A 54708-nucleotide genomic window follows, 5' to 3' on the forward strand; every position below is an offset into this window, starting at 1 on the left:
AAGACACGGTAAGTTTCCGCATCAATATAGCAAAATCCTTTGCGTTATTTTTGTTGCGCAAAGAGGTAATAAAAGCGTTATAATGTTCTTATTTCACAAATTGGCTCTTTGTAATTCCTAGCAGAAAATTGGCGTGAAAAGCGTGATAACGCTTGATATTCAAGACTTTAAATAATGATGATATGAAAGATTTCTTATTGAAATAGATGAAATATAGATGACCTTATTATTTCAAAAACAAGCGTTGTTTATTTCTGATTATAGCATCTATCTTCTAAATAGAATTCTAGCTGTGTATTCAGATTTCGAGTAGGGTTTTTGATCGCATATTCAGAAATAGAGGAGGAAATATTTGTTGTTATAATGGTTTATAACAACAATACTTTTGGCCAAAGCTGTATTTTATATATCAACTGTTTAACTATGAGCAAAGGACATTATCAAATTGGCAAATCTCCGCCAAATTGAAAAGCCGTCATTGAATTGGAGCAAAGAGAAAATCATACACTGCAAAAAAACGGAAAATCACTGGACACTTCAACAATCACACCCTCTACAAACAATTATTTAGAGCGATCTTTTGCAATTTTTCCAACAATCTTTATTTCTTGACAACGTATAATGCTTAAGGACTTCCTAAAAGGAATTTTCAATAATAAGCAAATATCTCTTAGACAATTTAGAGTCTCAACAAGGCAACTTTAACCGCTATTCAAATTCTCACTCTTTGAATAAGTTACGTATTCAAAAGAAAACCTATTCTATGGTCTACATTTCTTTACGATACGCTATTTTACGATATCTATCTGCATGCCCAATAGGGGAATTTTGCCACAAAAAGACCTTATCGTATAAAAGCCACTTACCGCACAGAAACAGACCGGCTAGCACTGATAAGACCTTCTCTCTGTGCGCGCTTACGAGCAAGTTTACGTGTACGACGAATAGCTTCAGCCTTTTCACGAGCCCGTTTTTCTGATGGTTTTTCATAATATCCACGCATTTTCATTTCACGGAAAATGCCTTCACGCTGCATCTTTTTTTTCAACGCGCGCAGCGCTTGATCAACATTGTTATCACGAACGAGTACTTGCACGATTTATCCTGCTTTGTTTCAATGTCATACATAAAATAAATAGGTAAAAAACCCGATTCCTTCTAAACTAAAATTAAAAGGATATATATTATGATCGCACATACCACAGAAACAAAGTGTTTGTCTATATTGCTTTTTAAAAACTCTATTCTTTTTACATGAATAGTGTTTTATGATTGATGATTAAGCCTCTACAGGTATGTTTATGAAAGGCCTTTAATTTCATGGTTTGGATCAAGATAAATTTTTTCAGCGATAGGGTGGTGTGGTAATCCAGGCATCGTCATGATGTCTCCGCAAATGACAACGATAAAGCCTGCTCCCGCTGAAAGACGAACTTCTCGTACAGGAATCTCAAAATCAACAGGCGCACCGTATAGTGCTGGATCGGAAGAAAAAGAATAGGGTGTTTTTGCCATACAAATGGGATATGTGCCATAACCTTCTTGTTCCCAGGCCTCAAGCTGTTTTGTAATATGAAATGGGATGATGGCTTCCCGTCCACCATAGATATTTGTTACAATGCATTGGATTTTTTGAATAAGTGGAAGATCTTTTGGGTACAGGACTTTGAAATTAGCTTTTTTTTCTTCAAGTAAGGCAACCAGTTTTTGTGCGAGTTCTACAGCGCCTTTTCCACCTTGTTGCCAATGTTTGCAAAGAATAGCTTTGTATCCGGTTGTTTCAACGATTTTCTGTAATGTGCTTATTTCAGCATCGCTATCACTGTCAAAATGATTAATAGCAACGACGCAGGGAATACCATAGTGTTTCATATTGTTGATATGTCGCAACAGATTCGCTGCGCCTTTTTGTAAAGCTGGGATATTTTCCGTTGTTAAATTATTTTTGGCAACGCCACCATTCATTTTCAAAGCGCGAATTGTTGCGACAATGACTGTGGCATCTGGTGTAATGCCGGCTTGTTGACATTTAATATTGAAAAATTTTTCAGCCCCAAGATCAGCTCCAAATCCTGCTTCAGTAACAACATAGTCTGCGAGTTTTAAAGCTGTTTTGGTTGCGATAACTGAATTACAGCCATGAGCGATATTAGCAAAAGGTCCTCCATGAACTAAAACAGGATTGTTTTCTATTGTTTGTACGAGATTGGGCTGTATTGCATCTTTGAGAAGGGCTGTCATTGCACCTTCTGCTTTGAGATCAGCTACAGTAACAGGTGTTTTATCGTAACGATAGGCGATAATAATCTTTTTGAGTCTTTGTGTTAGATTGTCTAAGTTTTCGGCGAGACAGAAAATGGCCATAATTTCTGATGCAACGGTAATATCAAAGCCTGTTTGACGGGGAAAACCATTGGTTATTCCACCCAATGAAATAACGATATCACGCAATGCACGATCATTCATGTCAAGGACACGTTTCCAAACAATGCGGCGTGGATCAATATTTAGAGTGTTTCCCCAGTAGATGTGATTATCGATCATTGCTGCAAGGAGATTATGCGCGGCTGTAATTGCATGAAAATCACCCGTGAAATGTAAGTTAAGGTCATCCATCGGCACAACTTGCGCATAACCACCACCAGCAGCACCTCCTTTTATGCCAAAACAGGGGCCTAAAGATGGTTCTCTCAAGGTTGCTATTGCTTTTTTACCGATAAGATTAAGTGCGTCATTGAGTCCAACGGTTGTTGTTGTTTTTCCTTCTCCTGCTGGTGTTGGATTGATTGCAGTGACAAGGATGAGTTTACCTTTTGGATTTTTATTGAGCGATTTTATGCATGCAGAGGAAATTTTTGCTTTGTCATGTCCATAAGGAATAAGATCTTCATGGGGAATACCAATTTTTTGCGCAATTTCGGTGATGGGGCGTTTATGAGCAGAGCGTGCAATTTCAATATCTGTTTTAAGCATAGGGAAATTCTTTAAGTTTTGTGATGGTTTGCATTTGTGCTGTTGTATCCTATGGGGATATAAGCGATAAAAAACGATAGAGTATATCACTAAAGACTGATTCAATACACCGCAAGGGGGAGTTTACAGGCAGAATAATAAAGAATTGGTTATCATAGATATTTGTATGGGAACAGACAGATGATGCACAAAAGGCTCAAGACTGTATGTTAAAAAATCGTAGAGCTCAAAAGAGTCTAAAATTCTGCGCAAGCATTCAAAACGTTGAAATTCCATTTAAGAATATGCGCTCAAACTTAAAAAAAAAGAATATATGGCGCACCCGAAGAGATTCGAACTCCTGACCCCCAGATTCGTAGTCTGGTGCTCTATCCAGCTGAGCTACGGGTGCGCATTATTTCAGTCTTTATATATTATACAAGACAATGGGGTTCCTAATCGTTTCGCTTATGAATTGCAAGTAAAAGTTAGTAGGAAATAAAAAAATTGTTTGTTGATGGTGTCACTCTTGTTACGAAAAAACGATCGTATAGTTTGTGTTTCCTTTAATTATGTTAACGGTGAGGATGCAAACGGTGAGGATGCAATATGAATAATAATTAACTTGACGATTTGAACTACGAGATATAGCGAGACGCATGAGATATGTTTTTGCCGCGGGGGTTGAAGATTCACTATCTGCATTTTGGAACTCGGCAATTTCTATTGCAAGCTATTTAAGACAAGTTTGCACTTGATGTGCAATGAGGGTAGATGTATGGGGCTGTTGAAAAAAAAAATTCCATTAGTATTTTTGGTTGTTATTGGTGTAGTTGCTTATTTTAGTTTAAAATACAGCTCAGAAAAAACTGTTTCTGCCGTCAATGAGCCGAATGCATCGCATGAAACTTCAAAGGCGCCGACGGGAAGGCCGCCGGTAAATGTTGTTATTGATCGTGTTAAAATTCAAGATTTTTATGAACAGTTTAACGCTATTGGTAGCGGACGAGCTATTGCAGCAGTGGAGTTAACCCCTTGGTCAGCAGGTATTATTGATAAACTGTTTGTGTCAGCGGGAGAAAAAGTACAAGTCGGTGATGTTATTGCACAGCTTGATTCTAAACAAGAAGAAATCGCCGCTGCAAGAGCAAAGGTACAACGCCACAATAGTGATTTAACGCTTTCGCGTATTCTTAAATTACGCGCGACCAATACGGCAACAAAGGTTCAGGAAATTTCTGCACGTTTAGAATTGGATAATGCGGATTTGATTGTGCGTGATGCTGATTTAGCGCTTGCACGGCGAACGATTCGTGCTCCAATTAGTGGAGTTGTTGGTATTTTACCTATTGATGAAGGAAATTCTGTTAATCTCAATACTGTGATAGGACGTATTGAGAATAGAGAACGCATTTTGATTGATCTATGGGTGCCAGAACGATATGTATCACGCATCCATAAAGGAGATGAAGTTACGGTAACTGTAATAGCACAGCCCGATAAGACTTTTGTGGGTCATGTTTATGCGCTTGATAATACAGTTGATGCAGCAAGTCGGACACTTCACGTTCAAGTTGAAATACCGAATGAAGATTATACACTCATGTCAGGTATGTCTTTTTCAGTTGCTTTTCAATTTCATGGTGGTTCTTTCCCTGTCGTTGATCCTCTTGCCGTGCAATGGAGTAGCAGGGGATCACTTGTATGGCGTGTGAGAGAAGGCAAAGTTGAGTATGTTCCAGTCTCGATTCTTCAACGCAAATCAGATCATGTATTTGTGAGAGCTCCTTTAGAAAATGGTGATCAAATCGTCATTCAAGGAGTGCAAATGCTCTATCCAGGCAGTAGCGTTGTTATTGTTGATGACATCAATCAGCAGCAATTATCAGCTGTTAAGGAGCAAGGTGTATAATGAGTCAAGAGCTTGAGAAAAAGCAATTTATGGCCAAGTCGGAGCAGGGCGGTGCCATAGCATTATTTATTCGTCGACCGGTTTTTACCTTTGTTCTGAATGCCTTGATCGTGATTGCAGGAATTGCAGCATGGATGGGCATTGATACGCGCGAATTGCCAGATGTTGATGTTCCTGTCGTGACTATTTCGACGACTTTCTCCGGTGCATCGGCGGAAATAATTGATCGTGAGATTACCAAAGTTATAGAAGATGCTGTTTCTCATGTTGCGGGAGTTAAAACAGTTTCTTCTACATCTTCTTTTGGTCGTTCCCGTGTGTCGGTTAATTTTCATGTTGGTGTTGATTTAAATGTTGCTGCATCTGATATTCGCGATGCTGTTTCTCGTGTTGCTTATTCTCTTCCAAGAGATGCAGAAACACCTCTTGTTGTTAAAGCAGATGCGAATGCGGCTGCGATGATGTATTTGGTTGTCACTTCACCAACAATGGGCCTTGATGATTTGACAACGGTTGTCAATGATCACATTGTTGATGCGCTTTCTGCTGTTGATGGTGTTGGCGATGTGCAGGTTGATAGTGCTCATACGCAAATTTTTCAGATCGATGTCGATCAAACAAAGCTTGCTAGCTATGGATTAACTGTGGCAGACGTTTCGCGTGTTTTATCTGATATGAGTGCGGATGCACCTGTAGGATCATTACGCAATTCTGAACAGGTCTTAGTTGTACGTGCTACTGCTCGTTTGACAACACCGGAAGCATTTGAACAGGTCGTTTTAAAACCCCATGTTCGTCTTGGAGATGTTGCGCATGTTGCTTTATCGCCTGATATAGAAACAGTTATTCTTCGTGTTAATGGGAAGATGGGGATAGGGTTGGGGATTGTGCGTAAGGCGCAATCCAATACTCTCGATATTTCTAAAGGCGTTCGGGTAACTCTTGATCGTATCAAAAATATTCTTCCTCCTTCTGTGCAGGTAAGTGTTATTAATGATGATGCTATTTTTATTAAGAGCGCTCTTCATGAGGTTGAGATTGCATTAGTCATAGCTATTCTCAGCGTGATTTTGGTTATTTTTCTTTTTCTCAGAGATATTCGTGTGACGCTTATTCCTGCGTTGTCCATTCCTGTCACTTTGATAGGAACAATTGCTGCGATTTATCTTGCAGGTTTTTCATTGAATATTCTCACATTTTTAGGGCTTGTTTTAGCAACCGGGCTTGTTGTCGATGACGCTATTGTTGTTCTTGAAAATATTGTTCGATGGCGCAATATGGGCTTTGGTCCTCATGCGGCAGCAGTATTAGGAACACGGGAAGTATTCTTTGCTGTTGTAGCAACAACATTGACTTTGATCGCTGTCTTTGTGCCTATTTCGTTTCTTCCTGGGCAAGTTGGGGTGCTTTTTAGAGAATTTGGTTTCGTTTTAGCCATTTCTATTTTGCTTTCTTCCGTTGTTGCATTAACTCTTTGTCCTATGCTTGCTTCTCGTTCCCTTCAAGAACAAGATGAAGAAAGAAAGGGAAATACGCATCGTTTTGTTTTTTTGGATAAATTAGGAGATTTTTGTAGCCGGCATTATACGCGTACTTTGCATAAATGTTTGGAACGTCCTTGGACTATTGTATTCGTTTCGCTTGTTTTTTTCTGCTTTTGTATTGGTGGTTATGCGAAACTCCAACAAGAATTAACGCCAGAAGAAGATAGGGCAGCTGTTGCGTTGGTTGTTACAGGGCCGCAGGGTATTTCAACACAATATCTGAATGAACAGGTGGAAAAAATTGAAGCAAGTTTACAACCACTGCGTGATTCTGGTGAGATTGTTAATACTTATTCTATTGCGGGGATAGGTGGTTCTTCTAATACTGCTTTTCTTATCGTGTTGTTGTCATCTTGGGATAAACGCGCACGCAGTCAACAAGAAATTGTAAAAGATATTAATACGCAGCTTAGGCAGTTTCCGGCAGTATTAGCATTTGTTGTACAAGGTAATTCTTTAGGAGTACGGGGAACAGGCCAGGGATTGCAATTTGCAATTCTTGGAGCTGATTACGCACAATTACAATCTACAGCTGATAAGCTTGTTCATGCTTTGCGTGCGGATGCTCATTTTATTCGTCCACGACTTACTGTTGACGCAACACAACCGCAATTTTTTATTGAAATTAATCGAGAAAGAGCGTCTGATTTAGGGATTGATATCACTAATTTGGGCAATACATTGCAAACAATGTTAGATGGGAAAAAAATCGGCTCTGTTTATATGGGTGATCATTCCTATGATGTTAAATTGACATCGCGTAATACCCCTATAGAAAGTCCTGCTGATTTGGAAAATATTTTTCTAAAAAGTAGAAATGAGAAATATATCCCTTTATCGGCGATTGCTGAGTTGCATGAACAAGCTATTGCACCTCAGTTAAAACGAGAAGAACGTATGAAGGCTGTTGTTTTAAGTGCAAATCTTGCTCCAGGTGTTGCTTTAGGAAGTGCTTATCAGACGGTGCAAAAAATTGCTTCTCCTTTATTATCGGAGGGAAATTATCTTATTCCTTTGGGAGAAGCGGCGACACTTGATGAAACATTTTCTCAATTTATGATCGTGTTTGGGATGGCCTTCTTGATTATTTTATTGGTTTTGGCAGCGCAATTTGAAAGTTTTGTTTCGGGCTTCATTATCATTGCTACTGTACCATTGGGGCTTGGTTGCGCGGTGGTTGCTATGCTTTTGAGTGGTGTTAGTCTGAATATTTATAGTCAAATTGGTTTAATTTTATTAATCGGTGTTATGGCTAAAAATGGTATTTTGATTGTTGAATTTGCAGATCAATTACGGGATCAAGGTAAAAGCGTCCGTGAAGCTATAGAAGAAGCTGCGAATATTCGTCTTCGTCCGGTGTGCATGACAATGGTCTGTGCTATTTTAGGAGGAATTCCTTTGGTTTTAGCAACGGGTGCTGGAGCAGAAGCACGTATAGCTTTAGGCTGGGTTATTGTTGGTGGTTTGGGATTGGCGACCATGTGTACCCTTTATGTAACACCGGTTGTTTATCTCTTCTTGGGACGTTTTGTTACATCAAAATCAGAAAAAACCACAAGACTTGCAAGAGAATTGAGCCAAGCTCAATGATTGTTCTGGAATAGGGAGAGCGAGCATTTTTTTGAATGTCTATTGGAAAAATGCTGTGCTCATATAGAAGATATCCTTTTTAATATTTCGTCTCCCTATTCTAACACTGTTTTGTGCTCTTTATGTGCCGTAAAATTGGTTGCAATAAAAGAAGCGCTTTCTGTTTGTGTTGTCCTTGCTGTCTAGATTTCTATAGTCAAGGACTATGGGGGATCGTTTATGGTTCGCAATGAAAAAGCTTTTGAGGCAACTTTGCAAGCCTTAAAAAGGCATGTAGCAAAAGATAGTGTTTGTGATATTCGTCGACATTTTGCGGAAGATGAACAGCGTTTTTCCCGTTTTTCTCTGAGGCTTGATGATTTCCTTTTTGATTTTTCGAAATGTGGCGTGACGTTGAATACGCTACAACTCTTAGATGATCTCGCTATTGCAGCAGATGTGTTGGGTCGGTGTGAAGCGATGTTTTCTGGTCAGATCATTAATACGACTGAAAATCGCTCGGTTCTTCATAGTGCGTTACGGTTATCTGCTGATGAAGTTTTCATGTTGGATGGGCGTGATATTGTTCAAGATATTCATGCTGTTCTTTCTCATATGGAAGAATTCTCTGATATGGTTCGCAATGGTTGCTATAGAGGAAAAAGTGGTGAGAAGATAAGCGATATTGTGAATATTGGGATTGGTGGTTCTGATCTTGGTCCTGCAATGGTTACAAGCGCTTTAAAGCCTTATCATGATGGCCCGCATTGCCACTTTGTTTCTAATGTGGACAGTGCGCATATTACCGATATTCTTGCTGATTTGAATCCGGCAACAACGTTGTTTATCATTGTTTCTAAAACTTTTACTACCGCTGAAACAATAGCGAATGCTCACGTTGCACACCGGTGGATTAGCATGCATTTAGGAGAAGAGGCTGTTCGTACGCATTTTATCGCGGTTTCACAAGCTGTCGATCAAGTGATTGAATTTGGGATAGAACCTTCGAGAATTTTTAGACTTTGGGATTGGATAGGCGGTCGTTATTCAATTTGGTCAGCAGTTGGTCTTGTGGTTATGCTGGCAATAGGTGGTCAAAATTTCCGCCAGTTTCTCAAGGGGTCTCAACAGATGGATCACCATTTTAGGAATGCCCCGTTGCATCAAAATATTCCTATTCGGTTTGCTCTTTTAGGGTTCTGGCATCGTGTTGTTTGTGGTTACTCTTCGCGTGCTGTTGTTCCTTATGCACAACGTCTTGTGCGTTTTCCAGCTTATTTGCAGCAGCTTGATATGGAATCAAATGGCAAGCAGGTTTCTTTGGATGGCAAGCCAATGACATTTTCAAGTTGTCCGGTTGTTTGGGGCGATTCTGGAACAAATGGACAGCACGCGTTTTTTCAGTTTTTGCATCAAGGGACAGATGTTATTCCTGTAGAGTTTATTTTATTTGTAAAAGGACATGAGCCAAATTTACATCATATGCATGATATGCTGGTGGCGAATTGTTTGGCACAGTCAAAGGCTTTGATGAATGGACGCAGTGTTGAAGATGTTCGGCGTACCATGGTAAAAAATGGCATTGATGATCGCGAAACAGATCATTTGGCGATACATAAAAGTTTTAAAGGCAACCGACCAAGCATTATGCTGATTCAGGATTTATTAACCCCTTTCGCGCTGGGGCGTCTTATTGCTCTTTATGAGCATCGTATTTTTGTTGAAGGTGTTTTGATGAATATTAATTCATTTGATCAATGGGGCGTTGAACTGGGTAAAGAATTAGCGAATGAATTGTTATCAGTTATTCGTGGAGAAGATAAAGACGATAACTCTGATAGCTCAACTTTAGGATTATTAGCGCATATTCAAAAGAGGCGTTTGCAATAAAAATATTTGGATAAGCTTATCTTCTTGATAGATTGGCGGAGAGAGAGGGATTTGAACCCCCGATAGAGTTGCCTCTATGCCGCATTTCGAGTGCGGTGCTTTCAACCACTCAGCCATCTCTCCATTATTAAAAAATAATTTTTTGAGTATATTGCGGCTTGATAACCTTCTATTGCTTTTAGTACAACCCCTTTTTGCTTTTTTGTTGACCTTTGTTGACAGAGAACAGAAATTTCGTCATATATGCTTAGGAAGAGTGCGGAGAAATCTGCATATTTTTGTTTGTGTTTGGATAACATTATACTTTTAAAACCCGTTACGACTGATAAAAAGCAGCCTATTTTCCTGTGTTGGTGAAGCATGGATTAAATTAAGAGCTGGATCGAATGGAAGGATAAAAAATGTTCGCAGTCATTAAAACAGGTGGTAAGCAATATCGCGTTGTTGCGAACCAACTGGTAAAAGTTGAGAAGATTATTGGCAGTGCCGGCGATATTGTTGAATTCAATGACATCTTGATGGTTGGTGAAGAAGAAAATACGACCGTGGGTTCTCCTGTTATCACTGATGCTTTGGTTACAGCTGAAATTGTAGAGCAAGGGCGTGCGCGTAAGGTTATCGCATTTAAGAAGCGCCGTCGTCAAAATTCAAAACGCACACGTGGTCATCGTCAAGAAGTTACAACGCTTCGTATTTTAGAAATTTTAACTGGTGGTGCAAAGCCAAAAAAAGCGGCTGCATCAACGAAAGTGAAGGATGTTAAGCCTTCTTCTAAAAAAGCCGCTACAAAAACTGCTGAAGAAAAGGCCACGTCATAGAAGATAGAGGCTGTGAATTAAAGAATAAAAATGATTAAAGGAGAGCATCTATGGCACATAAAAAAGCTGGTGGTTCCTCGCGTAATGGCCGCGATTCAGAATCGAAACGTCTTGGTGTTAAGAAATTTGGTGGTGAAGCTGTTATTGCTGGAAATATTATTGTTCGTCAGCGTGGCACATGTTGGCATCCGGGTGACAATGTTGGCATTGGAAAAGATCATACTCTGTTTGCGCTATCAAATGGCACTGTTTCTTTTCGTAAGAAAGCGCGTAATCGCTCTTATGTTTCAGTTATTCCTATGGCAGAAACAGCGAAATAAGTTGCGTCTTGTTTAGATAATCTGAGGTCTTTTTGATCTTGGTTTTAAAGTTTTCTAATCTTTGAAAAGGAAGAATGGGATACCGTCTTCCTTTTTTTCATCAAATGGCTTTTTATGCTTCATTTTTGAGCATTTTTCTGACTCCTCTTTGATCCTGTATTAATTCATCTCAAACAGAAGTCACTTTCGGTACATTTTCTGCGTTCATATTTACGCTTGGCTATGATGGTTTATAATATACATGGTGTTCTCCTGCATTTTGTTTTCTTCAACAAGTCTTGCCATGGCGCTGACGGGGATAAAATGAACGTATTTTGCATTATAATTCTTTATAGCGTTTTTTACAAACTGCTTTAATTCTTCTCTTATTGTTCCATTCTTATCTTCGTTTATATCTACACCACCATGCTCCAATGCGTGCACTTTTGGCGTTGCTTCATCGATATGAACTGGATATATGCCGTATTCAAATATATCGTTGAATTTAGCTGTGCCTTCTTTTGTGAGTTTTAATTTAGTAAATATTCTTTTTGTATATTCTTGGTTTTTATTCATTATTTTCCCCTCTAAATAAAAGCGTTGAAATATACTGATTTTTATTACTGGAATAACTATATTTTTTTATCAAGTTAATTCATATTGAGCTATTATTCAAATAAATTGATCCAAATTTTTGCATTTTATATGGCTTAAGCATAAATTTATAGTGTTTTTGCTTGCGATTTATTGAATTAATGCGCTGTATTAATTATACAGTAAAACACATTCGTACGGCAGAATATGTTTATTAGAACATATTGTTGAGAATGCTTAATGAAAAAAATATCGACATTGTTAAAGTGTTATCGTTGTATTTTTCTGATTTTTCCCATTAACGGACTTCCTGAGCATTCTATTGAGCTAAAACATGATGGGTTTTAGACATAAAAATATAAATTAATTGGGGATAATTGTATTTTTTCATTTTGTAGCCTTATTTATCTTGTTTGCTACAATTGGGAATCGGTTTTTCTCGGGGAACCTTTGCGTAATTTCAACTGTTAAGAGTTGTGTTTTGGTTTACATATTTTGTTGGGAATGTAAGCCGAGAGTGTTGTTTATTCGGGGGAGTTGGGTGCAGTTTTGAGGTTGCATTTAAGTTTTTTGGCACATTGGGGTGATGATTAGAAGTCTTAAGAAAGCGGGGTAGGTGTGGCAGTTGTTATTATACAATCAGAAAGGAGCAAAAATAGATTGCTCATTATGGGGACATAGGCAGAAATATCACTGAAGTTACGGTTGAATGAGGTGTTATGGTGTCATGTATTGGGAGTGATTACGGTTTATAGCAAATAATTTTTGGTGAAGATGGTATTTTTGTGAGATGTCATCGCGTTTTGTTTTAATCCGCCATATGATGAATTGAGCGCTTTTGGGGAGGATGTTTTTGTGATTATTAAATTTAATCCATAAGGTGGCGTTGTCTACGGATTTTGTCTCAACATTGAGAGAGGCAGAAAGTGGTGCAGTGATAGTTGCAAGAAGTCTATCTGTGCGTAAAGTGAGAATATTATACCACTTACGGGGATGATGTATTTCTGAAAGATTAGCACGCGCGGTTAAGTGGTGTGAATGGGAAATCAGATCTCTTATTTGTGTTATTTAGAGGTTTGCGAAAAGGCTTATTTTTCGCTTAAAGGCGCGTTGAATCATATAAAGTTATAGTTGAGATGATTTCAAAAGGGGGAGGTAGGTTTTTAGAAGGCGGGTAATCGTAGTTCTCATACGTTTGATGATAGGTGGTGACGGCTTTGCGGGTGATTAGATGCGCAAGGATAAGGGCATTTGTTTAAATAAGATAAAGGATAGAAGGGATGCTTTATCGATGATTGTTGTGCTCAATTGATACTGTAGCGGATTCCAATTACTTTAGAGACGCGTTGGGATATATTAAGTGTTCTGATTGATCGTATTTTGTGAAACAAAAGCGCACTGCCTGATTATTTTTTCTAACATTTTATCAATGGGGTTTTGAAAAATTTATGAAAAGCATCTTATCCTTGTTAGATGCGAAGAGGAAAAAGCAATGAATGCGGATTTTTGCGAGAGAGAAATCGTGTCTATGAATTCTGTACAGCTTTCGGCTGCTTTTAATCATAAAAATGATGCGATTTATGCTGCGGCTGAGTTACTTGTGCAGGTGGGGGCAGTTGATAAATATTATTTAGCAAGCATGTTTAAGAGCGGAGTGGTAACCAATACTTGGTTTGGGAATGGTATTGCAATCCTTCATAGGATAGTTGACAGTCATAATTTAGTGATAAAAGATGCTATTGCTGTTGTGCAGATTCCTGCTGGCGTTGAATGGCAGGCTGGAAGCAAAGCCCGTTTGGTTATTGCGATTGTTGTTCGTTCAGGTCATCATATAGATATTTTCAAAAAACTTACGCATCTTTTGTTGGATAAAGAGCGGCTTGAAGTTCTGCTAACAACGACGGATAAACAGAAGATTATCAAAGCTTTATTAGGCCGGTGTGTAAAGAGAGAAAGAACGTTCACGGGTGATCTTTCTGTATGTCGAGAATGGATTTTAGATTATCCAAGTGGTCTCCATGCACGTCCTGCTTCGATTTGGGTTGATTTTGCAAAAAGAGTCCGGAGACCTATTAGAGTGCGTCGTGGACAGTGTACTGCTGATATGAATAATTTTTTTGGTTTATTGCAATTGGCTGCAATGAAGGGTGATGTTTTAGTTTTTTCGACTGATGCTGTCGAAGGAACACAATTGCTTAATGATGCAATTGCTGTTGTTAAAGGAGTCAGCATAAGTGAAAAACATGTGGTGTAAGACATGAAATTGCAAACCAAAGCTCTCCGTGGTTGGTATCGGTATTCAGGGAAAAGAGGCATTTTTGGTGTTCGAGCAAGTCCGGGATTAGCGATAGGCAGAATTTTTGTTTTAAAACGGGATAATCTTTCCATAATAGATCAGCCTGTCAGTTTTTCGACAGGTGCTGCATGTCTTGCAAATGCTCTAACAAAAACAAAGCATACAATGGTATCAATCATTGATGATATAACGATTCGTATGGGAGCTGATTCTGCGGCGATTTTTTCTGCGCAAATGGTTTTTCTTGAGGATGAAACTTTGATTGATCAAGTTTATCGTTTTATGGCGGAAGGTCATGGCGTTGCTTGGTCTTGGAATAGAGCTGTCCAACAGTTTGCCGAGATGTTTTCTCAGATGGATAATCCTCTATTCGCAGCGCGTTCTGCTGATTTAATTGATATAGGACGTCGTGTTTTAGGTGAAATTAATCCATCTTATAGAGCGTTTGTTTTTGATGACCTTCCTCATGATATTGTTCTTTTCACAGACGATTTATCACCCTCTGATATAACGCAGCTTGACAGTACAAAAGTTCTGGGATTGGTTACAGCATTGGGAACGCCGATGTCTCATGCAGCTATTTTAGCGCGTACACTTGGTATTCCTATGGTTGTTGCAGCTGGCGTCGATATTTTAGAACTTGAGAGCGACATTCAGGCTATTATTGATGGTTATAATGGTTCTATTTATCTTAATCCTCCTTCTTTAGATATTGAAAATGCTAAAAAACAGATCAGAATTTTTGCACGAAAGCGTGACGGTGAGGTTCGTTTACGTGGATTGCCATTACAAACAATCGACGGTCAAACGATTCATATTATGGCTAATGTCAATTATGCAAATCAGGTTTCTCTTGCGGTTGATTTAGGTGCTGAAGGTGTTGGACTCATGCGTACGGAATTTGTGTTTTTGGATAGTCCACAAATTCCAAGTGAAAATATACAATTTGATATATACCGTGCGATGATTTCAGCTGTAGGCGATAAGCCATTGATTATTCGTTTATTTGATTTTGGTAGCGATAAGAAAATTGCACATCTTCATTTATCTAAAGAGGATAATTCTTTTTTAGGTGTTCGAGGAACACGACTTTTATTGCGTCGGCGCGACCTTTTGATTCCCCAGTTGCGTGCTCTGTATCGGGCAGCAAAAGAAGGTGGAAATCCATGGATTATGTTTCCGATGGTTCGATCTGTTTCAGAAATTTTTGCTATGAAAAAGATTGCAGAAGAAGTTCGCAATGACGTTGGTGCGCCAAAATTGCAACTTGGTATTATGATTGAAGTTCCGGCGGCAGCTGTTATGGCAGATACTTTAAGCGCTCATGTTGATTTTTTTTCTATTGGAACCAATGACTTAGTTCAGTATACAATGGCTGTTGATCGGCAAGATCTTCATCTTGTTTCTGACGCTGATAGCCTTGATCCGGCAGTTTTGCGTATGATCCATAAGACTATTAGGGGAGCAGCAAAACATAAACGCTGGGTTGGTGTGTGTGGTGGCATTGCTGGTGATCCGTTTGCTGCGATGATTTTGACGGGATTAGGGGTTCGTGATCTTTCTATGACAGCATGTGATATTCCGTCGGTAAAAGCATGTTTGCGTGCTCATCGTTTTGCAGATATGAAAATGTTAGCAGAAAAAGCATTGCAGTGTGAGACAGCACGAGCGGTACATGCCCTTAGAGGTGATGTAAGATAACGCATTTCAAAAGAGGAATTATGATAGTTCATTTATAAATAATAATTCCTAAAAATTATGTTGTGGTTTAGGTTATTATGTACGTGCATTATTGTACATGATGATACAGGTGCACAATTATATGTGCGCACCGCATTTTCGTGTATGCTCAATGCCTTAATATTGAAAGTAAGATTGGTGGATATGCTACCTTTTCTGATTTCAGTCGTGATATATGATTATTCTGCTACTTTTGAATAGATTTTTGTGGCCTATTAATTTCTTTTACGGAGCATGATCTACAAGGGGAAAAAGCTGCGTTGGTTAAAATGTAGTGATTTCTAGCGTTGAATGAGGGGAAATAGAGCACTGTAGGGGATAAATATTTTCTGTTGTGAGAGAACATTTATTGCTTTTATTGCTAGTATGACAAGAGAAACTATTTTTGTTGTTTGTTCAGCTTTTATTATGGAAACCTTAGCCCTTATTATGGGAACAATTTTGCTCGCAATTATTCTGAATTTTATATGACTTGTTTATTTTTAATGCTGTTCATGACAAAAGGTTGTTTTTTGTGTTTTTAGTGTAGAGTTTATGCTTGCGCGCTTTTTTTTTCTGCGTATAGTGCAAAGCTCTGGAGAGGTGGCCGAGTGGTTGAAGGCGCACGCCTGGAACGCGTGTATGCGGGAAACCGTATCGAGGGTTCGAATCCCTCTCTCTCCGCCATTGACTTAAAACAAACTTTCATATGTGCCAGACGGCATAATGTTCAAAGCCCAGCATTTGCGGGCTTTTTTGATATTTGCAATTGACTTGCTCTCTATAAAAACACCCCGTTTTTCTCTAATTTTTCGCCTATATATGACCCTTTCCTGAACAACACCGTACTTGGAAAAGCGACGTACGGAGATTTTAGTCATGTAAAATTAATGAGTTAGCAATTGACCAAGTTTGTACCAGTCTATGGGTAGTATTGTTTACTGATTAATATCACAGATCCAATCATTAAGATCACAATTTGTATCTTGGCGGATCGTTAAAATTGGCTGATATTCATGCGCTTTGTTCTTGTAAGGAATTGGTTCTTCTTCAAGACCGAAGCGACTTACTCAAAAAAGCATCTTATTATAGCTCTCTAATCTCTCTATTATTACATCATAATTTTCTAAAAAATAATCTTGCAGCTTTGTAAAAATCATATTTTCAAAATATATGTAGAGTTTATTGATTATCTTAACAATAATATTATCGAATATCTTATTAATAATGTATAAGAGAAAAGGGCTCAAAATGCTATAGAGGCGTTTTTTTTTGGTTTTAGAAGACTTTGACGTAACCGTTTTAAGCCAATCAGCAATGATGGTTTTGGCACTATCTTTCGCTGATACCTTACTAGACGCGTCAACGCTGAGCACATCGTCAAGTTCAATGAGCTTGGATTTATGTCTGCTATGCTGATTTTTATGAAATGTTTGGAATGACTGTAATGCTTTCGTTGTGTCTATAAGGCTTTCAGTAACTTGTAAATCCTGTAAACCAATCAATGCGTGGCCTTTTGTTTTGAGTGCATTGATTTTAGCCTGACCTACATTGTCTATTGAAGGCAGCAGCAAAATTGCAGGATTATCAAGGCAAAGCAAGTGATTGATTATAGTGTCAAGGTCTCCGTCATAAGTATCAATTCCGAAAAAGATTGGATAACGAATAGTGCCTCGAGGAATATAATGTCCGACTCTTATGCAGCTTGCGCACTCATCAATGGTCTGAACATCTTTGAAAACAGATGCTTCTTTCATGAGGTCGGCAATGAAACCAGCAATCTTTTTCAGATTTAAAGTATATAAGCATCTGTCGTTATTCGAAATTGGCAGATCTGGACAAGTAGAGGATTTATCATTGCATATGGCTAAAAGTTGGCCATTAGGCATTTTACGGACGCGTCTTCCGCCAGCATAACCACAATCGCAATGCAGATTCTCATCAATATGTATTGTTTTTTGAAACCACGATTTGATTATTTCGGTATCGCCAAAATGCTTTTTCAGAAATGCATAGTTATGCTCATGCCGAGGTAGTTTTGCGAGCTTGTTCCACATATATTACTATATCTTCTGTGTTGGGATTCTTGGAGCGACCAATTGCTGTTCGTTGATCCAGTCCTCAATAATAAGGCTATCTTCGTCTCTGCCAAATGTGGCTTGGTTCCCTGAATGAATACCAATTTTGCGAGGTTGATTACTCCCCTCAAATAGGATACTGAATTTTGCGTAACTTATCTTTGCCTTGGGTGTGCTTTTGGAACCATTCTTCCTAATTAAGGTGCTTAGCAAATTTCCAGACTTTCTAATTTCAGTCTCACCATCCCAGTCATATTGCACTTCAACGAGTGTCACGGTTTCAATGCCGTTTACAGAAACAAAATTATGAGCAGGAGATTGGATTTCGCGCAGCTTATCAAGTGAGAAAATCTTCATTTCATTAAAATAAGCTTCATTGCCGAATATATGTTTTCCAATACAATACAGATATTTAGGTAATTGACCTTTTTTGCCATCAGTTCGAACACTAATATCATCGCTATTACAGTTGTAAATTAGCAAATCATGGCATTGAGGATTATAGAAGATACTTTCCGTTTCACCATCTTTCATCTTCAGTTCTCGCTTGAGTGGTTTACCGTATTTGATGACGATGCTGACACGATGCCCCCGCGGAAACATGTAAACTCGACAATTTCTCAAACGATTGTTCTCTGCAAACCAGTCATCTAGTTCAGACTGTAGCGCTGTAATAGTATCGTCTGTAACTTCTGGAAATGTTCTTTTCTGACCGTGAGCGCCCCAGTAAAAGTTAAACCCTCTATAATTCTTAACCAATGATCGCGCATATTGAATATGAAAAAGATCTTCGTGGTTTAGGAAGCAATAAAGAGCAATATCCGCTGGCGAGCTATTGGGCTGGTCCTTAAGCTTAATGCCTTGTTTATTAGCTGCCAACAAAAGAGAGTCCATTGCATTTTGACTGGACATTTCCGTTATGAGCTGCAGCGCTTCCATTAGTTCATTTGTTTCATCAAGATCCTGAATTTTTTCATTGGGCTGCATAAATGCTTTTGTGATTTCTTCAAAATTAAGCCCTCCGTTTTCAAGATTGATATCATGTGCCTTAAAAAAGCTTGGAAACCCCTTGAAGAGCTGAATAAGCAGTTTTGTGTCCAGTTTTCCTAAGCTATCTACATCTGTGAATACTTTTGGATTATATCGCGACATCGCCAATCTCCTGTTTCGTCGTTACAGGGTTGGCCTCGGTGTTAGCACCCGAGCAGATGCGTAAGACCTCCCCAATGATTTTAAGTTCATCCTGTTGTCTTATAATGATGGATTTTCGTTTCTGATTTTCAGAATGTAGCTTAATATGCTTATACTTCCCTGCAATACTCAGTCGCTTGAACTTCTCGAACATATTAGACGCTTTTCCGCCCAATTCCACAGAAAATCCCTGCATCGTAGGTGATATGCTCTCACGGTCCGTTTCGAGCGTTCAATGGTCTGTAAAAGCATATTCTATGTGCTTGTCAGTTGCTCCATAGCGTCCTTTTTAATTTTCGTTAACGAGCTTTATTAAATGAGATTTATGAAGTGCACAAGCCCAATTTGATACAATGCACAGCATTGATTGAATCGACAATTTTTCAATTATTTCAGTAAGTAACTCCTTGAGTGACGCAATAATTCTTAAGGAGGTTTGCTATGTCTTTACTTTCCACAAATCTTATAAATGAGCGAGATCGCCGCATTGAAGTACCCGTTTGCTGGCTCTTGGCATTTTGCGTCGCAAAATTCGGCTGATCAGTCAGAAAAAAGCAACAGATCCCTCGCATTCATTGGACTTCAGAGTTTTTCCAAGCGTTCATGTCTATGATGAAGAATCAAAAAACCAACGAGTTTCAAATGAGTCATGAAAATCAAAACGCCTCTGATCATAAGCAGACGCAATTCAAGATAGGTCAATTACCTGCTGACTTTGTGTCGGATAAACATAGGCAGAAGGAGGTCATCCATATCATAGCTTGGGTTGGCAAAGGCCACACTTCAAACTGAAGAAAAAGCAGATACACAGGAGGGAACGAATGGATAAAACACCGTATTCAAGAATATGCTTTCCAAGAAAATCAAGACTTTATTATTTTTACTAAAAATTTAGTAAAACCTAAAGGTGGTCGTCCAACTCTAGAATATCATATTACTTTAGACATGGCAAAAGAGCTTTCCATGAGCATAATGAGAAGGGAAGACAAGCGCGCCGATATTTCATTGAGTGCGAGAAGAGGTTAAAAAATCAATTAACTCATTGTGATTGCGACACACGATTTGATTTACCAAGTGATTGGAATGATATGAAATCTGCTGAAAAGGCTATGTATTGTTTAGGTCCTCTCTATGTATGCCTTGTTGAAGCCTTTAAGTTAGAAGCAGAAAACAAAAATTATAAAGCACTTATCGAAAAAGCCAAACGCATTTTAACAAACTCTGTTGTAAAACTGCTTAGCTTCTTTGCAAAATTTACCTTCCCCGCCTTTCGTGGGGAACCAACGCATAACCAACGCCCATATGAGAAACGCAACCCAAATAAATGGCGCAAAATAAACGCGTTATTATGGTTTTTCGCGGTTATTATAGTCTTTCAATGCAATCGCACTCTTTTAACATTGATTTTCATAAAACTATTAAAACGCTGCTTAACGCTTACTTTAGAGTATCCGCATTGTGTGCAATTTCAGTTTTTGGATATTTTATAAAGCACAAATGTTTTCTATAAAGTTATTTTAAGATTGTTTATTTACGGATAAATATTTTACCATTATAAAAAGTTTGCGGTGAATACTTACAATCGCTTGAGGATACAGAAGAGCAATGCAGAAAAAAAAATGCGAAACAGATGATAATCGTAACAATTATTTGAAATATCTTTTAGAAAAAAGTCCTTCCGGTTATATTAAGCTTCTTAGAGAAGTTTTGCCTCTTCAAGTGAATAGTAAGGAGTATAATATTTATTTAAAAGAAGATATACGCTTTTTAGTAGAGGAGGTTATGCAAACTTCTGAGGATACATTAGAACATCTAGCGGAAAAATGTCCCTCGGATTATATTTACATGCTTAGTCAGATTTTGTTTTTGCAAAAGACTGGCAGGGGGTATAACTTTTTTTTAGTAGAGCGTATTATTCAGGCTTCTACAGTTAAGTTAAAATATCTAGCGGAAAAATGTCCCTCAGATTATATTTATCTATTTAGAAAAGCTTTATCCTATTACGTGAGTGATGAGCAGTATAATAAGACTTTTACAAAGGATATCCTTAATGCTGTCTGTTTAGAAACTTTATTGGAAAAAAGTCCGTCTAGTTTTGCTGATTTTGTTGGGGAGTTTTTGTCTCTTCAAGTTACTGAAAATCAGAATGATATTGATTTCATACAAGACGTTATAAAAAAAATTTTAATGATGCGTCCGTAAGAGATTTTTCAAAAAAATACATTATTTAGAAACTGTTTGTCATGATCTTTTTTAAATTTAGCACTCATTTTAGTTTTGTTGGAAAACTTAATAAACCGTCTAAAGGAGTAAAAAGTTAATCAGATATGCTGGGGTACACATGATCTCGGTGGGAGATAATTATAATTCACAAAAAAGTGAACTGTGTAAGATAGAAGTTCATCTGGATGAGATAGAAGATAGTCTAGATAAAATAGAGAAACGTTTGGATAAGCTAAAAGGTAAGCTGTATAAGTCAATAAAAGATCAATGTCGTGCTATAGTAGATGAATTATGTAACATAGGAAGTAAACTGGAAGGTATAGAAGGTAAACTGTGTAATATAGGAGATCAAGCGGATGAGCTAAAAAGTAAATTTCTTGATTTAAAAGATAAGCTCTCTGGGCTAAACGTGCAAAAGAATTCTCTAGAAACTAAAGTGCATAATATAGAAAAGAGACGATATGATGTGGTAGAAGATAAGTTGCTGGAGTTGGAAGATCTATTTCAGAAGTTAGAAAATAGAAAGTTTTTTCGTATATTAGATACAGCGGAGAAATATTATCAATGGCTGAAGAGATTTGTGTTATCGCTTCTAGCATTTTTAAGTTTTGTTGCGGGAGTATACAGCTGTTGGGAAGCAATTTTAAGTATTTGGGAAGCAATTAAACTCAAATTCCTGAGTAATTAGATCAATCTTTTTTATCTAACCATGAAAGAGACGAAAATTCAGCACACAAGCCAACATATTCTTCATCTTCTTGCGATCATAAAACACGATAGATATAATGATTATTGTTCATGCCTTGTTTCCTCTCTGGCGCTTAAGTATCATTAATGACAGTAGCAATTCTTTTTATTAATCTATCAGCAATTTTCAGACTACCAATAAATAGTATGGCTAGAGCGCTGGTTTCATTATAATGATTCATTTGTAATTATCGGAGGAAAGAAACAAGCAACCAATATCAGCACAAGCATGCATATATGTATATAATTTTTTAAAAGCTTGTTATGTGGTCCAATTGTGCCATATAATGAAAAATAACTGTGAGGCCGAGTTATGAATGTAGAAGCAGATTCAAAAGATGTTGTGCGTGCACGAATAGATAAGAATTTAAAGAAAGAAGCCAATGCGATATTAGCAACTATGGGACTGACGGTATCTGATTTTGTGCGGATTACTTTAACTAAAGTGGTAAGTGAGCAGGGATTACCATTTGATATGCATGTTCCTAACCGGTTAACGGCTGAAACTCTGAACAAGAGTGAAAAAGGTGAAGATGTGTACGTTGCAAAAAATATGAAGGATTTATTTCGTGATTTGGGGATCTAATGTTTGAAATAATTCGTTCTAATCAATTTAAACGAGACATTAAAATTATTAAAAGACGTGGCAAGGATTTAGAGTAAATCAAAAAAGTAATGCAGTTACTTATAGAGAGGAAGCCTTTGCCTTTACATTATATAAAGATCACCCTCTGAAAGGGAATTGGAGCAATTTTCGAGATGTACATATTGAGCCAGATTGGCTGTTAATTTACAAAATTAGTGATAATCAAATACGGTTTGAGCGTACGGGCAAGCATTCTGATTTATTTCAATGAATTGAACCTCATCATTTTTCTGCTGTTTTGGGTTACTCAAAGATTATAGATGGGTAAAGAGTGGGTAGAGGATTGTTACAAAAAAGCCTGCGATTGATCAATGACTAGTGAATCCTTCAAAAGAGGATGTTAAGACGAGTCTACATGAATGGCATAGGGGGGAAAAGATATGCCCAAAAAGAAAAAAACGTGCAAAACGTGGACGACCACGGATTAATGGATGTGTGAGAGAGCCAAATGGCCGTATCTTGCGTGCGAAAAAGCCCTATGCTCCTGCTGATCAATTGGTCATTCAAATGCGTATGAAGCATTTCGGGCTTCGGTATGAAGATGCTAAGAGCCCGCTTGCTGGTTCTTATATTGGGCGGTTATGTTTATCAGGAGGAAAAGAGGGCATCAGCCAAGAGCAGTATGATGCAGCGCAACAGTATCTTCAAGTAAGAAACGACTATTTATGTGCTAAAGGTCTTCCTAGTGGCCATTATGATAATATAGTGACAAGTCAAGATCAAGACGGCCTTGAAAAATGGGTTACAATAGCGACTAATCGCTATGAAGACATGAAAGAGGCGATCAAAGAAGTACAGTGTTTACATCCCTCTCATAACTTTTATGCTGCACTACAATATCTTGTTATAGAAAATCAATCATTGCCATATCTTGTTAATTCGCTGCGTATTGTTCTTAATGCGCTTCATAAGCATTTTTGCGGGAAATAGTGAAAGACGTGATGTGAAACGTCCAATGTGTTTTGTTTGTAGGATAGTGAATAAAGAGCAGGGAAGCCCATTATGATGATATCTATTCAGTTGCCACACGATATTGAAACACGTTTGAACAATCTATTGGCTAAGACGGGGCGTGAGAAATCTTCTTTTTTGCGCAAAATTATTGAATATGGGATAGAGGAGGCAGAAGATTGTTATTTAGCCTCTGAGGAAAAGCGGCGTATTCAAAAGGGAGATGCCACTTTTTATAGCTCTTCAGAGGTGAGGAAAGAGCTTGGTTTGGACGATTAGATAACCTTATAAAAAGCTACGCAATTCCTGTGTGTTATAAAAAATGAACAAATGTTGCATTACAAGTGTAATTACAATATAATGCATGACAAACGTAATGATACTGTGATGGTAAATAGTGATGAGCACAATACAAATTAGAGTTGATGAAAATTTGAAAAAGGATGCCTATCAAGCATTTGAAAAGTTGAATCTACCACCATCTGATGCACTACGCTTGTTTTTACGTTATGTAGCAGAAAATGGGAAGTTACCTTTTTCAGAGATTTCTGTCATGATAAGTGATAACGATGAAGACAGTGATATTCTAGAAGTTGTTCGCGAACGTCTCAAAAATCCAGCAAAACGTATCAGAGTTAACCTCAATGATCTTTAATATTGAGTTTGACGAGCGAGCACTAAACGAATGGAAAAAGATAGATAAAGCTATTCGAGAACAGTTTAAAAAGAAGTTACAGAAATTACAAAGTAATCCATATATTGAGTCAGCACGCTTATATGGCGATTTAGCTGGTTGTTATAAAATAAAACTGCGATCCTCAGGTTTTCGTTTGGTTTATCAAGTAATTGATAAAGAAATCGTGATCTTGGTTGTTGCTGTTGGTAAACGTGAAGATAAAAAAGTTTATGAATTAGCTAGTGCACGAATACAAAAATAAGGAGCTTTATTAATTAAACCAAACCTTGTTCTTATTTGATGAAAACTGTGTCAAATTGCCATTTACAGCGCTAAAAGTATTTTTATGACAAAAAACACCAAAACATATGCAAAATCTTCTCAGTGGTCTTTTCTGTGGATATTACAGCATATATAAAAAATATCCCAATTAAATAGAATAAAACTCTTGAATTTTCTTTAATAAGCATTTAATCTGAAGAATATATTTTAATTTTTAAAGAAAGGAGATAAAATGGGGTAAAATTTAAATTAAAAAAAAATATTGCCCTTCTTGGTTTGGAAGGTATCTTTGGCGGATTCGGACAAACCATTTACGGGCAAATTGACACAACAGATGAAATTCTGTTTAAGATTTTGATTATATGCTTTATTATAGAAAGCATTATAAAATTATCCCGAAAGAGATAACAAAAATGGTGGCGGAATGAAAGCTAAAGGCTATTCCTTGCAGATTCTTTCGCCACTTCACTGCTTAACCATTCTTTTCAATTCCCTTATAAAATGTACAATCTTACTAATTTTATACAAACTCATTAACAAATTAACGCGTAAATCATTTCGCAGATTACACAAAGATAAACAAAATGTCAAATAAGTAAATTCTGTTTTCTCAATTGAACTCTTGCGTTTAAAAAATAAAGAACGCGAGATGTAGATTTCTGTTAACAATATGGCGGAAATATGTTTTTTTTCAAACTGGGTGCCTAAGAAACACCGTTATAGTAAGCGGGTAGATTGCCGATACAATCATTTTCTGCATAACATTAAATGCTTTGACTCATTGTATGTTTGTAGCATACAATGAGCTTGTCGGGTGTAGTTATGCCATACAACACCCTTACGGGAAAAGCATAATGACGGACTTACTACCGTGTTTCTTAGCGTCCGATACCTTTTCTAAGGTGTCATTAAGAAACATCTAAATAGTAAGGAGTTCGTAATGAACACTCTCATTCCAATTAAGGAAAATATCATTGGGCAGGAAACTGTCCAAACAGTAAATGCGCGTGAGCTGTATGCGTTTTTAGAAAGCAAAGTGCGTTTCAATGATTGGATTGCACGCCGAATTAAAGAGTATGATTTTCACCAATTTTGGCAAGAAATCAAAAAGATGTCGTCCGAGCACAGAATATTACCTCACCTTAGAAATGGCGAAAGAGTTTGCCATGGTTGAGCGTAACGAAAAGGGTAAGCAAGCGCGTTAATATTTCATTGAATGCGAACGGCGAGCAAAGCAAGCAACCACTACGCGCATTGACTATTCAAGCCTGAAGCAATGCTAGGCTTTGTAACGCACCTCAAAGACGAAATAGAGCGTAAAAATACCATCATTGCTGAACTAGAAGCAAAAGCAAAGGCACTGGAGAGTTTCAAACGCAGTGATGGATTGTTTGGACTAACCGAGGCAGCAAAGATACTGGAAATGCTGCCAAAAGAGCTAACACATTATTTACGATGCAATTATTGGATTTATCGACGTTCTCCCGGAGAACCTTTATTGCCTTATCAGGACAAGATCAGAAAAGGTCTGATGGATTGCGTCACCTTCACTGTACAACGACAGGATGGAACAGAAAAAGTAGTTTCGACAACTAAACTCACCACTCAGGGGCTTGCCTGCTTGAGAGAGCAGTTCCATGGGGGTGTACAATGAACAGAATAGACCCTAAGAATATGGATACTGAATTTCTGTGTGATTTATGGATGAAGCTGTCTCAGTTTTCTAATCATGAAAGTATTGGAGATGAAGAATGCACCATTTTGACAGATATTATGGAAAAAGTAGAGCAGGCTTTAATTGTCAGGCTTCAAAATGAATTACCAAGTTTTATAAAGGTCATGACCGTTTTTACCAACTTTGGAGATTCAGAACTTTCCAAAAACTTGGATCCTTGGTTAAAAATTTATAACACAAGCCCCATCCATTAAGGATGGGGATATTTTGCTTATTTTGCAATATTAAGGACATTCATGTTTTCGCTTAAGGTATTCATTTTCTTCTTCAAGAATGTTATTCCTTACCCGAAGGTTATCAATTACTCGCTTGAGATCTTTGATTTCTGCTTCTGCTTCTGACTCACAACTCACAAGATAAAAAGCTGTTATTAAGCAGATAACTACTGAAAATATTGCGCTTTTCATTTGCAAAAATACCTCCTAAATTACGGATATTATGAATAGCACAGCGTTTAATAGATTCGTTCAAATTTGATCAATTTGTATTTATTTAATGCACAAATACCAAGATATGTGCCTTTTTATTAAAGAAAGGATGAGCAGAATGAAAAGGTTTTTTGCCATTGCCAAAAAGTATGAAGATTCTGCTTTCGGTGTTCAATTTCCTGATTTTGAAGGCCTTTTTTCTGCGGCCGATGAGGAAGAACAGTTGATGGCTAATGCAACGGAAGCATTGCAACTTTATTGTGAAGAAATGGACACAGTGCCTGAACCATTAAAACTTCAAGAAGTGATGCAACAAGAAACTGTTAAAGCAGCTTTGTTGGAAGGTGGTTTTTTAATACAGGTTCCATTTATTGAAAATGATGCAGAAGTTGTGCGCACGAATATCTCGATTGAGAGAGGACTTTTGCGTGCGATTGATGAATGTGCACACGAAAGAAGGCTAACGAGATCAGCCTTTTTGTCAACAGCAGCACGTCATGAACTTAATATTTAGGACTAGAAGATTGTTTAGCTGAGAGTCCAAATTTAGATAAATAATTTTATAATTTATAAAAACGCAAGGCTGGAGTTAAATTCCGGCCTTTTTTCATAAAAATTATTTCAGTTTTCTAATCATGAAAATATTGGAGAGGAAGAATGCACCATTTTGACAGATATTATGGAAAAAGTAGAACAGGCTTTACTTATTAATATCCAAAATGAATTCCCAAGTTTTATAAAGGTCATGACTGTTTTTACCGACTTTGGAAATTCAGAACTTTCCAAAAATTTGGATTCTTTGTTAAAAACTTATAATACAAATCTTATCCATTAGGGTGGGGGGAGTTATTATCCACATTAATTCTTTCTTTTAGATTTGTATCATGATATGATATATAAAACAGCGAATGAAAGTCATTGAGTGATAAAATCTTTTGCTGATAAGTGGTGTAAATCTCTTTTGGAAGATAACCCACCCAAAGGCTTTCCTATGAATTTGGTACGCACAGCACAAAGAAAATTATTTATATTGGATAAAGCTGTTGATTTCAAAGATTTGCGCAGTCTTCTCGGTAATCGTTTAGAAGCATTGAAAGGTGACCGACAAGGACAATATTCTATCCATATTAATGACCAATTTCGTATTTGTTTTGAGTGGCGTTCCAATAACGCCTATAAGGTTGAAAAAGAATATGCACTTTCGGCTTATGCGCTTGCCAAAGCGTTAAATATTCCACGCACGCGCATAGAACGTATTATTGCTGAAAATAGTCCTATAACCCCTGATACAGCTTTAAGGTTAGCTTATTTTTTTGATACGACAGCTGAATTTTGGCTTAACATGCAGGCTGCCTATGACGTGCATGTATTACAAGCGGAAAAAGCAGAAGAATTCGCTAAAATAGACAAAGTCAAGCATATGGCCTAAAAGCGGTTAGAACAGAAATGTTAACCTATTCTCAATGACAATGAATAGGAGGAATACTTTGTTGCGTGCACGAATATTTCGATTGAGAGAGGACTATTACGTGCGATTGATAAATGTGCACACAAAAAAAGAATAACGAGATCAGTCTTCTTGTCGACGGCAGCACGTCATGAGTTGAGTGGTTAGAGATGGTAATTTTAGGAACTCCAGAATTATCCAAGAGTTTGAATTCGTACTCCCCATCTGTTAGTGTGGGGAGCATGTAGTGTTATCTTTAGGCATATCGATACAAACTACATTCTAATAATAAAATATTAAGCAATTAGTTGAGAAATATTAGAAATTAATGTTTGCAAAAGATCAAACTGTTTGGTCATGTATTGTGATACCATCTCTACTATCTTAGATAGTGTTTCTTCTTTAGCTATTAACTTAGATAAAAGTTCTATTTTCTCAGTCATTGTTTTATCCTTTTATTTATCAATTGATAAAACACTAGGAGACTAGCTTCAAAATACTGGAAAGAAGCTCATGTAAAAGATTAGATTGCTCAGTTACGTATTTTGATACGAGACTCATTATTTTTGTTATGGTTTCTTCTTTTTCTGTTAGCTTAGATAAAAGTTCTATTTTCTCAGTCATTGTTTTATCCTTTCATTTATCAATTGATAAAACACTAGGAAACTAGCTTCAAAATACTGGAAAGAAGCTCATGTAAAAGATTAGATTGCTCAGTTACGTATTTTGATACGAGACTCATTATTTTTGTTATGGTTTCTTCTTTTTCTGTTAGCTTAGATAAAAGTTCTACTTTCTCAGTCATTGTTTTATCCTTTCATTTATCAATTAATTTATATTAGCATTTAACATATTTGTTTTAATTATGTCAATACGTATTTTTGACATAATTCATTTTTAATCAATTTGTGTGTTTTGTGCATAGGGATTAAGGCTTATGCTTAGTCAGAAGGTGTTTTTTGATGTAGGATCCATTGATGGAATAATAAAGAACAAGGTTGGAATAGAACTCCGGCATTTTTTCATATAGAAGTTAGAAAAAAAACTTTATCTCGTTTTGAGAGACGCAGAGAATATCATTCTTGGTTATCGACGCTGCAACAGTATACAAGCAGATTTTAAAGGAACTTATAGCCATTCAGGCAACAGGTTTAAGCTTTGTGAAACAGGCTCAGTGCTTTTTCTTGCAGCAAGGATTAATTTTCAGGACAGTGATTACCAGCGTCTGGAAGGAATACAGTTGCAGGCTGTATGGCTGAAAGTAAGGCACTTTATGCTCATGCTAGCCAACTCAGCGGTGTGAAATGGTTGGAGGTTTTGCGGGTGTTGGTGTGTCCAGTGATTACTCATGCATTTTTCCTCTTATTTGCTACCGTCAAAACTGCTGCTCTGTTCAAATTGCTGGAGCAGGGTATCGGCTAACCACCGGCTTAATGACTGTGTGGGACGCTGAAACACAGGCATTGTTTGCTGCTGTTATGTCCTTCTGGTTTGGTCAACGTGCTTTGGATAAGTCCCATTCAACTTCTTGCAAAACACCTTGAAACCGCTCTAGGTCAAACAAATGGTCAATACACTGTCTTGTAGGGCTTGCTATGAGTTGAAAGATTACGCAACAGCTAAGCAATAAGGCATCTGACCGCTTTACGCTCACACTGGAGTGCAAGGATGTGTTCTAGACAAGAAAATGGCATGGCGTATTTGATAGGGCAGAGAACAGCTAAGACTTATAGGGACATTTGAAAATGAGACATATCACACAAAATGGCGTGGACTTAAAACGATTTGAGGGCTTCTCTCGGATCGTTTATTTTTGTCCAGCAGGCTATCCCACGATCGGATATGGTCATGTGGTTAAAGGCACTGACGACTTTTCGCCTTGGTATTTTGGTATTGATGAAGAACATGCAGAAAAGCTATTACGTCAAGATATCCAGATTGCTGAGTGTGCTGTTTTACGCTTGATCAATGTACCGCTTACGGACAATCAGTTTGATGCATTGGTATCTTTCACCTATAATTTCGGTGGTGGGGCACTCCAGCGTTCAACTTTGCGCCGTAAAATCAACCGCGAAGAACATGCAAAAGCGCCCGAGCAATTCATGCGCTGGGTTTGGGCTGGTGATCACAAGCTTAAGGGGCTTATCCAACGCAGAAAAGCAGAAAGCATACTTTGATTTGATTTGATTTGATTTGATTTGTGAGATAACTTTCTGCAAACTAATGAGAAGTATCATGAAAATATCATGAAAATATCATGAAAATATCATGAATATGGTGGAGGTACTGTGACCCAACAAAAAAAATCATTATTTGGGCGTCAAAAATTGCTTTTAGCTTTGCTTCAAGCATTTGGTGGGCGTTTACTAAATACAGATCTCCAGAAATATTTATTTCTGTTCACTGAAATGTGTGAGCAAGATAAAAGTTATGAATTTGTTCCTTATAAATATGGGTGTTTTTCTTTCCAATCATATGCTGACCGACGCCGCCTCGAGGAAGTTGGAGCAATTGTAAAGACGGAAGATTGGCAAATTGCGGAAGATGCTGATGATTACATTTCAGCTCTTAGTTCTTCAATCCAAAAGAAGGTTATTCGATTTTCCGAGAAATTTAAGAATATGAAGGGTAACGATTTAGTTCGGTATATCTACAAGAATTATCCATACTATGCAATAAACAGCGAAATAGCTCCTAAGATTATGAGTGCAGAAGAATTGATTAAAATTAAACAAGCTAAACCTGATGATAAAAGCTATAAGTTTTTCACAATCGGTTATGAAGGCCAATCCTTTGAAAACTATCTCAATCGATTGATTAAAAATAATATCAAAGTTTTATGCGATGTCAGAAAAAATCCATTAAGCCGTAAATACGGTTTTTCAAAGTCAACACTTTCTGAAACATTGAATAAACTTGGTATTGAATATATTCATTTTGCTGAACTTGGTATTGTTTCTGAAAAACGCCAAGCTCTTCATACACAAAGAGACTATGACAAACTTTTTGATGAATATGAACATACAACTTTGGCGCAAAATAAAAAAGCTGTGTATAAGCTTTTAGAGATATTCTCGGATAAAAAGCGTGTTGCTATTACTTGCTTTGAAGCGAAGTCATGTATGTGCCATCGAAGTCGTGTTGCAAGAGCATTATCGAAGCATCCTTCTTGGAAATATGACATCGTCCATATTTAAGGAGGCTCGGAATGAAAAAAGAACGAATTCTAATTGCTGTAAAGACTTATCCTACACTTTCTAAAAAATATACAGAACTTGTATGTACGGCAGGTTTCAGAGAGGATGGATCGTGGATTAGGCTATATCCATCGCCTTTTCGTTTTTTGGAAGAAAGCCAGCGCTACAAAAAATATCAATGGATAGAGCTGGAAATTGGGGAAAACCCTACAGATCACAGACCGGAAAGTTATCGTCCATTAAATATCGATGATATTACACTTGGTGACTGTATCCCGACAGATCGCAATTGGGAGGAACGACGCAAGTTTATCTTTGCAAATAATACAGTACATACCAACCTTGAAACTATTATTGAAGGTGCAAAAAGTAATCAATATTCTCTGGTTATTTTTAAACCAAAGCAGATTAAAGATTTTGTTGTAGAGGCGGTCAACAGAGAATGGGAATTAAGTAGAAAAGAAGCTATTGAAGCTGCATTAAAACAAGGCTCTTTGTTTGAGGAGCATGATAAGCAAGACTTTAAATTAATGCCCAAATTACCTTACAAATTTTCTTATCGTTTCACAGATGATGAAGATAAAGAAAGCACCCTTATGATCGAAGATTGGGAAATAGGTCAACTCTATTGGAATTGCCTGAACACAAGCAATAGTGAAAAAGAGGCAATTGATAAAGTTAAACAAAAGTACTTCGATGATTTTGCTTTAACCAAAGATATTTATCTTTTTCTTGGAACTACCTATGAATGGCACAAAAGAGCAAAAAATCCATATGTAATTATTGGTGTTTTTTATCCGAAAAAAATTATACAAGAATCACTATTTTAGTTTTGGTATTTCACCTATCAAACTAATTCAACCTTAACAGTGAACTCACTCATCAGACCAGAGGATTTCTGTAAGGAGGAGGATTTAGTGCAATTAATTTAGCAAAATTACGTTTTTGATATTCATAGTTTTCGTGATGTCGACACTAAAATGTGGGCTTGATGAACACTTTAAATATTGATCGAAAAAGCCTAGGGTGTTCATTCTATTGCTCTATTATTTCAGTATTATTTTGTTGTTGGGTGCTATTTGAAGCAACGCCAAGAAATCCTACAAATAAGGTAAGTGCACCAATGATTAAGAGTGCAGGTTGCACTTGCTTTAAACTGATAAAGCTGGCAGAGACAAAACCGATTCATACTGCCGTTTGTATAATGAAGATATAAGCAGGCATTTGCTGTTTGCGCTCCTTTTTGCTGATATGCGTCATCATAAAATGCACTGTCACGGTGTTTTGCACCTCGTTAAAAAATTTTAGCGTTCAACATATCGGCATTAAAAGGAAAAGGATAGAGGTTCATGCAGAAGTGCTTGAACAATTTATGCGTAGGAGACTTGATCGATGGCCGGGAGCTAAGGAGATTAATAAAGCATACTTTAAACGTATAGTATATCGATGCCTATACATCTAGGTATTTTTCAAAGAACAATTTTAATTTTTCAAAAACTACGGTCTTTTTCTTGGCGCGTGTATTGGATGGATCAAACATTGATCCAGGAGGTAAAATATCTGCAAATCCAACACCTGCAGATTTTATCTCTCTATCTCTAAAGGCGTTGGCAATGAATTTCTTTGTTTTTTCTGACTCAAGGTTTTCTTCGTTAATAATTTTTTCAAGCTCCTCAGCTTTATTTTTATTTGTAAATTCTCGCCAGTCATGATCAATATCACTGTGGACGTTAAGGGTCTTGATGAAGCGTTCAATTAATTCTTTTTTGCTACGCAGTTCAATGTTAGAATCCATTGTTTTATCAATGGTTGTAAGAATATCTTTATCCTTCATTTTAGATTTATAATATTTTTCAACCAATTGCAGAATATAATCAATATTTATCGTAACCTGTTTAATTAGTTCTATTTCAAATTCAATATCATCATTGATGCTTTCTTTATCGGATTCTTTATGTTTGCGTAGTTTGTCATATAAGTCGAGATAAACACTCTGATAATCCTGAAAGTTTCGTTCAGAAAGAATTTCATTGCCAGCGAATTCATCAAATGATGTTAAAATGTTGCGAAGACGTAATATGGCTCCCCACAGCCTTATGTAATCTTTTTCAGCTTGTTCACCTTCAATAAACACTGGCAAAGGAAACAGTTTTTGAAGCTCAGTAATTAAAGTGACGTACCCTTTCTGCGTTTTTCCATCTTTTTCCCAGCCATAGTAATATTCTTTGAAAGATTTCAGCAGGACAATACCACAAGCTTCCTTATTTCCGAAAATGGAAAGTGCATCATTCGTGGCTTGTTCCAAGTCGCGGAAACAGACGATATTCCCAAATGTTTTAACGGAATTTAAAATTCGGTTAGTGCGTGAAAAAGCTTGCAGAAGACCATGGTAACGTAGATTCTTATCAACCCATAAAGTGTTGAGTGTTGTGGCATCAAATCCTGTTAGAAACATATTTACGACAATGAGCAAATCAATTTCACGGTTTTTCATTCTCTTAGAAAGATTTTTGTAATAATTCTCAAATTTATCAGCACTTGTGTTGTAACTTTCACCAAAATATTGATTGTAATCAACAATGGCCATGTCAAGGAAGTCACGAGAGGTTTTATCTAATCCGCTTGTATTGAAATCTTCATCCGGTAGGATACCATCCTCATTTTCAGCTTCATTTGCACCAAAGCTGAAAATGGTGGCAATTCTCAATCCGGAGTTTCGAGACTTAAATTCATTGTAGTACTTCTTGGCTACATCAATGGAGCTAACCGCAAAGATTGAGTTAAATCCTTTCAGTTGGATTTGATTTCTGGTTTCTTTAATTTTGTTTGTTATGTTTTTTTCTTTATCCGCAACAACTTCGGCAATGTTGTTCCGTTTTCGGAATGAATAAACACCACCATCACGCTTTGTTTTTTGTTCAAAATGCTCAAGAATATAGTCTGTGATACCTGTTATGCGTTTTGGATCATTTGCTGCTTTTTCAATATCAATGGCATGAACTTTCTTATCTTTAACTTCATCCTTCATTTTAATTGTGTTGATATAATCAATTTTAAATGGCAATACATTTTCATCATTAATGGCATCAACAATGGTATAAGCATGAAGTTTCTCACCAAAAGCCTGTTCCGTTGTTTTCAAATGCGGATTACCACTTGATGAGGAATTCGCAGCAAAAATCGGTGTGCCGGTAAAGCCAAATATATGATATTTTTTGAACGCTTTTGTGATAGCAGTATGCATTTCACCAAATTGAGATCGATGACACTCATCAAATATTAAAACGATATGTTCATTAAAAACAGTATGCGGCTTATTGGCAGAGATAAACTTTGCCAGCTTTTGAATGGTCGTGATGATGATTTTAGTATTCGAGTCAGCAAGTTGTTGTATCAAAATAGCGGTGTTGGTATTGGAGTTAGCTGCACCTTCTTGGAAGTTGTCATATTCTTTCATGGTTTGGTAATCGAGATCTTTACGATCAACAATGAATAAAACTTTATCAACTCCATCCATGCGGGTAGCAAGCTGGGCAGCTTTAAAGCTGGTAAGCGTTTTACCGCTACCTGTTGTGTGCCAGATATAACCACCAGCATCAATCGTGCCGAGCTGTTTGTGATTGGTGGATATGGCAATGCGATTTATAATTCGCTCTACTGCTGTAATTTGATATGGACGCATAACGAGCAGTAGTTTATCGGATGTAAAAACGCAGTATTTTGTCAAAATCGAAAGCATTGAATGCTTTGAAAAAAAGGTCTTTGTGAAATCCACAAGATCGGCAATACGTTTGTTCTTCGCATCTGTCCACCAACAAGTAAATTCAAAGCTGTTAGACGTTTTCTTCTGGTATTTATGTCCCTGTTGTTCTTTAAGGTGTGTTCTACGGGTGGTGTTGGAATAATATTTCGTATGTGTGCCGTTTGAAATCACGAAAATCTGCACATACTCAAACAAGCCACTATCTGCCCAAAAACTATCGCGTTGGTAACGATTAATCTGATTAAATGCCTCACGTACGGCAACGCCGCGCCGTTTTAGCTCTATATGAACCATTGGCAAACCATTTACGAGGATGGTCACATCATAACGATTTTGACGTGTTCCTTTGGCTTCATACTGATTGATGATTTGCACGCTGTTATTGTGGATATTATCTTTGTCCAGAATACGTACATTTTTGGTCGAACCATCATCGCGCGTAAGATTAAAGATATGGTCTTTCTGAACCTTTATTGTTTTTTCTTCGATGCCTTCATTTTTATTCGTCAGATAATTGTGTAGCATTTGCTGCCATTCAGTTTCAGAGAATTCCATTTCATTGAGCCTTGAAAGCTGAACACGCAGATTATACAGTAAGTCATCATTTTGCGTAATATTTAGATATTCATAGCCGTTCGTTTTAAGAAGACGAATAAATTCAAGCTCTAGCTCATTCTCCGATTGGTAATGCGTGGCCTCTTTTTTTTCTGGTACATATTCCGCAACAACCGTACTGTTCGGATTTTCTGCAATAGTGTTATACCTGAACATTACATCGCCTCTTGAAATGTTAATAGCTGATTGCGGTAATATTCATATTGCTGGCGACGGGCAGTGATCTCAGCAGGTAACCCGATAGAGATGTCATTTACTAGCGCATCAAATTTATCGAGGATATTAACGATTTCCTGTTGTACTGGAAGGGGTGGAACGGGAATATTTATTTTACTCATATTGTCGCCACTAACACGACGTACTTTTGTACCTGTGATTAAGGTCTTTTTTTGCTTTTGGAATTCATCTGTCTGGAAAAAATAAGAAACATATTTGGGATTAAGAGAATGCTCATAAATATAAGCATCGCCACTGACAGCAATTTCTTCATCGCCCAGCCATGCAACAGCTTTGCAAACATCTTCATCGTTTTCACTTGTTGTTGCTATGACTAAGTTTCCTTTTTTTGCTTTTCTGAGTTTTTTGGCCAGAGACTCTGAGATGAAGGTTTTTGTCTGGTCTGCGTAAACACCGTAATGAGTATATATCTGGCCATAGTGAATACAGCCAATACCGCTCTCAGTAAAATCTTTTTTCTGTAAACCATGCCCACGTACAAATATGCCTACTTCTCCGAGTGTTCGCCATCTGACGAAACAGCTCTCTTTCTTTATGTTACTGCCGATTTTGTTAAATGAAAGTAGGGTGTTTCGATAATAAGTGTATTGCTTTTTACGAGCCTCCAGCTCTGCCTCCAGCTCTGCCTCCAGCTTGGTAAAATTATCCAGTATGTCAACAATTTCTTGTTGTACTGGAAGAGGTGGAATAGGAAATTTGAAGCGCTTGAAAGCAGTTATATTAACTGAAGAGAAATGTGATGTTTTTGTATTTACAAGACACCAATTGTCAAGAACAAAGCAGTAATAATAAACAAAACGTATATCCATTTTCTTTGAAAATGCAGATTTTAGTGAAAGAGATATAAATCGTTCATTTGCTAAATGTGGCACTGTGATTAGTGCGTGCTCACCAATGGTTGCCCTAATTGCGATGATAATAGAGTTAGCTGGGAACAGCCGATCACCTTTTATAGCTTCTTCTGTAACTTTCTGTAAAGATTCACTCAATATTGTGCCATTTTTACGAATATCATCCATCCGAAACCAAGGTATAGCTCCATTGACCCAAAATTTCTTATTTGATTTAGATGGTGTGTAGCCATACTTCATTTCAAAAAGCTCTTGAAGTTCTTTATACTCAACTCCATTCGGGCAGTATTGTTTTATCAAATCATCAATTCGGCTCATGCAGCACCACCCTCTAGATCAGCGACGATGTTGTCAATCTGGGTGCGCAGTTCACTTTGGCGGGCAACAATTTCATTGATGCGTGTGTTTAGTTCTGTAATATCGACAATCTCACGGTCATCTTTCGGTGCGACATATGTGTTGACGCTGATATTATAATCTTTTTCCTCGATTTCTTTATGGTCGACCAGTCGAGAATAGTGTTCGTGTGTTTCACGGACTGCATAACAATCCAGAATGCGTTTCATGTGAGTATCATTCAGCTTGTTTTTTGCTGATCCGCGTACGAATTCATTGGTTGCATCAATGAACAGGACTTTACTGTCAGATTTGTTTTTTTTGAGCACTAAAATACAGGTAGCAATCGTTGTTCCGAAAAATAAATCGGGAGGAAGCTGTATCACTGCATCAACGTAGTTATTATCAATTAGATATTTTCTGATTTTCTGTTCTGCACCACCGCGATACATAATGCCCGGGAAGGATACAATAGCTGCTGTTCCGTTGGTAGCCAACCATGACAAACAGTGCATGACAAAGGCTAGGTCAGCTTTTGATTTTGGCGCAAGTACGCCCGCAGGGGTAAAGCGATCATCGTTAATCAATAATGGGTTGGCATCACCAGCCCATTTGATAGAATATGGTGGATTAGAAACGATGGCTTCAAAAGGTTCATCATCCCAGTGACAAGGGTCGGTGAGTGTATCACCACAGGCAATGTTAAATTGTTCGTAGTTGACATCATGTAGAAACAGATTGATGCGGCAAAGGTTATAGGTTGTTATATTGATTTCCTGACCAAAGAACCCATTGCGAACATTTTCTTTACCAAGCACTTTGGCGTATTTCAAAAGAAGAGAGCCGGAACCACAGGCAGGGTCATAAACTTTGTTGACTTCTTTTTTTCCAACAACAGTGATACGTGTTAGAAGTTCAGATACTTCTTGTGGGGTAAAAAATTCACCTCCGGACTTTCCTGCATTTGCGGCATACATGGTCATTAGGTATTCATAAGCATCACCAAAGAGATCGATGGAATTATCGTTATAATTGCCTATGGGAAGATCACCGATAGCATTTAGAAGTTTCACTAGCTTTTCGTTACGCTGTATAACAGTTGAGCCGAGCTTGGCGCTATTGACATCAAGATCATCAAACAGACCCTTCATATTTTTTTCGCTCTTAGTGCCGCGTGCTGATGCTTCAATATTTTTGAAGATTTTTTGCAGTGTTTCGTTCAGATTAGCATCATTTGAGGCATGTTTGCAGACATTTTCAAATAATTCGCTAGGGTAAATGAAAAAGCCTTTTTCTTCGATGATGAGGTCACGAGCTTTTCTTGCATCATTATCATTAAAAGCGGCGTAGTTGAAGTTATGTTCACCAGCTTTTTTTTCTCTTTCGTTTATGTAAGAGCTTAGATTTTCTGAAATAAAGCGATAGAAAAGAGTTCCAAGTACATATTGTTTGAAGTCCCAGCCATCAACGCTACCGCGCAGATCATCAGCGATACGCCATATTGTTGAATGTAATTTTGAGCGCTCTTCTTCTTTTTTTGTGTTAACCATTATCTATCTTCTCTGTTTTATTCTTGTTCACTCGTTCAACGATCTATTTTGCTTTTCCGAAAATGCCATGCCCTACCCAGTCTAAAGTCTAGAACTTTGACTTCAGATCAAATCGATAGGCGATCTTCTATGCAATTTTGAAATAAGCGGCAAGCTTCTTCACAATCATAATGTCATCATTAGGCATAGCTTTTAATGTTTTTCTCAGGAGATATGGATTGGTAATATTGGAACATGAATGGATAATCAAATAAGTTATTAAGGACAATCAAATTATTAAGACGAGGGCAGAGCTGTGCAGCAATACAGTATTGTCAGATTCTATACTTGCTACCGGACTTGCTCACTTTCTTAGGGTACCACCATGCGAGTTTTCTTGATATGAAGATGTTGAATAAAGATGTGGATGAAGCTGAAATTTTTACAATTTGTTAACCTGTTTCTTAAGAAAGGCTTAGAACATGGAATCACCTATCTTTAGCAGTTAAAGGATGAAGGTAAAACCTCTGTCGAAATCCCTAAAGACCATAATTTGCAGGACTGAGCTAAGCTGACACTGAAAGCTATGAAATCCGGTTCTGTAGTCATTTATCAGGCGGTATTTTTGCATTACCATGGTGGAGCGATGCGGATTTCTGATTCAATGCAGCACTCTCCCAGCTTGTGGGAGTTCAGTTTTAGGTACACTGGATACCAAATTAGCGCGTAAGGCTGAGTCCAAACGAATTATGCAGTTATGTGCAGCGCAATATCGAGTTTCTTTATAGCAAGAACCTTTTGAATGTTGCAATTTTACGCGCCCAATGTTTGGCCGTTGTTGTTGAAAATCCCAAGCTGCTGGAAATTCCGTGTGGTACGGTTGAACAGATGAAATTGGTCAATACATTCTGCTGGCTGAATGGAATATGCGAGAACAACCATTTAACCATATTGTCGGTGCCAGCAAAAAGGTTGTGAAAATAAACATGCGGTGAATAGCCTGTTTAATTACTGCAGATTTTGCGGTGATTATGTGTTTTCAATGAAGAGCAACGGGGCTTCGAACTTGCAGTATGGTACCGTATTACATCTCAATAGCGATGCAATGCTTCCCACTATAGAAGGTGCGAACAACAAGTAGCGTAGCAATAAAATCTTGTTTTACGATAGTTAGGGTAATTATTTGATGCAACTCAATGGGTGACGTAAGGGATTCGAACTCAAAGGGGTTTAATACACCGCCATTGACTTAAAACGAACTTTCATATGCCTTAGATGGCATAATGTTCAAAGCCCAGCATTTGCGGGCTTCTTTGGTATTTGCAATTGACTTGCTCTCTATAAAAACACCCCGTTTTTCTCTAATTTTTCTCCTATATATGACCCTTTCCTGAAAAACATCGTACTTAGAAAAGCGAAGTCCGAAACTTTTAGTCATGGAAAATTAAAGAGGATGGTAATTGATCGATTCGCATCAGTCTATGGGTGTATCGTCAAACATATTGCCAATTTCTACTTTTTTTGAACGTAGTCGATAGTACATTGATCTTGCAAAGAGCGTCTTCCAATCGTTGTTAGCGATGAACATTATTACGATCATTGAAGTAATGGGCTTGCCAGAATTCTAGTTTTTATCGCTAAATGCTCAGAACTTCCGCCGTTCCTGAATCTATCCGCAGGTAATTAACCGCATCTCTTTTGGTAAACTCAACCAACAAACTGTTCCCATTTGCGCCAACCAGTATTGGAAATCGGTATTCTATTCCGAATTTAGAAGAACCATTTCCAAACCAGTTGGCAATGATGGTTTGAGCACACTATCTTTGGCTATTACTTTGCCTGCGACATCAACGCCGTTTTTTTAAGGCAATAAGTCCTTCTTTGGATAACTTTTCGATAGTTGTTTCAGCAACACTAGCTGCTAAATCAGAAAATGATGCGAAGTCCCCACCACCGCTGGAACCTTCAGCCATCCATATAGTTTCTTTATTTTTTACGCTGTCAAGACGTACTTTAACTTTCATTCCCGGTCTACTGATGGTATAGCCGCCAGTTGTGTGAGCGGGTGTTTCATATGTGTCAACAACAGTGGAGTTTTCAAATACAGAAACATACTTCGTGGATTTTCCAGGGTGATATGTCGGGGCAATGTACTCTTCTGATATATCACGATCATAACTACTGATAATTAAAATAGTATCCGCACCTTGGTTTTCTGCAATTTTGTAAATTTCTTTGCTTTGTACAATTTTATTAATATCCTCCTCTGAGTAACCTCTGGTTGGAGGGAAAATATCCAATCCACTCAAGATTTTGATATCATATTTAACAAGAGATTGTGCCAAAGTATGTTCTAAAGTTTGTCGCTCAGGAACTGGCATACCAAAGCTCAGAACAACCATCTTTTTGGTCTGGAAATTACCTCTGTAACTTGGATCACTAATCCCATTCAACTGCGTAGTTGCGTTACGCGTAGTTGTATTATTACAAGCAGTGAGCATTAACAAACAAAGTAAAAGAATAAATTTTTTCATTATAAGCACCTAATTAACGTATAGAAACGAATAGTATATTATAGTCTAAATAGTATATTTATAATCTGAAGTAAATAAATCTATTGAAATACAGCAAGATTGAAACTTTATTTTTTGCAAAGAATGAGCAATACTTTGTATAATACTTTTTCATTGTCATTTAAACGGTCGAGATCGAAATGGATATGCTTGGTATATAAAGGTAAACGTGGATTCAAATTTGTGGTACTTATGCTATCAATTCTTTATACTGATTTGATGCAATCCACAGTAGGATTTCATAATTAGCAATGCTGTTGCAACGTAAATTTTACTTCTCTTTGTTTTTAGGAGACTTATCTGTAAAAAATCAATGGTAAGTGTAGAAGATTCGAACGCAAAGGTGTTCATTATACTGCTAGATTTTTTTGAAGAGAGTTTTTTTTACATCTTTTTAGATTATCATGAGTATACTTCAAAACTCCATTGTTTGTGATTTTTTTAGCATTTTTGTACTGCAGCACATATGTATTTAACTTGCTCAAATTTCACCATTTTACCCTCAAATCTTCATTTTTATGCTTTCTATCTCCAATACATGTGAATACTCCTTCGAAAATATACATATCTCACAAGTCTTAATTGAGCTTGATTTTAAGAGATAAGTGTTTTTTGCATCTGCAGTTTTTAGAAAACACAAAGCAAAGTAATGACTGAAACTCGAAATGGAAAAATAGAGTACTTTTAAATCGAAGTCGACTGCAACTGCTCGAGACCTAAGCGTTTAAATAAAAATTGATCATTTTCTGGAATTGGATTTTTGCTAGTCAAAAGTTTTTCGCCATAAAAAATAGAATTCGCCCCAGCAAAAAAACACAAAGCTTGCATCTCATCAGACATTTGCTCTCGTCCCGCAGACAATCTAATATAAGATTTAGGCATAAGAATACGTGCGAGCGCAATAGTCCTTATAAAATCAAATGGGTCAACATCTTCTTGTCCTTCTAAAGGTGTTCCTGGAATTCGGATAAGTTTATTGATTGGAACTGATTCAGGTGGTTCATCTAAATTTGCTAAAGTTACAAGCATTTTGATGCGATCATCGTTGTCTTCACCCATACCGATAATACCGCCACAACAAATTTTCAAACCTGCACTGCGTACTTTATCAAGTGTATCGATGCGATCTTGAAAAGTTCTAGTTGTGATTACTTTATCGTAAAAATCTTCAGATGTATCAATATTATGGTTATAGAAATCAAGACCCGCTTCTTTTAACCTTGACGCCTGACCATCTTTTAATAATCCCAATGTTACGCAAGTTTCTAAACCAAGTCTTTTAACCTCTGAAATCATAGCACATACTTGATTTAAATCCTTGTCTCTGGGACCTCGCCAAGCAGCTCCCATGCAGAACCTGCTGGCTCCAGCTTCTTTAGCGCGTTTAGCAGCTTCCAAAACATCATTCAAAGCCATTAACGACTCTTTCTGAATATCTGTTTTATAATGTGCTGACTGGGGACAGTAAGAACAATTTTCTGGACAACTACCTGTCTTTATGCTTAAAAGCGTACTAATTTGTACCGTGTTCGGTGTAAAATACTTTCGATGAATTGTTTGCGCTTCGTAAATGATCTCATTTAATGGCAACTTAAAAATCAATTTTGCTTGTTCCAAAGTCCGCTTTTCCAGCATAGTTAATCCAAATTTATTGATATAGGAAGAATGTGTAAAGTAATTCAGGGGAATGTATAAAGTATATGAACAATACCTAGCGCTGCTACATCATAGCAGTAGATATCGCAGATTAGGACGAATACGTCAAGAAAGCAATTCAGAGCTTCTAGATTTTTCCACCAACGACTACCTTAATCTAAGTCATCATAAAGATATTATAGCAGCAGGAGAAATTGCAGCGCGAAGTTATGGCACAGGTTCAACAGGATCACGTTTGTTATCTGGAAATCACAGATTATATGAAGAATTTGAGGCTGCTATTGCAATCGATAAATATGTAGAATCTAGCTTAATTTTTAATTCAGGTTTTCAAGCAAATCTAAGTACTTTATCTTGTTTATTGGATGATACAATTTTAAACAAAAAACCGCTTGTGTTTTTTGATAAATTAAATCATTCAAGTCTTTATCAAGCTGTTTTTTTAAGCAAAGCTGAGCTCAAGCGATATAATCATAACGATATAAATCAGCTAGAGTCTATTTTGGAAAAGTATAAAAATGATCCCAGGCAGAAATTTATCGTAACAGAAACAGTTTTTGGCATGGATGGTGATATTGTTCCGCTTGAACAAATTATAGCACTCGCAAGAAAGTTCGGCGCATTTTTATACTTAGATGAAGCGCATGCAACGGGAATCTTTGGAGCCAATGGCTATGGTTTGTCAACGAGCTTTGATTTACAAACGATACCTCACATCATTATGGGAACATTTAGTAAAGCTATTGGTGTTAGTGGAGGGTATATTGCCTGCCATAACATCATACGTGATTTCATTATTAACAAAGCGACAGGTTTCATTTACTCTACAGCTCTATCGCCTGCAGTTGCTGGTGCAGCTTTTAAGGCGTGGAAATTGGTAAAATCTTTAAATAGAGAGCGTGAAGCTTTACAAAATCTCGGAAATGAGCTGCGTAAAATGCTCAAAAGTCATGGTTTTAATACTGGTACATCTCAAACGCACATTATCCCGGTTATTTTAAAAGAAGAAGACAAATGTTTAAAAGCCCAAAAAGCATTGCTTCATGAAGGAATTATTGTCTCTTGTATCAGACCTCCTACTGTACCACCTGGCACATCTCGTTTAAGAATAGCGCTTACAGCAAAACATACCCATAAGGATATAGAAAGATTAGTTGAAACCTTAAAGGTGGCGGTAAAATCATGACCCATTTTGTTTTTTGCCATGGCTTTGGTTTTAATATTCATTTTTGGGATCGTGTTGCACCATATTTTTCACATGAAAAATGTTCTTTTATAGATTTAGGCTATTTTAACAACCGGATGGATGACAAGTATTTGCATAACCAAAGGATCATAGGTATAGGACATTCCATAGGTTTATCAAAATTGGTCTCTATGTATAACAATTTTGATTATCTTGTAGGCCTAAACAGCTTTATAAATTTTTTAGGGTTTGATCAAAACTTACGTAAAAAAAGATACAAAGAATTAAAAGCTCTACGATCAAGTTTTTTAAAAGATCCGAATTCTACATTAAAAAATTTTTACACACGGTGTGGTACGGTAGAGCTTGTAGAATGCACCGACTTTTCAAATCTTGATTTTGATTTAATATTATCTGATTTTGAATGGCTCCAAAAAGAATATAAGCTCCCACAAGTTCCTACACTCATTCTCAGCTCTAATGAGGATATTATCGTACCACATACAATCACATTAGATAACTTTTCAAAACAGCTGAATGTTCAGATCGATAGTGTTATAGGCACGGGGCATGCTCTTGGTTTTAGAAAACCATCAGATGTTTATGAAAAAATTATGAGTTTTTTAGATGACTGCACAGCTTAAGCAAATACAAGCACGATTCAACAAAGCAAGCCAATCATATGATAATGTAGCTACAATTCAAAAGAACACAGCTGAATTTTTGATCAATAAACTTTTCAAGCATCAAAACTTCATTCCCCAAACTGTTCTTGATTTAGGTACAGGGACTGGTTATATCCCTGAGCTTTTACTACCAAGATTTCATCAATCTTCTTTTTATTTGAATGATATAGCTGATGAAATGCTTAAAGTGTGTAAAGCCAAGTTTGCTAAAGCTACAAATATTTATTATCTCCCCGGAGATATGCTAAAATTAAATGCTGATATTTATGATTACGTGATAAGTAATTTAGCTCTTCAATGGGTTGATGATCTGCACTATGCTATCAAATTTTTCTATTCCAAAAGTTCTCATGTTTTTGCATTTTCGACTTTATTAGATGGAACATTCGAGGAATGGGAAAATATCCTTAACCAATATCAACCTATTCAGACTCTGAATTATCCAAAAGCAGAAGAGTTAATAGACTTATGCACAAAACTAAAAAAACAGGATCAAATATTTGAATTCTGGTTAATGGACGTTCCGTTATCTTTCGATAATCCTGCAGCATTTATGGGTTATTTAAAATCACTGGGAGCATCAAGCTCTAGTAATCTGATGGACTTATGCAATCTTAAAAAATTACTTAAAGCTGAGTGCGAAAATTTAACAGTTACTTATAAAATATTTTTTGGAATTTTTAGGAAAATAAGTTGAGACAGATTTTTATTTCTGGGACCGATACAAATGTTGGGAAAACACTCATTTCAGCATGGATTGCCTTACACACAGGATTTTCTTACTTTAAGCCCATCCAAACGGGTTTAAAAGAAGGAGTAGACTCATACGAAGTGCAAAGATTATCTGATGTTAAAATATATCCTGAAATTTATGCCTATAAAGAGCCGTTATCTCCACATTTAGCTGCAAAAATTGAAAACGATACGATTGATATAGAAAAAATTATATTGCCTCAAAGAAACAACTTAATCATTGAAGGTGTCGGTGGAGTTTTTGTACCAATTAATAATACTTATCTCATGATCGATCTTATTAAAAAGTTAGGAGCTCCAGTTATTCTTGTTTCACGGACTCGTTTGGGCACTATAAACCATACCCTTCTTAGCTTAGAAGCTTTGAGATCACGTAATATACGAGTCCTTGGAGTTATTATGAATGGTGAGCAAAATATCCAGAATTGTGATGCTATAGAATTCTACGGGCGCATCCCAATTCTTGCTGAATTTCCTGAGCTAGAGATCGTTAATAACAATACGCTTAAAAATGTAGCTCTTCCACAAAATTTGAAACAAATTTTAGAGGTAGGATAAAGTGACCATATCAGAGCGTGATAAAAGAATTATCTGGCATCCTTTCACACAAGAAAAAACTGCTCCAGAAATTATAAGTATAAAAAGAGCATTGGGGAGTTATCTTTATGATGAAAAGGATAAAGCATATCTTGATTTGATCTCAAGTTGGTGGGTTAACATTCATGGGCATGCCCATCCTGAAATAGCAAAAAGTATTTATAAGCAAGCAAATACCTTAGAACATGTGATATTTGCAGGATTTACCCATGAACCTGCTGTTAATTTATGCGAGGATTTACAGAGCTTATTGCCGCCAGATTTATGCAAATTCTTTTTCTCTGATAATGGTTCAACCGCTGTTGAAGTAGCGCTGAAAATGGCCTATCAATATTGGCGCAATTTAGGAAGATACGAGAAAATAACTTTCTTAAGTTTTGATGGTGGGTATCATGGTGATACATTTGGTGCAATGTCCGTAGGGGCAAAATCTGGCTTTCATAATCAATTCAATGCATTATTTTTCAATGTCCTATCCGTACCCTATCCAGATACTTGGAATAATGATGATGAAGTAGAGTCAAAAGAACAAAAATCTATAAACGCATTGAAGCATTATTTGAATGATTATCATCACAAGATAGCAGCAATCATTCTTGAGCCGCTTATCCAAGGAGCAAGTGGTATGAGAGTTTGCAGGCCACAATTTATAAAAGAAGTTATTGACCTAGTGCGACAAAATAATATCCTCGTCATATTTGACGAAATAATGACGGGATTTGGACGAACAGGCAGTTATTTTGCATATCAGCAACTTGGTGTCATTCCCGATTTCTTATGTCTCTCTAAAGGCATTACAGGAGGATTTTTACCTTTAGCCTTAACGATTACAAATAATCAGATTTATGAGGCTTTTTTAGGAGATGATTTTAACACTGCCTTTGCTCATGGACACTCCTATACGGCAAACCCTTTGGCATGTAGTGCTGCAATTACTTCACTGCGTTTATTAAAAAGCTCTAAATGTCAAGATTTCATAAAAAACATCAATGAAATGCACAAAAAAGAAATAGAGTTATTAAAATTAGAATGTCCACGAGTGGAAAAAACCAGAGTTATTGGGACAATAGCTGCATTTGATCTCAAAAATTCAGCGCATTTGATGCCTTCTCTCAAGCAGCTTTTTTTTCAGGAAGGCATATTATTGAGACCTCTTGGCAACACAGTTTATTTATTGCCTCCGTACTGTATCACAAATGAGGAAGTAGAGCTGGTTTATAGTAAAATTATTAAGATCATCAACTCTTTATGAATCATCTTACGGTCAAAAATTCTTTCTGTTTAGTCAAGAAGTTGAGACATTTTACACTAAATCGACAAGTTTCATACGGTGCAGTTGGTGGCTTAAGAGAATAATTTTTTGAATGGTAGAGTTAAGAAATTAAGTCTTAGGATGAACTGTATATATTTTGATTTAAATTATTAATCATATGTTTGAGGATGACTTTACAGGATTTATAAATACCTCCAAATACGCCAAGGTAGCTAAATATTCAAATGATACGATGCTCTGGGATATTCAAGATTTCAAAAAGTGAGGAATCTTTATTCAAAATCCCAGCGGTGAACGCAGCAGCAGTTACAGGTTATCAGATCAAGAAAATTAACTCTTTTTTAGAGTTTACTCCGCACTTTTTGCAGCTTTTAAATCGCTTCTATTGCTAAGCGTTTTCTATCAGCTGTCTTGGTATACAGTGATGCCATGCTGTCTTCAGTCCAGCCAAAAATCGCTTTGAGTTGCGAAACTGTAGCCCCTGAATTTGCTGCTTTTCAGCCAAGGCGTACTGCGTCACCCCGCCGCAAACCAGTATAAAGAAGAATATCAATCCAGACCCGTTCATGTGTTCCAAGTGTTCAACGATGATAATATTTTTCGATGTCTTCTTCGAGCCATGGCACAAAACCCTCTGTATTCAAGGATTTTGGTGGTTTGATATTGAAAGCAGGATTTCTGTTCGATTAGAAAAATGACGCTTCTGTTTCTATGGATCCATGGCAAAAACATCGACTGCGGGAGTAAAAAGAATTATCTCATTGAGTCGTTCGTTTTTGAGAAAGAGGACTCTTTCATAAATTGCAATGAATCGAATAGATTTCATGAAAAGATTTCAAAGCATAATTTAAAGTAGCTTTTCAGTTTATGTTAAAATTTCCCAGCTGCTTTTGCTTTGCGTTCGTTCAAAAGCACAACGATTTCAACTTGTGGCGATCGTAAGAATTGATCAAAATGAGAGAGTTTTTATATGTTGCAAAAGATATGAATGATTTATTTCATGATTTGGAGAGCTAATGTTTGAAATAATTCGTTCAAATTGACTGAAGCAAGACATTAAAATTATTCAAAGGATTGCTACAAAAAATTCTGCAAATGTCTGATGATTTTAGAAAAATCATATGATTATAAAGAACTTATATATAATTCTATTTAGAAGCATAGGAAATTGTGTGTGATTATAAACACAAGTAAAATTGTTTTTCAACTTAATGTATCCAGAATATATGGCTGTATTATGGGGATGAAATTCGCAGTTATATATTGAATATGTCCAATTCAGCTCCAAAAGTATCTATTCTTCATATACATATTGTATATGGAAAGGTTTTCCAAAATATTTGATAGTTATCAGTAAAGATATAACGATGCGTATTACTACTCTTTTCATTATTAAGTCTCTTAATAATTATGAATTGTAAGGTTTTATAATACGAAGTGTAATCTTATGGTATCATTTATTTAAAAATATTTGTAGGTGCTCTTGCCATTTTGTTTATGCGCTTTATCTGAATGACCAGTAGATTTTGAATAGAGGTTGCGCTTTTTCATAATGGAGAGGTTGAATAAGTTGTATAGCGTTTTTTTGTTATGAACCTCTGATTGAGAAGGGTTCATAATCCGTTCAGAGCTCCAATATCTTTCTCGAAGATTTTAGGGTGATGCCACGATAGATTTCGGCGTCAATGGGGTGGCGTTTATTTTTTCATTCATTTTTGGGGTGCGCAAGCGTGGTTTTGCGAAAGGATTTCGCTTGCTTTGATGACGCTGGTTTTGAGCGTTTAGGATTTTTTTGAGGGTTATTATGAAAAAAATAAAAAAGGGAAATGATCTAAATTGCCGACATTCTTCTTATTATTTGCCTATGGTTAAAGCTGTTTCTCTGGGAGCAACCATGGCTGTACTGTTATCGAGTGTTTCTTCTGTTTCTGCTGAAAGCCTTGCTATAGCAGGAGCAAATATAATGAGCAACGCTAATTCTGTAGCTTATCCTCAAGGTAGTTACGGCAGTATTGTTTTTTCTGGAGTTGATGGTAATTGTGGTGCTGATGTCATTACTGATCGTGGCAGTCCAAATCTAGCTCATGCAGGAGATAAAATGACTGTACGGGAGCAGTATAAGAGATTTATTGAGAATAAAGGTTTTGGTCTTAATGAGGGAAAACACCCTTATGGCTTTAGTGATAAAAAGATTGATGCGGTAAGCGATGGTTTTTCTATGGGGATAGAGACAGGGGGTGTTCCTGATGCTCCGCCTAGCGCTTATGGTGTATTTTCTTTTGCGACGGGTTGTGGATCCTATGCTGGAGGAAATTATTCAACGGCATTTGGTGCAAATGCGACGACAAAAGGCGGTGGGGCTCAAGCCTTTGGTGTTTCTGCACTTGCAACTGGTCAGGCAAGTACAGCTATGGGCGTAGGCGCTGAGGCACGAGATAATTCTGCGGTTGCTATTGGTGGGCTTGCACAGGCGCTTGCTGTGCATACTGTTGCTTTAGGTGCTGAATCGAAAGCAAATTCTTTAAATTCTATTGCTATAGGTTATAAAGCTGAGAGCGGTTCGGATAATGGTGTTGCTATCGGTAAAGGTGCACAGGGGGCTGTTAACGATGGTGTTGCTTTGGGATCAGAGTCTGTGGCCAACATTAGAGCTGGTATTAAGGGATACGATCCAGATACTTATTATAATCTTAGTTTAGATGACAGCAATAAGCATATATGGACCAGTACGAGGGGTGCAGTTAGCGTCGGTGATGTTGCAAAAAAAATAACACGACAGATTGTCGGTGTGGCAGCGGGAAAAAATGATACAGATGCAGTGAATGTTGCACAGCTGAAATCGCTCAAGGGAGTGGTAGATCTTGGTTGGACAGTGTCTGTTAATACTTTATCGCAAGCGAATATTACACCAGAGTCGCAAGCGAATATTACACCAGGTCGCACAGTAAATTTTATAACCCGTGATGTTAATGCATTAGATACTGCTGGGAACATAAAGCTTACACTTATGCAACAAAATAGTAATAATAACGTGGATTTAAAATTGGAATTGAATGATCACATTATTGTTACCAGTGTTAAAACAGGAAATAGCACATTGAATGATAAGGGTTTAGTTATTAGTCGTGGCCCACGAGTAACTTCTGTAGGCATTGATGCTGGAAATCAAAAGATTACGAGTATAGCTGATGGAACGATTGCAGCTAACTCAAAAGATTCTATCAATGGTGGTCAGCTTCATACAATATTTACAAAGCTTGCAACAATTTTTGATGGTAATACAGAGTTCAGTGATGATAATTTTACTGGGCCAAATTATAATTTATCTAATATTGCAGCAGATGGTACAGAGGGAACAGATATCGTTCACAATAATGTTGGTGATGCCTTAACGGGGCTTAATGCAAATATTCGGAATGTGAATACTTACGCAAAATATGTGTTCGATGAATCTCGACAAAAAATCCAAGATCTTTCTGAAAAAGCTTTGTTATGGGACGATACCAGCGGGGCGTTTTCTGCGATGCATGGGCCAGGCAATAACAAAACCATGAGCAAAATTACATCTCTTGCGGCTGGTAATATTGCTAATGGTTCAACTGATGCTATCAATGGTGGTCAGATTAATAAAATAGCTGAAGATGTTGCTGCGGCTTTTGGTGGTGGTTCCGCGTTCGTGAATGGCGTTTTTACGGCACCAACGTATCATATGCCTTATATTTCTGCAGATGGTACTATAATTGGGACAGATGGTAAAATACAATTTGACGCATTCCAAGATGTGAGGACAGTCTTTAACAGAATTGATACTAATATTCGAAATGTGAATGAATACGCAAAATATATTGCCAGAGATGTTAAGGGAGACTTTGTAAGGCTTGAGCAAGATGCTTTGTTGTGGAACGATACTGAGAAGGCGTTTGTTGCAACTCATAAGAACCCTGGAGAAGCTACAACTGAAAATCGTAAAATTACATCTCTTGCGAATGGGAATATTGCTATTGCTTCAACTGATGCTATTACAGGTAGTCAGCTTTATATTCTGGGGACTAGTATTGCTACTTCTCTCGGTGGGGGTGCTGGTTATAATAATGGAGCTTGGACAAATCCTACTTTCATGATTGCTCAATTCAATGCTGATGGTATTGTGGATCAAAAGAAGAGCTATAGTAATATTGCTGAAGCTTTTGAAGGCGTTAACATTAGTATGACAACTATAAATCAGCGTATTGATATGGTCAAAGACCATGTAAATACAAATGCTTTAAATTGGAATTCACGGCAAAACGCTTATGATGCAACGCATGGTGATGAAGCCAGTAAGATTATTAATGTAGCCAATGGTACTGTTGCGAAAAATTCTAACGAAGTTGTTAATGGTGGTCAGCTTTGGCAGACGAACCAGAATATCAAAAAAGTTGAAAGCAAGGTTGATAATATGGGTAACCAGATTAAGGGCCTTGAAGGTAGGGTTGTGACTATTGAAAACACGATTCAAGATTTTAACAATGCGTCTGAAGGGTTTGTTAGCTATGATCAAGATGCTTATGGACGAAAGACCAATAAAATTACTTTAAAAGGTGGTGATGCAAGTCAGCCGGTAGTGATTGATAAGGTTGCTGATGGTAGCATTCAAACTGGTTCTAAAGAGGCGGTGAATGGTGGACAGCTACATGATTATACCAAGAATCAAATGGGAATTGTTCTCAATCAAGCGAAAGAGTATACGGATGAAAAATTAAAGAATATCTTTGCTATTCCGATTGATGATGCTGTTACTAAGGCCAAAAATTATACGGATATGAAGTTTAGCGCTTTAAGTTACCAGATTGAAGATACACGAAAAGAGGCAAAACAAGCAGCAGCTATTGGTTTGGCAGTATCTAATTTACGTTATGGTGATGTTCCTGGGAAGTTAAGTGTTGCATTTGGTGGCGGCTTATGGCGTGGTCAATCTGCAGTTGCTTTTGGTGCTGGTTATACATCTGAAAATGGAAATATTCGTTCCAACTTGTCCGTAACCAGTTCTGGAGGTCATTGGGGAGTGGGTGCGGGATTCAGTCTGATACTAAACTAATAATAAAAATATTTTTGTTATTTTTACTAGCCCTTGTCTTAATCAGACAGGGGTTAACATTTTTCTGCTTAAAGAAAAATATCTTATATTGATTGCATTTTAAAATACCAACAGTTTATAAATGCCTATCCTATAGGTTTCTTTAGCAATAAAATTTCCATAATTTAAATATCTTTTTGATAAGAATAGAGATTTTTATTTTTTCCTTGCTATTTTATTAATATGCTTTATAAACTTGAGAGTTGAGTATCGAGAAAGTGTATGTTTTAATTAAGAAAGGCATTTCACTTGAAATAAGTTAGTGATGTGCAAACAATGTGATATCTTTAATGGTTATACATCTTGTCTTTCTGTCATAGAGGCTTTAATCGAGAGAAGTGAAGCTTTGAGAAGTATAAATCTGATATCTTCTGTGGGATTAGAGTGTGAGTGATCCATTCTGCCTTTGAAGTATATTCCCGGTGCTTTATTGCGTCTATTTTTGTTTTAGAAAAACTATAAAAAAATACCTTATTCTCCAAAACAAGAGATTTCAAGATTTGTAATTCAACCTAAGCATCTCTTATTACAGCTTTGTTAAGTCAAAGATCTGTTTTTCTGTTGGTCATGACAATTTCAAACCTTTTCAAAAACTTCATCAGTCTCTTTACTATCAGTGTTAGAAGATTTTTTTTGTGTTGTAAGTGCGCTTTTTTAGTTTTTTTGTATTATTGGGGGATAATTTATGAAAAAATTATATTCAGCATCGGAAAAAAAATGTTTTACTCGTTGTCTTTCTCTTTATTTGTTGCCTTCCGTTAAAGCGGTTTTAGTAGGAACGGTTATGACGACGTTCTTATTGAGCGTTTTTCCTGTTTTGGCTTCTGATCCTGTTAATCCTGCCATAACAAAAGCGAATGGTACGGGTCCAAATTCTCCCGATTCAGATACTCCCAATATGCACGATACATATGGTAGTGGTAGTCACGGCAATGACAATCATTATAATATAGAACCTAGTGCAGGCCAAGCAGTCACTGCGGAAGAGCAACATGATAATTTAATCACCCGCGCAAGTCTTTCTGGCATTGATCCTTCTTCCTTTGTAGCAGAGGGTGTTGTTTATCCGAGTGATACTGTGAATAGTGGTTCAAGAATATTGAATGCTTCTTCAAGTGGAAATGTTTTGGACCCCTTAGGTGTGATGACGAGAGAGGGAAGAGATTTTCGTGGCAATGGAGACGAGTACCAGGCTGGTGGCGGTAATGCTGTTGGGGATAACGCAATTTCTATAGGACGTGAATCTCAAGCTTTGGGCAAAGATGCAATTGCCATAGGTATCCAAGCCAAAGCGCAAGGCGATCGTTCATTTGCTATCGGTTATCAGGCTAATACTGGATTAAATTTAATGTATGCTCGTTCCAGTATACATGATGGGATAAGTATAGGTGCAGGCAGTATATCTAGAGTTGATTCTGGGATTGCTTTGGGTAGCTATGCTGTAGCCGATCGTGCGAGCGGTGTTAAAGGTTACGTTCCTGGAAGTATTACTATATATTCGACTCTAGAGAATATGAGTGTATGGAAAAGTACGCTTGGCGCTCTCACTATTGGTGGTCAGGACCATAGTACTAAAAAGGTTCATTCACGACAGATTACAGGGGTGGCAGCTGGGAGTGAATTAACTGATGCAGTGAATGTTGCGCAGCTGAAAGAGTTAGAAAAATTAATAAGAAAAGGTGCCTCTGTTCCGCAAGAGTCAGGAACTAATAATCTTCTTATTCAGCAAGATCAAGAGTTGTATCGTATCACCATTGGTAGTAGCACGGAGGAAGCCGAAATAAATATTGCGAATAGTAAGAAGGAAAATAGAATTATCTCCGGTCTTAAAAATGGAAAGATCTCTGAGCAATCTACCGAGGCAGTTAATGGGGCTTTGCTCTATTCAATAGGTGATGATCTTGCTAAGTCTTTTGGCGGTAATGCAAAATATGATGATGGTACATGGATCGCTCCAACATTCAAAGTTTCACAGGTTGATGCGAATGGTACGATTAGTGCAGAGAAATATTATACCAATATTTCCGATGCTTTTAGCGGTGTTAATGAGTCTTTTGGCAAAGTTGGTATTGCCATTAAGGGAGTTAATAATAAAGTTACGCAAGTTGAGACTATAGCCGCGAAAGTTGAAGGTGAGGTTAAGGGTGTTCGCCGTGAAGTCAAGGTAATTGAGGACAAAGTTCAGGGTGTTGACAATAAAGTCACGCAAGTTGAGGATGAAATCAAGGATATTTTTCGAGGCTTTGTCGATACCACTGTACATATGACTATCCAAGAAGTTAAGCAAGATGCTTTATTGTGGGATAAGGATCGACAAGGCTTTGTTGCTGTTCATGGTTCAGC

37 protein-coding genes, 3 tRNA genes and 7 pseudogenes are annotated in these 54708 nt (G+C 37.2%); 32 read left to right on the forward strand and 15 right to left on the reverse strand.

Translation table 11 applies throughout. From position 1 onward, the window contains the following. Positions 1–862 precede the first annotated feature (862 nt). The 3 genes from rpsU to NPX98_RS06040 all read right to left on the reverse strand — a co-directional run bounded on the left by rpsU (position 863) and on the right by NPX98_RS06040 (position 3364). Complete coding sequence (rpsU, locus tag NPX98_RS06030) at positions 863–1096, reverse strand: 30S ribosomal protein S21 (protein WP_269023255.1); 234 nt, start codon at positions 1094–1096, stop codon at positions 863–865. Positions 1097–1299: 203 nt separating this feature from the next. Next, positions 1300–2973 carry a formate--tetrahydrofolate ligase gene (locus NPX98_RS06035; protein ID WP_269023256.1) on the reverse strand — a complete coding sequence of 558 codons (1674 nt, stop codon included), beginning with the start codon at positions 2971–2973 and terminating at the stop codon, positions 1300–1302. A gap of 314 nt (positions 2974–3287) precedes the next feature. Continuing rightward, positions 3288–3364, reverse strand: a tRNA-Arg gene (locus tag NPX98_RS06040). A 366-nt stretch (positions 3365–3730) separates the two neighbouring features. Between NPX98_RS06040 and NPX98_RS06045 the strand changes: the two genes are divergently transcribed. The 3 genes from NPX98_RS06045 to pgi all read left to right on the forward strand — a co-directional run bounded on the left by NPX98_RS06045 (position 3731) and on the right by pgi (position 9867). Further along, the gene (locus tag NPX98_RS06045; RefSeq protein WP_269023257.1) at positions 3731–4864 is read left to right on the forward strand and encodes an efflux RND transporter periplasmic adaptor subunit; all 1134 of its coding nucleotides are present in this window, start codon (positions 3731–3733) and stop codon (positions 4862–4864) included. Beyond that, positions 4864–7998 carry an efflux RND transporter permease subunit gene (locus NPX98_RS06050; RefSeq protein WP_269023258.1) on the forward strand — a complete coding sequence of 1045 codons (3135 nt, stop codon included), beginning with the start codon at positions 4864–4866 and terminating at the stop codon, positions 7996–7998. Before NPX98_RS06045 ends, NPX98_RS06050 begins: the two co-directional genes overlap by 1 nt. A gap of 219 nt (positions 7999–8217) precedes the next feature. Continuing rightward, on the forward strand, positions 8218–9867 hold the full coding sequence (pgi, locus tag NPX98_RS06055) for a glucose-6-phosphate isomerase (protein ID WP_269023259.1): 1650 nt from the start codon (positions 8218–8220) through the stop codon (positions 9865–9867). 33 nt (positions 9868–9900) lie between these two features. On the opposite strand, the gene NPX98_RS06060 is transcribed toward pgi, so the two are convergent. Next, positions 9901–9990: transfer RNA gene (locus tag NPX98_RS06060), tRNA-Ser, on the reverse strand. Positions 9991–10268: 278 nt separating this feature from the next. On the opposite strand from NPX98_RS06060, the gene rplU reads away from it, so the two are divergent. Continuing rightward, the gene (gene rplU / locus NPX98_RS06065) at positions 10269–10685 is read left to right on the forward strand and encodes a 50S ribosomal protein L21 (RefSeq protein WP_269023260.1); all 417 of its coding nucleotides are present in this window, start codon (positions 10269–10271) and stop codon (positions 10683–10685) included. A 50-nt stretch (positions 10686–10735) separates the two neighbouring features. After that, a complete protein-coding gene (gene rpmA, locus NPX98_RS06070) occupies positions 10736–11005 on the forward strand; it encodes a 50S ribosomal protein L27 (RefSeq protein WP_269023261.1) in 270 nt (89 codons plus the stop codon). Positions 11006–11215: 210 nt separating this feature from the next. Here rpmA and NPX98_RS06075 read toward each other — a convergent pair whose 3' ends face one another. Beyond that, positions 11216–11560 (reverse strand): hypothetical protein, encoded by a 345-nt coding sequence (locus NPX98_RS06075; protein ID WP_269023262.1) that lies wholly within the window; start codon positions 11558–11560, stop codon positions 11216–11218. Positions 11561–13070: 1510 nt separating this feature from the next. Here NPX98_RS06075 and ptsP point away from each other — a divergent pair. Beyond that, a pseudogene (gene ptsP, locus NPX98_RS06080) lies at positions 13071–15575 on the forward strand (phosphoenolpyruvate--protein phosphotransferase). 615 nt (positions 15576–16190) lie between these two features. Further along, positions 16191–16280: transfer RNA gene (locus tag NPX98_RS06085), tRNA-Ser, on the forward strand. Positions 16281–16663: 383 nt separating this feature from the next. Here NPX98_RS06085 and NPX98_RS06090 read toward each other — a convergent pair. Further along, positions 16664–17482, reverse strand: a complete 819-nt coding sequence (locus NPX98_RS06090) for a hypothetical protein (RefSeq protein WP_269023263.1) — start codon at positions 17480–17482, stop codon at positions 16664–16666. Between the two features lie 174 nt (positions 17483–17656). Then, the gene (locus NPX98_RS06095) at positions 17657–18823 is read right to left on the reverse strand and encodes a hypothetical protein (protein ID WP_269023264.1); all 1167 of its coding nucleotides are present in this window, start codon (positions 18821–18823) and stop codon (positions 17657–17659) included. Positions 18824–19681: 858 nt separating this feature from the next. Here NPX98_RS06095 and NPX98_RS06100 point away from each other — a divergent pair. The 3 genes and pseudogenes from NPX98_RS06100 to NPX98_RS06110 form a co-directional block, all read left to right on the forward strand. Continuing rightward, positions 19682–20094, forward strand: a pseudogene (locus NPX98_RS06100) (antA/AntB antirepressor family protein); the annotation flags it as partial. Positions 20095–20467: 373 nt separating this feature from the next. Continuing rightward, positions 20468–21064 carry a hypothetical protein gene (locus NPX98_RS06105; protein WP_269023265.1) on the forward strand — a complete coding sequence of 199 codons (597 nt, stop codon included), beginning with the start codon at positions 20468–20470 and terminating at the stop codon, positions 21062–21064. 139 nt (positions 21065–21203) lie between these two features. Further along, complete coding sequence (locus tag NPX98_RS06110; protein ID WP_269023266.1) at positions 21204–21773, forward strand: hypothetical protein; 570 nt, start codon at positions 21204–21206, stop codon at positions 21771–21773. Between the two features lie 13 nt (positions 21774–21786). Here the strand turns inward: NPX98_RS06110 and NPX98_RS06640 are convergent. Then, positions 21787–21885, reverse strand: a pseudogene (locus NPX98_RS06640) (toxin-antitoxin system HicB family antitoxin); the annotation flags it as partial. A 260-nt stretch (positions 21886–22145) separates the two neighbouring features. On the opposite strand from NPX98_RS06640, the gene NPX98_RS06115 reads away from it, so the two are divergent. From NPX98_RS06115 to NPX98_RS06165, 11 genes and pseudogenes are all read left to right on the forward strand, one after another. Next, entirely contained in the window at positions 22146–22418 is a 273-nt protein-coding gene (locus NPX98_RS06115) for a type II toxin-antitoxin system RelB/DinJ family antitoxin (protein WP_269023267.1), read from the forward strand. A gap of 181 nt (positions 22419–22599) precedes the next feature. Then, positions 22600–22689, forward strand: coding sequence for a type II toxin-antitoxin system mRNA interferase toxin, RelE/StbE family (locus tag NPX98_RS06645; protein WP_442864477.1), 90 nt, complete (start codon positions 22600–22602; stop codon positions 22687–22689). Between the two features lie 167 nt (positions 22690–22856). Beyond that, positions 22857–23408, forward strand: a complete 552-nt coding sequence (locus tag NPX98_RS06125) for a hypothetical protein (protein WP_269023289.1) — start codon at positions 22857–22859, stop codon at positions 23406–23408. A 72-nt stretch (positions 23409–23480) separates the two neighbouring features. Next, positions 23481–23708: a type II toxin-antitoxin system RelB family antitoxin gene (relB, locus tag NPX98_RS06130; RefSeq protein ID WP_269023268.1), complete on the forward strand. Its 228-nt coding sequence runs from the start codon at positions 23481–23483 to the stop codon at positions 23706–23708. Between the two features lie 121 nt (positions 23709–23829). Beyond that, positions 23830–24084, forward strand: coding sequence for a type II toxin-antitoxin system RelB/DinJ family antitoxin (locus tag NPX98_RS06135; RefSeq protein WP_269023269.1), 255 nt, complete (start codon positions 23830–23832; stop codon positions 24082–24084). Further along, positions 24074–24367 (forward strand): type II toxin-antitoxin system RelE family toxin, encoded by a 294-nt coding sequence (locus NPX98_RS06140; protein ID WP_269023270.1) that lies wholly within the window; start codon positions 24074–24076, stop codon positions 24365–24367. Before NPX98_RS06135 ends, NPX98_RS06140 begins: the two co-directional genes overlap by 11 nt. Positions 24368–25327: 960 nt before the next feature. Then, a pseudogene (locus tag NPX98_RS06145) lies at positions 25328–26041 on the forward strand (phage antirepressor KilAC domain-containing protein). Further along, positions 26038–26316 carry a hypothetical protein gene (locus NPX98_RS06150; RefSeq protein ID WP_269023271.1) on the forward strand — a complete coding sequence of 93 codons (279 nt, stop codon included), beginning with the start codon at positions 26038–26040 and terminating at the stop codon, positions 26314–26316. The pseudogene NPX98_RS06145 and the gene NPX98_RS06150 overlap by 4 nt, the downstream one beginning before the upstream one ends. 352 nt (positions 26317–26668) lie before the next feature. Beyond that, positions 26669–27064, forward strand: a complete 396-nt coding sequence (locus NPX98_RS06155) for a type II toxin-antitoxin system HicB family antitoxin (protein WP_269023272.1) — start codon at positions 26669–26671, stop codon at positions 27062–27064. A 408-nt stretch (positions 27065–27472) separates the two neighbouring features. Then, positions 27473–27712: pseudogene (locus NPX98_RS06160) on the forward strand (type II toxin-antitoxin system RelE/ParE family toxin); the annotation flags it as partial. After that, positions 27695–27979, forward strand: coding sequence for a HigA family addiction module antitoxin (locus NPX98_RS06165; RefSeq protein ID WP_442864478.1), 285 nt, complete (start codon positions 27695–27697; stop codon positions 27977–27979). The pseudogene NPX98_RS06160 and the gene NPX98_RS06165, both read left to right, overlap by 18 nt. A 314-nt stretch (positions 27980–28293) precedes the next feature. Here the strand turns inward: NPX98_RS06165 and NPX98_RS06170 are convergent, their stop codons facing one another. Beyond that, complete coding sequence (locus NPX98_RS06170) at positions 28294–28440, reverse strand: hypothetical protein (protein ID WP_269023273.1); 147 nt, start codon at positions 28438–28440, stop codon at positions 28294–28296. Positions 28441–29301: 861 nt separating this feature from the next. On the opposite strand from NPX98_RS06170, the gene NPX98_RS06175 reads away from it, so the two are divergent. From NPX98_RS06175 to NPX98_RS06190, 4 genes are all read left to right on the forward strand, one after another. After that, complete coding sequence (locus NPX98_RS06175; protein WP_269023274.1) at positions 29302–29541, forward strand: hypothetical protein; 240 nt, start codon at positions 29302–29304, stop codon at positions 29539–29541. 201 nt (positions 29542–29742) lie between these two features. Then, positions 29743–30174 (forward strand): lysozyme, encoded by a 432-nt coding sequence (locus NPX98_RS06180; RefSeq protein ID WP_269023275.1) that lies wholly within the window; start codon positions 29743–29745, stop codon positions 30172–30174. 111 nt (positions 30175–30285) lie between these two features. Beyond that, positions 30286–31194, forward strand: a complete 909-nt coding sequence (locus tag NPX98_RS06185) for a DUF488 domain-containing protein (protein ID WP_269023276.1) — start codon at positions 30286–30288, stop codon at positions 31192–31194. An 11-nt stretch (positions 31195–31205) separates the two neighbouring features. Further along, a complete protein-coding gene (locus tag NPX98_RS06190; RefSeq protein WP_269023277.1) occupies positions 31206–32024 on the forward strand; it encodes a hypothetical protein in 819 nt (272 codons plus the stop codon). Positions 32025–32644: 620 nt separating this feature from the next. Here the strand turns inward: NPX98_RS06190 and NPX98_RS06195 are convergent. The 5 genes from NPX98_RS06195 to bioB form a co-directional block, all read right to left on the reverse strand. After that, a complete protein-coding gene (locus NPX98_RS06195) occupies positions 32645–35728 on the reverse strand; it encodes a type I restriction endonuclease subunit R (RefSeq protein ID WP_269023278.1) in 3084 nt (1027 codons plus the stop codon). After that, positions 35728–36978 (reverse strand): restriction endonuclease subunit S, encoded by a 1251-nt coding sequence (locus NPX98_RS06200; protein WP_269023279.1) that lies wholly within the window; start codon positions 36976–36978, stop codon positions 35728–35730. Before NPX98_RS06200 ends, NPX98_RS06195 begins: the two co-directional genes overlap by 1 nt. Continuing rightward, on the reverse strand, positions 36975–38546 hold the full coding sequence (locus NPX98_RS06205; protein WP_269023280.1) for a type I restriction-modification system subunit M: 1572 nt from the start codon (positions 38544–38546) through the stop codon (positions 36975–36977). Before NPX98_RS06205 ends, NPX98_RS06200 begins: the two co-directional genes overlap by 4 nt. A gap of 1826 nt (positions 38547–40372) precedes the next feature. Further along, positions 40373–41059 (reverse strand): hypothetical protein, encoded by a 687-nt coding sequence (locus tag NPX98_RS06210; RefSeq protein ID WP_269023281.1) that lies wholly within the window; start codon positions 41057–41059, stop codon positions 40373–40375. A gap of 723 nt (positions 41060–41782) precedes the next feature. Beyond that, a complete protein-coding gene (bioB, locus tag NPX98_RS06215; protein WP_269023282.1) occupies positions 41783–42733 on the reverse strand; it encodes a biotin synthase BioB in 951 nt (316 codons plus the stop codon). Positions 42734–42785: 52 nt separating this feature from the next. Between bioB and NPX98_RS06220 the strand changes: the two genes are divergently transcribed. From NPX98_RS06220 to bioA, 5 genes are read left to right on the forward strand one after another with little or no spacing between them, the layout of a single operon-like run. Next, the gene (locus NPX98_RS06220) at positions 42786–43940 is read left to right on the forward strand and encodes an aminotransferase class I/II-fold pyridoxal phosphate-dependent enzyme (RefSeq protein WP_269023283.1); all 1155 of its coding nucleotides are present in this window, start codon (positions 42786–42788) and stop codon (positions 43938–43940) included. Further along, positions 43937–44584: a hypothetical protein gene (locus tag NPX98_RS06225; RefSeq protein WP_269023284.1), complete on the forward strand. Its 648-nt coding sequence runs from the start codon at positions 43937–43939 to the stop codon at positions 44582–44584. Before NPX98_RS06220 ends, NPX98_RS06225 begins: the two co-directional genes overlap by 4 nt. Next, positions 44568–45323, forward strand: coding sequence for a methyltransferase domain-containing protein (locus NPX98_RS06230; protein WP_269023285.1), 756 nt, complete (start codon positions 44568–44570; stop codon positions 45321–45323). Before NPX98_RS06225 ends, NPX98_RS06230 begins: the two co-directional genes overlap by 17 nt. Then, complete coding sequence (gene bioD / locus NPX98_RS06235; RefSeq protein ID WP_269023286.1) at positions 45320–45937, forward strand: dethiobiotin synthase; 618 nt, start codon at positions 45320–45322, stop codon at positions 45935–45937. Before NPX98_RS06230 ends, bioD begins: the two co-directional genes overlap by 4 nt. Position 45938: 1 nt before the next feature. Then, positions 45939–47228 (forward strand): adenosylmethionine--8-amino-7-oxononanoate transaminase, encoded by a 1290-nt coding sequence (bioA, locus tag NPX98_RS06240; RefSeq protein WP_269023287.1) that lies wholly within the window; start codon positions 45939–45941, stop codon positions 47226–47228. Positions 47229–47620: 392 nt separating this feature from the next. Here bioA and NPX98_RS06245 read toward each other — a convergent pair. Then, positions 47621–47932, reverse strand: a pseudogene (locus NPX98_RS06245) (hypothetical protein); the annotation flags it as partial. A 1121-nt stretch (positions 47933–49053) separates the two neighbouring features. On the opposite strand from NPX98_RS06245, the gene NPX98_RS06250 reads away from it, so the two are divergent. Then, the gene (locus NPX98_RS06250; RefSeq protein WP_269023288.1) at positions 49054–52326 is read left to right on the forward strand and encodes a Vomp family autotransporter; all 3273 of its coding nucleotides are present in this window, start codon (positions 49054–49056) and stop codon (positions 52324–52326) included. A gap of 724 nt (positions 52327–53050) precedes the next feature. Next, a pseudogene (locus NPX98_RS06255) lies at positions 53051–54708 on the forward strand (hypothetical protein); the annotation flags it as partial.

This window comes from Bartonella sp. A05 (genome assembly GCF_026930145.1).
GTDB lineage: Bacteria > Pseudomonadota > Alphaproteobacteria > Rhizobiales > Rhizobiaceae > Bartonella.

Bases quoted from the DNA above. Each gene is read 5' to 3' on its own strand.
- NPX98_RS06035 (WP_269023256.1), bottom strand. From the start codon at position 2,973: ATGCTTAAAACAGATATTGAAATTGCACGCTCTGCTCATAAACGCCCC.
- NPX98_RS06045 (WP_269023257.1), top strand. From the start codon at position 3,731: ATGGGGCTGTTGAAAAAAAAAATTCCATTAGTATTTTTGGTTGTTATT.
- NPX98_RS06050 (WP_269023258.1), top strand. From the start codon at position 4,864: ATGAGTCAAGAGCTTGAGAAAAAGCAATTTATGGCCAAGTCGGAGCAG.
- pgi (WP_269023259.1), top strand. From the start codon at position 8,218: ATGGTTCGCAATGAAAAAGCTTTTGAGGCAACTTTGCAAGCCTTAAAA.
- rplU (WP_269023260.1), top strand. From the start codon at position 10,269: ATGTTCGCAGTCATTAAAACAGGTGGTAAGCAATATCGCGTTGTTGCG.
- rpmA (WP_269023261.1), top strand. From the start codon at position 10,736: ATGGCACATAAAAAAGCTGGTGGTTCCTCGCGTAATGGCCGCGATTCA.
- NPX98_RS06075 (WP_269023262.1), bottom strand. From the start codon at position 11,560: ATGAATAAAAACCAAGAATATACAAAAAGAATATTTACTAAATTAAAA.
- NPX98_RS06090 (WP_269023263.1), bottom strand. From the start codon at position 17,482: ATGCCTAATGGCCAACTTTTAGCCATATGCAATGATAAATCCTCTACT.
- NPX98_RS06095 (WP_269023264.1), bottom strand. From the start codon at position 18,823: ATGTCGCGATATAATCCAAAAGTATTCACAGATGTAGATAGCTTAGGA.
- NPX98_RS06105 (WP_269023265.1), top strand. From the start codon at position 20,468: ATGCAGAAAAAAAAATGCGAAACAGATGATAATCGTAACAATTATTTG.
- NPX98_RS06110 (WP_269023266.1), top strand. From the start codon at position 21,204: ATGATCTCGGTGGGAGATAATTATAATTCACAAAAAAGTGAACTGTGT.
- NPX98_RS06115 (WP_269023267.1), top strand. From the start codon at position 22,146: ATGAATGTAGAAGCAGATTCAAAAGATGTTGTGCGTGCACGAATAGAT.
- relB (WP_269023268.1), top strand. From the start codon at position 23,481: ATGATGATATCTATTCAGTTGCCACACGATATTGAAACACGTTTGAAC.
- NPX98_RS06135 (WP_269023269.1), top strand. From the start codon at position 23,830: ATGAGCACAATACAAATTAGAGTTGATGAAAATTTGAAAAAGGATGCC.
- NPX98_RS06140 (WP_269023270.1), top strand. From the start codon at position 24,074: ATGATCTTTAATATTGAGTTTGACGAGCGAGCACTAAACGAATGGAAA.
- NPX98_RS06150 (WP_269023271.1), top strand. From the start codon at position 26,038: ATGAACAGAATAGACCCTAAGAATATGGATACTGAATTTCTGTGTGAT.
- NPX98_RS06155 (WP_269023272.1), top strand. From the start codon at position 26,669: ATGAAAAGGTTTTTTGCCATTGCCAAAAAGTATGAAGATTCTGCTTTC.
- NPX98_RS06170 (WP_269023273.1), bottom strand. From the start codon at position 28,440: ATGACTGAGAAAATAGAACTTTTATCTAAGTTAATAGCTAAAGAAGAA.
- NPX98_RS06175 (WP_269023274.1), top strand. From the start codon at position 29,302: ATGGTTGGAGGTTTTGCGGGTGTTGGTGTGTCCAGTGATTACTCATGC.
- NPX98_RS06180 (WP_269023275.1), top strand. From the start codon at position 29,743: ATGAGACATATCACACAAAATGGCGTGGACTTAAAACGATTTGAGGGC.
- NPX98_RS06190 (WP_269023277.1), top strand. From the start codon at position 31,206: ATGAAAAAAGAACGAATTCTAATTGCTGTAAAGACTTATCCTACACTT.
- NPX98_RS06195 (WP_269023278.1), bottom strand. From the start codon at position 35,728: ATGTTCAGGTATAACACTATTGCAGAAAATCCGAACAGTACGGTTGTT.
- NPX98_RS06200 (WP_269023279.1), bottom strand. From the start codon at position 36,978: ATGAGCCGAATTGATGATTTGATAAAACAATACTGCCCGAATGGAGTT.
- NPX98_RS06205 (WP_269023280.1), bottom strand. From the start codon at position 38,546: ATGGTTAACACAAAAAAAGAAGAAGAGCGCTCAAAATTACATTCAACA.
- NPX98_RS06210 (WP_269023281.1), bottom strand. From the start codon at position 41,059: ATGAAAAAATTTATTCTTTTACTTTGTTTGTTAATGCTCACTGCTTGT.
- bioB (WP_269023282.1), bottom strand. From the start codon at position 42,733: ATGCTGGAAAAGCGGACTTTGGAACAAGCAAAATTGATTTTTAAGTTG.
- NPX98_RS06220 (WP_269023283.1), top strand. From the start codon at position 42,786: ATGTATAAAGTATATGAACAATACCTAGCGCTGCTACATCATAGCAGT.
- NPX98_RS06225 (WP_269023284.1), top strand. From the start codon at position 43,937: ATGACCCATTTTGTTTTTTGCCATGGCTTTGGTTTTAATATTCATTTT.
- NPX98_RS06230 (WP_269023285.1), top strand. From the start codon at position 44,568: ATGACTGCACAGCTTAAGCAAATACAAGCACGATTCAACAAAGCAAGC.
- NPX98_RS06250 (WP_269023288.1), top strand. From the start codon at position 49,054: ATGAAAAAAATAAAAAAGGGAAATGATCTAAATTGCCGACATTCTTCT.